Below are 57,671 nucleotides of genomic sequence, written 5' to 3' on the forward strand. Positions count from 1 at the left end.
TTTACAATTTCAGTGGTTAATTTCAACCCTTCATTCAGGGTGTTATTCATTTTCCAGTTTCCTGCTACTATTTTCTGTCTCATTTATTCAAAAATTTTAAAGAGAACAAAGATATTGATTTAAGTTAATTAAGGTCTAACTGATATGCATTGTTAATTTTTATCTTACATACATTAAGCATTTAACACCTTTGATCTCAAAGGTTGCCTAATTTTCATGATTCCTGTAATCACCTGAAGTAAGTGTCCTGAATTATCTGGGTCAGATTTTATACGCTAATTTCTTCTTTTAAACTTTCTTTTCTTTTGCAGCCCACGGTTCTTTCTTACTTTTTTGCTTTTGTAGGGTTTTCTCTTTTTCTGATTGTATCGCTTATTAGGATTTAAGCTTTTAATTTTATGTTTTGATATTTGTGCCCGACTGCCTGTTATAGTTCTCTTTGTCAGTGTTTTTCTTCTGATTGCCAAAGCCATCTTAGACTGTTGTATATAACTGGCATTTTTATATTTGTACCCTGTTCTTAAAAGGTCATACCTGAGCACTAACTCATGCGTTGGATTATCTGCTGAAAACACTCCTTCATTAACTGATTCGTAGGTATACCCCAAAGCTAGTCTGTTGTTGATGGACAATCCTATTGAATGACTCCATACATTAGTTTTCCGATATGAACTACCTATCATTAATAGTTCATTGTAGGTGTAAAATAAGCCTGCAGACAACTGAGATCCTGTGCCGGCCAGGTTACGATAATTCAATACAGGCTCCAATATATCTTTACCTCCTCTTGTAGGTAACATAAACCTCACATAACCATTATAAAATTGAGAAAAATCAATGCCCGTTTCGTTATTGGAAAATGAACTCGCTAACCTATTCGCTGAAACGCCAATTAAATAATAAGTGCTTCTAAAGCTAACCCCAGCCGAAAAATCTAAATTGGAAGCATTTTCGCCTAAATTAACCAACACATCTTCGGTCAAATCTTGAGCAAAAAGCTCATCCGTATTGACGCCAATATTAGAATACTCTCCCGATACACCAAAAGAGAAGGATTGATCATCATTTATTGGAATATGGTAAGCAAAAGAGCCTGATAAATATAAGTTCTCATAAAAATTAATTCTCTCGGAAAGCAATGTAAACCCGATCCCGAGGTTTGTTTCAGGAATTGGGGTATTAATACTCAAAAAATTGCTTGTTGGAGCTCCCTCAGTATTGATCCAACTTCTGTTATGCGCCAATGTAATTGATCCGTAGTCTATACCAGAAAAGGAAGGGTTATAAATAGCCGTATTGGTAAAACTTTGCGTAAATAAAGGTAAGTCTTGACCTTGAATAGCAAACGAATAAAGAATTAGGAATAGGGTGTAAAGTTGCTTCATACTGTTCATATTATTCTATCACACTTATTACTTGCTGCCTCTTAACTTCAACTCCTCCAAATCTGATAATTACCCTGCACACATAATTCCCTCCACTTAACTGGGGAATGTTGGGCATCTCATCAATATTATTGCTAAACCGGGTTGTTGAGTACACTTGCTTGCCCCATCGATTAAGAAGCTGTACCTCATGATCCGGATATTTCTCAATATCTTCTATATATATAAAATCATTCTGGCCATTATTATTTGGTGTAATTACATTGCCAATCCTAATTACAATCTCTGTACTTACATTTATGGTTTGAGTAGCAATATCTTCACAGGCTCCATTAGAACTTGTCAAGGTAACTGTATATTCACCCTGCACATCATAAGTGTGGCTGGGATTTTGCTCACTAGATGAACTTCCATCACCGAAGTCCCAACTCCAGCTATTCACATTTCCAGTTGATGCATCTATAAAATTATACTCAAGATCACTTGTGGGTGATGTGGCAAACTCAAAATTAGCAACTGACGCCTCCAGTAAATCAAAAGTCTTACTTACTGCCTGTCCTGTGCCGCAGTCATTGATCCCTGCTACTGATATCTGACCTGATGCTGCCGGGGAAAATTGTATCTCTGGTAGGTCAGTAACAATGGTACCTGAAGGTGTCTGCCATTCATACTGAGTAGCTCCACTAATAGCTGTAGTTGTATATAAAGCCTCATCACCAGTACATAAAAAATCCGGCCCATTAATAGCAGTAGCATTTTCGGGCAGACTTAATATTTCTATCTCTATTTCACTCTCACCACTGCACCCATTATTGTTTACAGAATAACTAATTGTTGATGTTCCAAGTCCCGCAACAGTTGGATCAAAAGTTCCATTATTAGCATCGGTAATGCCTGGTCCACTCCAAATACCTCCACTTGGCGTGGCTGTTAATGTAATTGGTGCATCACTAATACAAATTGCACTTACCTCACCAATAACAACTTCTGGGCTTTCATTTACCTCAATATTAAGGGTCTGTACATCACTACAGCCTCCTAGTTCAAGTGTATAGGTAACTGTGATTAAACCTGTACCCGATTGATTAGGATCAAAGGTACCTGCCGCTTGGTCGGTTATCCCAGATCCACTCCATGTGCCTCCCGAATTTACCGAGGTCAGATTTACCGGTGCATCTGAAGTACAAAACGGTCCAGCGGGATTGATACTTGCATCTGGAGTATCAAGCACTGATACTTCTATGCTGGCAAAATCTGTACATCCATTTTCTGAGATTTCATAAGTAATAGTATAGGTTCCTGCTCCAACTCCGGCAGGATCAAAAGTACCAGTGGCGGCATCGGTTATACCAGTGCCGCTCCACGTACCACCTGATGGGGTAGCTACCAAATCAGTAGTTGCATCAGTCAAGCAAAATGGGCCTTGAGCATCCAGAGTAATTACTGGTAATGGGTTGACGGTTACAGTAACTGACCCTGCAACACCAGATGATGAACAATTATTAGCATCTACCAAACTAACTAATGTGTAAGTAGTAGTAACCGTAGGTGTTACAGGTTCTAAGTGCCCATCACTTATAGAAGTTAAGTTAATATCATTACTACCGTCATTGTATGTAACATCATAAGGGCCTGCTCCAGTCAAAGTAAATAATAAGTCGGTAGACTCACCCTCGCAGATGGTAGCATCTCCACTTATACTTACAGTAGGGGCTGGGTTAATCGTAACCGTAGCGGAACCTGTAACAGCCACAGGACTGCAACTGTTAGCATCCACTACACTTATCAGCGTGTAAGTGGTTGTGCTTGTTGGTGCGACCGATTCTAAGTGGCCATCACTAATGCCTATCAGATCAACGTCAACCGTTCCATCATTGTAGGTTACATCAAATGAGCCAGTGCCAGTCAAAGTAAATAATAAGTCGGTGGATTCACCATCGCAGATGGTAACATCTCCACTGATGGCAACTGTAGGCAACGGATTTACAGTAACTTCAGCCAAACCCGTAACTGTAGCTGGACTACAACTATTGGCATCCGCTACACTGATAAGCGTGTAAGTGGTTGTGCTAGTTGGTGCGACTGATTCCAAGTGGCCATCACTAATGCCTATCAGATCAATATCAACCGTTCCATCGTTGTAAGTGACATCAAATGGGCCTGCTCCAGTCAAGGTAAATAATAAGTCAGTAGACTCGCCTTCGCAGATGGTGGCATCTCCACCTATGGCCACTGTAGGTAACAGATTGACCGTAACAACGGCTGAACCTGTAACTGTGGCAGGACTGCAATTATTTGCATCCGCTACGCTGATAAGTGTGTAAGTGGTTGTACTTGTAGGAGTAACCGATTCCAAGTGACCATTACTAATGCCTATCAGATCAACATCAACCGTTCCATCATTATAAGTGACATCATAAGGGCCGGTGCCAGTCAAAGTAAACAGCAAGTCTGTAGATTCGCCTTCGCAGATGGTGGCATCTCCGCCAATGGCCACAGTAGGTAACGGATTAACAGTAACTTGAACAGAACCTGTAACTGTGGCAGGACTGCAATTATTTGCATCCGCTACGCTGATAAGCGTGTAAGTTGTTGCGCTAGTTGGTGCGACCGATTCTAAATGGCCATCACTAATCCCTATAAGATCAACATCAACCGTTCCATCGTTGTAGGTAACATCATATGGACCGGTGCCAGTTAAGGTAAATAATAAGTCTGTAGACTCACCTTCACATATTGTAGCATCTCCACTGATGGCCACGGTTGGTAACGGATTGACAGTAATAGTAAGGGACGCATCTAATATAACTTCACAGATGGATGAATTATCTTCTGCTACTACAATCAATAAATTATCTCCAACGACAATTCCGTTGCTGCCCGCAGTTAGGGTAACCGCTGATAAAGGTGTGCCTTCTGTCCAAGTTCCAATTTCATTGCCTCTATTTCCTAAATCAACAAAGCTGCTATATAATTTATAGGTATAACCCGTTTGAACACCTGAGCCAATATTAAAATCAAATGAATCACCATCACAGATGATCAATTGGCTGGCCTGAGGCACAGCAGCCGGATCGATCAGTCCCCCGTTATCATTGATTGTCCAGCTATTAGTGGCATTTGTTAGAATATCCCTTCCTGTTGGGTCGCAATAATTAAGACCTAAAGCTCCTAAAGTAATATTAGGCTGAACTGTTTGTGCTGACCACCCAAGCAAAGTGGCATCATAGCTGGTAGGCGACATCCCTGAATTGTCAAATAGTTCTTCCATTGAAGCACCTGCAACAGTTACACCAGTAACATCCCAGCCGCTAAGGTCTTGATCAAATGCAGCTGCATTCTTGAAGATTCCGAACATATTATCTGTGCCGGACACGTTCCAAGCCGAAAGAGGCTGATTAAATGAGGTAGCTCCTTCAAACATAAGAACAATTGGTGCGTTGCTTGGTTTGGTTGCACCCCATTGATTTAGAGGTTGGTTAAATGAGGTAGCAAACGCAAACATTTGAACCAAATTTACCGTACTTGCAACACTCCAGTTATTATCCAAGGGTTGATCGAATGCTGATGCACCAAAGAACATCTCTCCAAAATTTACCACGTTGGCCGTATTCCAGGTGGCCGAGTTCAAAGGTTGATTGAAAGCTGTAGCATTCTTGAACATCGACCCCATTGAAGTCACTAAACTAACATCCCATGTGTTTAATGGCTGATTAAAAACAGTGGCACTCTCAAACATTCGGAACATATCCGTTACCCCAGAAACATCCCATGAATTAACATTCTGATTAAATGAAGATGCACCAAGGAACATGGCATTGGTATTTTGAAGACTGGTAGTGGTCCAGCTAAGTGGTGAGCCAGAAGCACCTGGTGCCTCTCCATTATTAAAAGAGGTGGCGCCACTAAACAGTTCTTGCATTGTGGTTACATTGCTCACATTCCAACCTGTAAGGTTTTGATTAAAAGAAGTGGCACCAGAAAATGTTCCAAGCATAAAGGTTATACCAGTGGTGTTCCAGGCACTTATATCACCATTAAATGAGGTTGCTCCTGCAAACATTAAAGAGATATCTGTTACTAATGTTAAATCGGGAACATCAGAGGCATTATAAGTTAAATTAGAACAACCCTGAAAGGCCTGTCCCATACTTGTCCAGGCGATGTTTCCCCATTGCTCGATAGTCCGGATCTTATCTTTATCTCCTCCATCGGCAAAGTAAATACGAGGGAAGGTGCCAGATATAGAAACTGTATAAGTACCTGCGGTAGCATAATTATGCTGGGCATTTCCTGTAAAACCAGTCTCCACCGGACTTCCATCCCCCCAGTCTACATCATATAAATATGGTCCACCCAATGTGGGTACAGTAATTGATTCACCAGGTGTGGTAGTTTGCCAGGTGGTAACGAAAGGTGGTCCCGGAGACCTGATAACAACCCTTGTATCGCCAGAGGTATAATTACCTCCAACAACAGTGCTATTCAAAAAATTATCAGAAGCGACTAAAGGGTCTGCTGCCAAACTAGAGAAGAGGCCGTTGCTAGTAGCGCCTTGGCTAATTTCAAAATCTTGAGGATTGCCATCATTATGACTTATAAACACCGAACCGGATGAAGTAGCTCCTACAGTGGAAATGCTGGCGTTGTTTCCATTAAGGTTAGAAAATGATGCTGAACCAATTACGTTTGTAAAAGCAGATAGGGTAACACTTCCTCCATCGGCATTAGTACTTTGGGTATTAATGTAATCAAAAGCTACCTGTCCAGTAGTTGCTGCAATATTTAGTGTGCCACCATTAGCATCTTGTGAGGACATTTCAATAGCTCCAATTGATGCATTGTTGCCCACAGTAATATCAACGGTTCCAGCATTTTGAGGTGCCGAGGCTGCTATGCCAAAAGAAGGCGCGAAAATCAAATCACCGGCAATATTAAATGTTGCATCGCCTGCTGACCCAAAGGCATCAGTTGACTCTAAATCTAGATCTACATTAAATGTAAGGTCTCCACCAATATCAGCAATAATTGAGCCTCCAGTAAATTGGGCTCCAAGGTCAAGCGTATTCATGATGACTGTATTAGCTGAGTTTATGTTGACAGACCCTCCGGTTGCATCTCCTGAGGCATCTAATACCAGTGGATCTAAAATTTGCCCCTGACTTGTTATCGATATACTTCCTCCGCTTGAAAAGTTAACTGTCCCTGAGGCATTAAGTGAAATATTTGGATTAGGTGAATCGATATTGCCATCAGCAGAGATTATAATATTACCACCATTATCATTTCCAGAGCTTGCGCTAACACTTCCCAAAATAATGTCTCCAGCACTGGTGAGATCAACTGTGCCACCTACACCATCAAAGCTATCTGCCGTTAAAGAACCGAGGCTGGTGTTGGCAGAAGAAATCACAGTAATATCGCCACCGCCTTGCCCAGTGGTAGCAATATTTCCTGCTAATGCATTACCGGACAGAGCTTCCAGCCGCACATTATTATTTGTATTAATATTACCTGCACTAATTGAACCAGCTGTAATTGTAATTGGACCATCAGCAAATGATGATGATGAAGTCAGGTCACTGACAGTCACCAAACCATTATTCGCAGTAATATCAATCTGACCGCCATCATTGGGTGCATTAAGCGAAATAGCGTTGGTAATAGTCACATCACCACCAGTTGAGCTAATATTTAAAGTTCCGGCATCACCTCCTGATCCAGCCGAAAAACCAGTCAAACTTATATCACCTGCAGCGGTTATATTTAACGAGCCAGCTATATCTGGGCATGATGTGTTAACTGTTCCGACAGTAACTGTTCCTGAAGAGTTAATTGTCACATTACCTCCATTACCACTGCCTCCAGCATTATTGGTAGCAATTGAGGTAGTTTGAACACTACCAGACGTTGAACCGATGGTTACATTACCTCCATTACCACCTCCAAAAAGTATTGTAGAACTAACTACACCGGTAGCTATATCACCTCCAGCATTAATATCAATTATACCACCAGTACCCACTCCATCGGCACTTAAATCTCCGGCAACTACAGCTCCAGTGGTTGTGATTGAGATATCTCCCGCATTACCATCAGCACTTGTATCTATGTTTTGAACTGTTACTAAGCCATTGACAGTAGCAGTAAAAGAGCTATTACTAAAAGCCGAAAACATGTTAATATTACTATTAATGGTAAATCCACCACCTAATACAAGATCAATATCTCCCGAATCTGAAGCGCCAGAAACGTCTATATCAGAAAAAACAACAGGTGCAGTACCTGTAGTGGTTACAGATACACTTCCTCCACCACCTGCCGGACCTGAAAAACTCAAATCTAATAATGGTGAAATATCAAAAGCATTAAGCGTCAAATTACCACCACCTTGACCTTCGGACGTAATATTTAGATCACCATCAGTGGCTAATAATGATCCAGTAATATTCAGCGTAATGTTACCTGGACCTGTACCGTCTCCACTTGCATCAATACCTGTTGTTAACGTCATATCCCCACCTACTACCGCATTGATATCTCCACCGCCACTTATGGATGCAGAACTAAATGCACTAAGGAATATGTCTCCTCCTACGTTAAAATTAAGATCCCCACCACCCGCAGCAACATTTTGTCCAGCACTATTAATATTGACTGCGGCATTTAATGTAATAGCACCAGCATCAGATGTAACATCACCTAAAGTAAGTGAGCCTGCAGAAGAAATCACTGAGATATTGCCTCCTTGTGAGTCCATGTCGCTTTGGTCGACATTTCCTGTTGTGTTGATAGTAATGTCCCCATTGGTTTGAACAAGCACCCCTCCCACAAAACTACCTGCTGTTACATCAAGCTGTTCGGCCATAGTTAAATCATTTAGACTAGTGGCCGTCCCTGAACTATTGATGGTCAGGTTTTGAAAGTTGGTTCCGTTGATCGTAGGTGCAGCTCCGGTGAAAGTGACCGTTTGGCCTGCCCCTCCCGGATTGAATGTGCCTAGTTGAGACCAAACCGTTCCACCAGTGCCAAATATTTCAATGATGTTGCCATTGGCATTGAGAGTCCTGGTATTATTGATCGTCATAGAACGGGCCCGAAGAGGATTAGCAAGATCAAGTGAACTTCCACTGACCGTTACATTACCGAAATCGAGGCCAACCGGGTCAGTGTAAGTAGCCACATTGCTAAAGAAAATATTGGCATTCGACAAATTTGCGAGGCTATTGGAAGGGGAAGTGGAAGCATTAAAATCACCCGAGATGCTTAAATTAAATGTACCCGCATTCAAGTTACCTCCTCCATCAATCTCCAGGCCTCCGGTTGATCCATTTTGATTCATCGTCACCACTGTACCGGTTGCTATGATGGTTGGTAAGGAGGAAAATGGGCCATCATTATTGCTCCAGATTCCAGCTTCGCTCCAATTGCCGGTAGCGATGGAAGTAATTGTTGTACCGTTCAATTCATACGCACCGGCATCTGCAGCTGCGCCCTCATACACATAGCCCCTTTGATCGTAACCTGGGAGGCTCCCTTGACTGGTGGGAACAAAGTCCAATGCCGGGCTGCTGGCCAATATAGGAATGGTCCTAACAATAGAAGAACCATTATACCCAAAGCCTGGAAAATCGAAAAAGAGAATACTTGTATTAACAGAAGTCCCTGCTAAGGAACCAGTATTGAATTGGCCAATGACATTGTAACCAAAATCTGTAAAAGAGCCTTTTATATCATAAACATTCGGATCAGTTATTACCAAGCTGCCACCTGAAGTTTCATTTTGTCCAATAATATTATATCTGAGAAAAAGGCTTCCTCCTTCGTTTACTACAGTGCCATTGTCCCCCCCAAAATTATTGGCTTCATTTCCGGAAATTGTGCAACTATTTAAAACCAATTGACCTCCAGCGAGATAAATAGCTTCATCGGTATTTTCGTAAAAAGTAGAATTTATCACATCTACAGAACCATTATTTATGCCTAAAGCGCTGCCTCTTCCTATGGCTGAATTTTGATAAAAAGTACATTGTTCTACCGTAAGCGTACTAGATAGGCCTGTATTGAAAATAGCTCCACCTCTTAAACCACCTAAGCCTTGAGCAACATTGGATACAAACTCACACGTTCTAAAATATGCATCTCCTTCATTGTATATTGCCCCTGCATTGTTTCCATCATTACCTCCCGACCGGTGACCTTGGAACAAGACATTATTAGCCTCTAAATAACCCTCATTATACACCGCTCCAGCAGCATAATCATCTTCTGGCTGGCCATTATACAAAAACAGTTTATTAAGGATCAACCTTCCAGTTGAAGTCACATAAAAAAGCCGATAGGTTCCAGTTGTAGCAACGGTAATGTCTGATTCATCACCATTAATTATTAGGTCAAAGTTTTCTGTAATCTCAGGGAAAGCAATACCGCCACCATCGGGCCCGTTACCAAACCGACCTACTGTATAAGAAGCATTTTCAAGGTTAATAATACTCACAGCTCCATCTGAGTTTGCCGATATAATGGCATTTCTCAACTCTGTTATTGTAGTGACGTTATAAGTGATTTGCCCAAATGCCATCAGCGAGGGCACAAGAAATAAATATGTTAAGAGAAGTTTTTTCATAACCATTCAGAATCTATTCCCAGCTTATACGATTACCTTTAAATACCTCATATATTCTTATCAATTTTATTAAATCTTAAAATGCACATATTCTTGTTTGGTTGAGCCTTGAATTGGCAGATTGTACATGACCATTTTCCCTTTTCGCTTAAAACGAGCAATACATTTTATCAGAAACAGACCCAAGAGTGCGTCCTGATTAGTTAAAATTTTGAGCCAACACTTCTGCTTTTTATGTAATATGAACCATTTTAATCGATTAAGATAGGCATTAGTTTTCAGTTTTCATATGGAAATGGACTTCTGAGTCGTTGATTATGAATGAATTAAAAGTTTTTTAATTCATTAAAGTGTAAAATAACATTCTAAGGAGTTTGATCCACCCTAATGCTTTAATGCCCTTTGAAAGATGTTTTTAAAAAATGTAATCCTGATAATGCTTAAATATTAAATTCATCAATTGAGCGGATTCCATTTTTAAATATTTCTGATGGAAGAAATTAAATATGCTAACTTATCCTACTCCAATTAATAGCCGTTTTCTTCATGGAAGCCACCTGGATTCTTATATTTTGGTTTTCAGGGCTGGTTAATTCAGGGTCTTTATCGAGTATTTCTTGAGCGGCACCTCTGGCGGCTTGCAATATTTTGCCGTCTTTGCCTAAGTCTGCAATCAGCAAATCCAAGACACCACTTTGTTGGGTGCCCATTAAATCACCAGGACCACGCAATTGTAAATCCGTATCCGCTATTTCAAAACCGTTATTGGTACGTACCATGGTGTCAATTCTAATACGTGCTTCTTTTGACAATTTATAATCCGAAATAAGGATACAGTAAGATTGATCTGCGCCTCTACCAACACGTCCTCTTAGCTGGTGCAACTGCGCCAGCCCAAACCGCTCTGCATTTTCAATAATCATCACCGATGCATTAGGAACATTTACACCTACCTCTATAACCGTAGTCGCCACCATAATTTTGGTTTCTCCTTTCACAAAACGCTGCATCTCATATTCCTTGGCATCAGGCTTCATCTTACCATGAACTATGCTCAAGGGAATATCAGGAAAAGCACGAGCAACACTTTCATAACCATCCATCAGATCCTTAAGATCCAGCTTTTCAGATTCTTCAATCAATGGATAAACCACATAAACCTGCCTTCCCATATCAACTTGCTCCTTGATGAAGCTATTCACCTTTAGCCTGTTGGCATCATATCGATGCACTGTCATAATCGGTTTTCGGCCTGCAGGAAGTTCATCAATGGTGGAAATATCAAGATCACCATAGAGTGTCATTGCCAATGTCCGCGGAATAGGGGTGGCTGTCATTACCAAAACGTGGGGAAATAGCCCTTCATTCTTTTGCCATAGCCTTGATCGCTGCGCCACACCAAAGCGGTGCTGTTCATCCACTATCGCAAGACCAAGCCTTTTGAACTGTACCACCTCTTCCAACAATGCATGAGTACCAACCAAAATATGCAGCTCTCCAGATTTCAGGTAATCATGAATAATTCTGCGTTCACTTTTTTTGGAAGACCCTGTAAGCAGGGCAATCCTAAGCCCCATTTTATCAGCAAAATCTTTAAGACCATGATAGTGCTGGGTGGCAAGAATTTCCGTTGGCGCCATAAGTGCCGCCTGAGTATCGCAGCCTATGGCTATGAGCATGCAAATGAATGCTACAATGGTTTTACCACTGCCCACATCACCCTGCAGCAACCTATTCATCTGCTTTCCCGAGCGCATATCGGCATAAATCTCTTTGATCACCCTCTTCTGAGCATTAGTCAAATCAAAAGGCAGGTGTTCATTATAAAATGTGTTGAGCAAATCAGCGTGATCAAAGACAATACCTTTAAACTTATCGATGCGGGTTAGTTTGAGTTTCAGTAACCTGATCTGTACATAAAACAATTCTTCAAACTTTAGCCTGAATTGAGCCTTAAACAATAACTCCTGATTTTCAGGAAAATGAATATTAGAAATGGCTGCAGGCTTAGTCATTAAAGCATACTGCTGCTGCAAAGCTATGGGCAAAGTCTCCTTTAGCCTTTTGAGTGCCTCAGCCAGCAAAGTTCTCTGCATTTTTGAAATGGCCTTACTATCGATATATTTTCGCTTGAGCGTTTCTGTAGTAGAGTAAACCGGCTGCAGATAAGAAGTCTCAATATTCTGCTTGGTAGCCAATTCAATTTCAGGATGAGCAATATTTAGTTTTGAACCAAACAAGTTGGGCTTACCAAAAACAACATACTCAACCCCTGGTTGAAGTTTTTTCAGTACCCACTGTGCTCCTTGAAACCACACTAATTCTATTTCTCCGGTATCATCGACAAGGTGTGCAACCAGTCTCCGTTTTCGAGGTGAACCCAGCATTTCATAATGTCTCAGCTTACCCTTTATCTGGATGTATGGCATACTGCCATTGGCCTCAGCTATTTTATGAAATTTGGTGCGGTCTTCGTACCTGAAAGGATAGTATTGAATCAGGTCTCCGTAAGTGAATATATTGAGCTCCTTGTTGAGTAAGGTTCCCTTTTGGGGGCCTACACCTTTAAGAAATTCAATTTTGGTATCGAAAAAATTATTCACGACCCAAACTAACTAAAAAAAGAAAAATTATAAGGTATTCGTCTCCTTAAACCTCCATTCCAATGTGTTCATCATATTCACAATGTCCACCTTAACAAATTCGATAGCAGGCTTAAGGGAGTCATTATTTACCTGAGTGTTAAAGTACAGAGCGCCTCTTAGGAAATTTAAAGTTGAGTCGGTTGAGAAGAATTGAAACTGGCTGGGAACTTCGCCTTCCAGCTCTGCATAAACTACCGTTTTGCCTGAAGGCGTCTTTGTAATACTTTCGTCTATGGCATAAGCCTTTATCTGATGCTTGGCAGTAAGGAAATAAGCATCATCCAAATACTCCTTTAATGAATCACTGTTATTCACAACCTTATAAGTTAGATGAATATTGGCCTTGTATTGAGGGTAATACAGTTCAATCCAAAAACGCTCTGATATCCAGGATGTATCGTTTAATAACTTGGCGTGCTTTGAATATTCAAATTTGTAAGGAAATGTATCTGGCAGAGATACATATTCATGCTTGGGCATGTCAAAGCGATTGTAGCCTTTTGGTTTTGGTAAATATTCAGTCTGGCAAGCAAAGAATAAAACAATGAAAACGGGTAGTAAATAGTAATTAGTCTTGTGCATCCTGAGCTTCCTGTTCATTTTCCTTCTTTATGAATACTCTTACTTTTTTAATTTTTTTCATATCCACGGCCACTACTGTAAATACGAACTTATCAAAATAAATCTTTTCGCCCGATGATGGTAATTTTGTGTTAATCTCTAAAAGTAACCCTCCTAAAGATTCACTCTCCCCTTTTATTTTCTCGAAAGTTGAAGGTGCTTCTTCCGTAATCTTACAGAAATCATTTAATGTGGTTTTGCCTTCAAAAAGGTAAGTATTGTCATCTATTTGATCATAAGGAATATCCTCATCATCAAATTCATCATTTATCTCACCTACAATCTCCTCAATAATATCTTCCAGTGTAATTAGGCCTGAGGTCCCGCCATATTCATCAACAACAATGGCCATGTGAACCCGTTTTTCCTGAAAATCCCTTAGAAGACCATCTATCTTCTTAGTTTCAGGAACGAAAAATCCCTGTCTAAGCAGGCTCTTCCAGTCAAAAGTCTCATCCTTTTCTATATAAGGAAGCAAGTCTTTGATATACAAGATACCATCAATCTTATCAATGGTCTCGGTGAAGACAGGAACCCTAGAAAACCCTGATTTATTGACTTTGTCCATCAGGTCATGAAAATCCATTTCCGTATCAAAGGCTGTGATATCCATTCTGGATTTCATCACCTGCTTTACCGTGAGCGTTCCAAAGTTTACTATTCCTCTAAGGATATCCTTTTCCTCTTCGGTAGTTTCTTCATTGGTAGTAGTTATCTCTAAAGCATGATGCAATTCTTCCACAGAAATGTCATAACCTTTCTTTTCAAACCTGCTCTCTATCACATTACTCAATGTCATTAATATCACTGAAAGTGGTCTTAGGATTACTTCCAATACTTTTAGCATTGGAGCTGTCATCTTTGAGAATTTTAAATTATTGGGAGTAGCATATAGTTTAGGCAAAACCTCTCCAAAAAATAATAATACTAGGGTAGTAACAGCAGTTAAAATCGAAGTTGAAATTACGTCAAGCTGTTTAGTTCCTACTATTTCCCATGCCACAAAAGCTGCAAGTGTTACTACCGCTACATTCACAAAGTTGTTCATTATAAGAATTGTGGCCAGTAGCAATTTAGGCCGCTTAATAAGGTCTACCAGCTTATGGTCTTTAGGATCCTCACTTTCCTTACACTGATTAATGTCCTTGGCAGTTAGAGAAAAGAATGCCACCTCAGAACCACTAATAAGTGCTGACATGATAAGTAGCATCACCAAAATTATCCCGCTGACGATGTAGAACAGTGACTGTCCTGAAAATAAGGCTTCTAGAAGTATCTGACTGGGAGGTTCGTCTATGGTTGTTTCCAATATTTTGGTTTTAGTCCAACATTAGAAGGGCAAATCATCCGATTCGTCCTCCAAGGCAATATCTCCAGCTGGAGTAGAAGCAGTATTCTGCGTTTGTTGCTGCGGCATTGATGACCCACCATCCGTTGGCTGGCCACCTTCATTTGATCCTTTAGGGCTAAGCATGGTCATGTTATCACCTACTATTTCTGTAGTATAACGTGTTACACCATCCTTCTCCCAAGAGCGTGTTCTTAGCTTTCCTTCAATATACACCATGTCTCCTTTATTAAGGTACTTTTCAGCTATCTCTGCTAGCCCTCTCCACAAAACAACATTGTGCCATTCAGTCTGCTCTTTACGCTCTCCGGTGTTTCTATCTTTATAAGTCTCAGACGTAGCAACAGGAAAGTTTGCAACAGCGGCCCCATTTTCAAGATGTCTCACTTCAGGGTCTTTGCCTAATCTTCCTACTATTATTGCTTTATTTACTCCAGACATATCTAATACTTTTTAATTATTAGCAAAGTTATAGAATCTTTAATAAAACTAGCTAAAAAAAGGCTGCGTTCAAATATGTAGAAACTAATACTGGCTTGGGCAATTCCAAAACCTGATCTAATGTGTAAAATACTAATCCCCAGTCATTTAATATTCTGGTATCAATACTCTTGCGCAGCCTGATGGTATAAAACCTCGCAAATATTCGTTGGTGTGTTAAAATGTGTTTGTATTCATTACTCTCATCTACGGAGTGAATGCCCTCTTTTATAATACCTATTATATCAGCATCAAGCAATTCTTCCCAATGCTGAGTTTGCTCGGTTTCTATCAAATGAAAGTCATACAATCCGCGCCAGATGTCATTGCCACTTCTTTCTTTTAGCGCCAATTTACCATCCATTTCAAAAGCGATATAATTAAAATATCGTTTTCTGACTTTTACCTTCTTTATTTTAACAGGAAGCCGTGCCTGTAAATCATTCTGCCTTGCAAAGCAGTTTGCATGAAAAGGACATGCCGTACAATCCGGACTCTTAGGTACACACTGTAAAGCACCAAACTCCATAAGTGCCTGATTAAATTCATCTGGGTATTTATCAGAGATCAAGTCATTGGCTTTTTCCTGAAAAACTCTCTGCCCCTTGCCTGAAGAAATGTCGCTGTCAATCCCGTAAACCCTTGACAGCACCCGATAGACATTTCCATCTACAACCGCCACCTTTTCACCGAAGGCAATTGAAGCTATTGCAGCCGCTGTATAATTTCCAATTCCAGGCAATTTCAGGAGCTCATTGAAGGTCTTCGGGAAGTTTCCTCCATGATTTTCAGAAATTATTTTTGCACACTTATGTAAGTTTCTTGCCCTAGAGTAATAACCTAGCCCCTGCCAAACGCGCAAAACATCTCTTTCCTCTGCATTAGCTAAGTTCTTCACAGTTGGATATTCGCTAACAAACTTCAAATAATAGGGCAAACCCTGATTTACCCTGGTTTGTTGCAAAATGATCTCTGAGAGCCATATATGATATGGATTTCTTGTCTGTCTCCATGGTAAATCACGCCTATTTCGGCTATACCAGTCTAAAATTTGGCGGTTAAAAAAGTCTTTTGTCAAAACAGTTTATTCAATTTAAGTGTGATTATTACCATGTCAGTTTTTTTACAAATTTGATTTTTAATTGAGATTATAGGGAGTAAATTTGCTCATTAGCAACAAGTTAGCTGTTGCTGATCATTTTTTTGACTTAACCAAAATTAAAAATTAGTGACTAAAGCAGAAGTAATTTCCGAAATAGCGGATAAAACTGGGATACCAAAAGAGGACGTTTCTGTTACTGTTGAAGCTTTCTTTAACATTGTTAAAGGATCTATGGCTGATGGTAACAATATTTATGTGAGAGGATTTGGCAGTTTTGTGAACAAGAAGAGAAAGAAGAAAATTGCGAGAAATATTTCTAAAAACACGGCCATCGTTATAGATGAGCACTTTATTCCGAGTTTTAAACCTTCAAAGGTATTTGTAGAAAAAATTAAAAAGAGTAAAAAGGTAAAAGAGACTCACGCTTAATTACCTGCTTAATTTTCTTTTGTTAAAGTGATCTTCGATCTTTGCCCCCTAATTTGGTGATATGCTTAGAACGAGGATCATTTTATTTTTTAGTGCTGCCCTACTTGTAGTACTTATATTTAGCCTTCCACGGGTGGTTGTTGACAATGACAAAAATGACATTGAGTCATCAGAAACTACCACATCAACGGAAGCCCCTAGTGGCGATACCCACACAGAAGAGCTTCAACCAGAGCTTCAAGAGCAAGCGGATAAATTAAAGGAAAATATAAGGGTTGCAGAAAATGTAGAAAAAAGTATTATCTTTGCAGACTCTTTGGCCAGGCTGTATATAGAGGCCAATAAGTTTGATAGTGCAGCCAAGTTCATTGAAATTATTGCCGATAAATCACCGGGTGAAGCCAACTGGTTAAGAGCTGGAGATGTTTATTATGACGCTTATGGTTTTGCTATGGATAAGCAAAAGCAGGAGATGCTTGGCGAAAAGGCTAGGTTTTACTTCAATAAGGTGTTAGAACAATCTCCTGATAACCTTGAGGCTAAAAATAAACTGGCGATGACTTATCTAAGCACATCTAACCCCATGCAGGGTATTATGATGCTTAGGGAAATCTTGCAGAATGATCCTGAAAATGAGCAAGCCATGTTCAATTTAGGGATTCTTTCAATGCAGTCAGGACAGCATGATAAAGCAGTGGAACGTTTTTCTAAACTCACGCAGCTTTATCCTAACAACACCCAGGCTCAGTTTTTTTTAGGGGTGAGTTATTTGGAAATCGGCAATAAAGAAAAGGCTAAAGAGCAGTTTATACTTGTTAAATCTTTAGATAGTGATCCCGCAGTGCAAGCTACGGTTGACTCATATCTTAGTGAAATAGAATAAATAAAATATTGTTAAACCATCCGTCAGCTGGCGGATAAAAAAATTAAAGTTATGCCTTGCGGTAAAAAAAGAAAAAGACATAAGATTGCCACTCACAAGAGAAAGAAGAGATTAAGAAAGAACAGACACAAGAAGAAGTAATCTTTCTCTCCCGCTTAAATAGCGGGAGATTCTTACTATAGCATCCATTTTTTCACTTAAACAAAAGTATTTTGAGTAACGAATTAATTATTAATTCAACTCAAAACGGATGTCGTATAGCCCTTTTAAAAGATAAAAGTCTTGTTGAATTCCATCATGAAGAAGATGGAAATAAGTTTACTGTAGGAGACATTTACCTTGGCACTGTCCGTAAGGTGGTTCAGGGTCTAAATGCTGCTTTCATAGACATTGGCTATGAAAAAGATGCTTTTTTGCACTATCTCGATTTAGGATCGAATTTTAATTCGCTTCAGGGTTATACCAAAAGAGCCTTAAACAGAAAGGATTTCTCCGGCAAGCTGGACAAATTCCATATTCAACCTGAAATAGATAAGCATGGAAAGATCTCTGATGTTCTTTCTAAAAATCAGCAGATTCTTGTTCAGGTTGTAAAAGAGCCTATTTCAACAAAAGGTCCACGACTATCTTGTGAGTTGTCAATTCCGGGCAGATACCTCGTACTGGTTCCGTTCTCGAACACAGTAAATGTATCTAAAAAAATAACCAGCGCTGAAGAGCGCAAGAGGCTATTACGTCTCGTTTCGTCTATCAAACCTGAAAATTTTGGGGTTATCATTCGTACCGTTGCCGAAGGCAAAGAGGTAAAAGAACTTGATGCTGACCTAAGAAATTTAACAAAATTATGGCTTGATGGTGCTCAAACCCTAAAGACTGCCAAACCTAAAGATAGGGTAATTGGTGAAATGGGTAAGGCATCAACCATACTCAGAGATGTACTGAATGAATCATTCGATAACATTCATATTGATGATCAGGAGATCTACGATGAAGTAAAAAACTACATTCATAAAATCGCACCAGATAAGGAGAAAATCGTTAAGCTCTTCAATGGTAAGGCCAAAATATTTGAGGTCTTTGGTGTTGAAAAACAAATCAAATCTGCTTTTGGACAATCTGTAAGTCTTAAAGGTGGTGGATACCTGATCATTGAGCACACTGAAGCACTTCATGTTATTGATGTAAATAGCGGCAATAAGTCCAACAAAGAAGAAGGACAAGAAGCCACGGCACTATCAGTAAATATAGAGGCGGCTAAGGAAATAGCACGTCAGCTTAGGCTGCGTGATATGGGAGGCATTATCGTTGTTGATTTTATCGACATGAAGAAGATGGACAACAAGAAGCTCATCCATAAGATAATGAAGGATGAGATGGCTCCAGACCGTTCCAAATTCACAGTGCTTCCGCTATCCAAATTCGGATTGATGCAGATTACACGTCAGCGAGTAAGACCAGAGATGAACATCACCACCAAGGAGGTTTGTCCTACTTGTAATGGTACTGGTAAGATCAGCGCTTCTATCATGATTTCTGATCAGATAGAAAGTAATATTGACTACTTGCTTACACAGCAAAATGAGAAAGACATTACTGTGGTTCTTCATCCTTTCATTTATGCCTTCTTTACCAAAGGCACTATGTCAAGAAGGTTAAAATGGTATCTCCGCTATTTCAAATGGATAAAACTTATCCAAGATTCTTCACTGGCCGTAACAGAGTTTCAGATACTCAATAAGTTTGGTGAGGAAATAGAACTTCAATAAAACAAAAAACCCTGACTGATCGGTCAGGGTTTTTTGTTTTAATTAGACTTGTGCTGTTAATTCCCCACCATAAACACGGCATTGGAGAATAGCAGCTTTCCATTCTCCCAGAAGCCTCTGAACAATGGGTTATCTACCATATAGATCACTTGTCCTCTACCTTTAGGCTCTACACCAAATACCAGGCTATCATCCAGGTTATCTAGTGCCTCAGAACCTGCAAACCCAGTAACAGGCCTTGCCTTTCCTCTAATCACGCCTACGTTAGAACCGTTTTCTAGAAAACTTAAGCGCATCTCATCAGTTTTCAAGGAATAGTACTCTGTTCCATAGCCATAAGCCAAAGGATGCGTGTTATCTAGTCTGATTTTAAATATGGCACCAAATATTGAGCTCTTCAAACCTTCTCTTTCCAGGGATTCATAAGGTTTTAATAATGACTCAGTAGTTGGCTTATCATCTTTCTTCTTTTTGTCATCCAAATATTCCTTAATGCCAAAACCATCCTTATCCTTAAATGAATTGAGAGCATTGCCCATCACAATTAACTTACCTCCATTCCTTACCCACTCACTCACATTTTTCAATGTACCCTCACTAAATAAGCTGTAGTAGCCATTTGGCACAATTAGTACGTTATATTTATTAAGATCAACACGGTTAAAATAATCAGTACCAATACTTGTAATAGGGTAATCGAGCTGGCGCTCGAAAAAATGCCAGATTTCACCATAACTCAATGACCTGGTTTGTGGTCCGGCAACTACAGCAATATTGGGCTTGTCTATTTTTGCAATACTTGATGAACCTAAATCTACACCACTATCCGAAAACCCTGTTGCTAAACTCAATAATTCAATTCCATATTGCTTAGCCGAAGTTCTGATGAAATCATCTATGCCCTTCGAAAAATTTTCGTTATTTCTTCTAGTGATTATGAGACTGCCCCGCTCCAGCTTCTTACCATCAACGGTTATTGCTTGCTGAGCCACCCGCACATTAACACCTGAGTTTAATAAGTGACCTAACCATTTCACGTCTGCAAGGCTGTTATATTTGGCAGCATAGGCATATGGTTTCCCATCTGCCAATGTTTTTATTTCTTCTTTTTTAAAAGCATTATCATAGTCTACCTTAACTGTTGTGGCATAAGCCTCCAAACCATACGCATAGGGCATTGACCAGGCGGTAATATCATAGGTCAATGAATCCTGTAATTTTGCACTAGGCTCAAATAAGGCAGTGATTAATCTTGATGTTGGTTGATAAGTATTAATCACCAAATCTTTTGAGTCAACTGAAAAGGTAACTTCACCACCATTTTTATAGCTGAAGCCCTTTAAGCTTTTGGATGATCCGACAGAACCATATTTGATAAAATTCTTGTCTAAAAACTCTGCAAGCTTGTCAAGCTTATCTTGATTGTCATTTTTAACGATATATGACTTATACTTTCCAAAAGGATTAGAGAGGTTCTGTTCGTAGTAGCTTTTAAATTCACCAGCAAGTTGGGCAGCGTTTTTAGATGCTATTTCTACAGTTGAGATACCTGTGGTATAATGATGTGCTATTCTGTCTTTAAGAGATAAAGTGTCACCATATTCTGTGATTATACCAAGACCTCCATATCCGCCACCACCTTGCTCGTAGGTCATACCAATGGCACCATTGTATGTGGGGTAAGTATCACCATAACTTGGATATAGCAAATCAAAACTTTCCTTAGTGAAATAAAGCCAGCCTTCTTTGTCAAAATATTTAGCATGGTTTTTCCCTATTGATACCTGAAACTCTTTTTGCCATGGTGTGATAACCTCGTGCAAAGGCTTGGCTGCAGGTGCAAAGTAATACGGATTGTTATACCCTTGCTCGTGATAATCTACATGGATATGAGGCATCCACGTATGATATATTTTCGAACGGTTCATCGACTCTATTTGTGTTTGCCATGCCCAGTCTCTATTTAGATCAAACAGGTAATGATTGGCTCTGCCGCCAGGCCATTCTTCATGATGTTCTATATCATCACCATTTGCATTATAATTCTTATTGCCATATTGGTTGTAATAATTTGCATACCTATCCCTGCCATCAGGATTGATACATGGATCCATAATTACTATGGTGTTCTTCAACCACTCTTTACTTTGCGCGTTATTAGGGTCGGCCAGTGCGTGTAAGGTGCGCATAGAGGCTTCGGTTGATGATGATTCATTACCATGAATGTTATAACTCAACCAAACGATGGCAATACCATCATCAGTAGCCTGGCCTTCCTGATATTTGGCTCTTTTTAAATTGTTAATTCTAATTTCATCAAGCTTCGCCATATTTTCCGGTGAGCTTAAAATAGCCACCATTAATGGTCTGTGCTCATAGGTCTCTCCATATTTTTGGGTAATTACATTATCCATAGTTTGATCTACATATTCAAAGTAGTCAACCACAGCATGGTGTCGGGTGAAGCGCTCACCTAATGTGTACCCCAAAAATTCATCAGGAGTTTGAAGTTTATTCTGCCCTAACGATAGGGTAGAAATGCAGGTAAGAAGTAGTAAAAGGTGTTTCATAATTTAATGGTTAAAGAATAGCTTAAGGTAATGAAAAAGGCTGCCACTTGATTCTTAGCGACTATTTTGATTACTAAATTTTTGATAAAAGGTTATTAATCTGTCTCAAATGATGCTGATGATGGGCCTCGATAAATTCAATGGTCTGATAAAAGTCGATATAACCAATCCGAGGGTGTTTGAATACTTTCTTTTTTAAAAATCTATCTTCCTGAGCTGTAAGCAAAAGACTAAACTTATCCCTGATATCAGTCCAGTTGCTCAGTACTTCTTCAATATCAATGTCATCAGGAATGGTTTCGCTGACAGTTCTTGGTGCCTTGTATTTCCATGGCATGGCCAGAAAAAATTTTAATAGCCAGAACCTGTATGTTGATTTGATATCCCTTGACTCCAATGCGGGGATTTCCTTTACCTTATTTGCCAAATATTTAAAAGTACCATCTTCAACTAGAAAGAGATGGTAATACACCTGCCCTAAAGTCCATCCGTCACTATTTACTTTGCTATTGATTTGCTCATGATTTAAATTTTGAACTTTATCTGCAAGTACTTTTTTTTGATCTTGAAGCTTATTGAATCTTTTTTTAATACCTGGATTCATACGAATAGTTAAAACTTAAAATGAATAAATTTATAGCGCCAACAGTAATGTTAAATTTAGATAAATACAAAAGTATATGAGCAAATCGGTAGCATTAGTTTTATCAAGTGGTGGTGCCAGAGGAGTGGCTCACATTGGCGTGATAGAAGGACTTTTAGAAGAGGGCTATAGTATTGACTCTATATCAGGAAGCTCAATGGGCGCTGTGGTTGGTGCCGTTTATGCCGCTGGCAAGCTCACAGAGTTTAAAGAATGGGTATCTAACCTTGACCGGGTTGATGTTTTTAAGCTGATGGATTTTACTTTAAGCACACAGGGATTTGTCAGGGGTGAAAAAGTATTCAATGAAATGAAAAAATTCATTGATGACAGAAACATTGAAGAACTGAATATTCCTATGTCAATTATTGCCACTGACATAGTGGGTAAAAAGGAAGTTGTTTTTAAAAAAGGAGAGTTATTCACTGCATTGCGTGCTTCTGCGGCCATTCCTTCAGTATTAAAACCAAGCCTTATAGATGGAGTTGAGCTGGTAGATGGAGGTGTTTATAACCCAATCCCGATATCTCATGTAAAAAGGCATGGTAATGATATTTTAGTCGTTTCTGATGTAAATGCCAATATCAAAAACACTTTGAAAAAAATAGAAGAAAAATCTAATGGGAGATTTGCTGAGCTGATAGAAAAATGGAACAGTTTTTTTCCAACTGAATCCAAACCTAAAAGGTTGAGCTATTTTGATTTGGTGGCAAGTTCGGTTGACCTTATGCAGGACAGGATATCAGATTACATTTTAGAAATCAATCGACCGGATGTTCTAGTAAAAATTTCAAGAAATACATGCGGAACATTTGAATTCTATAGAGCGGCTGAAGTCATTGAACATGGAAAGAAAGAATTTAAAAAAGCTTTAAAAAATGCATCAGAAGGAGTTAAATAACCTTATTGGTAATGTTGATATCTACTTACTGGATCAAATTCTGAAAGGAACATTTGATAACACGAAAAGAATTTTAGATGCTGGATGTGGAGAGGGGAGAAACCTACAATATTTTGTAAATAACCGATTGGAAGTCTATGGTGTTGACATCAATCCTATGGCAATAAAAATGGCCCGGATGACTTATAAAACTATTCCTATTGATCAACTTCAGGTTGAAAACCTGAACGAGCTGCCATATAAAGACGGCTACTTTGATAGCGTTATTTGCATGGCGGTACTTCACTTCGCTACCAATGAAAATGAATTTAAATTGATGCTGTCTGAGTTATCCAGAGTATTGAGACCTGGAGGAATCATGCTCATAAGAATGGCCACTAATGTAGGTATAAATACAAAAGACATTGGCGCATTCACCTACTTGTTAGAAGGTTCTAAAATTGATGTCACCTTTGCCCAGGCAGGGCTTTTCTTATCAGAACCGTGGAAGTCTGTAGTGGTAGAAGGCAAGAGGTCTATGGGTACTTTTCTCCTACATAAATAACCTGGCTAAAGCACTTTGTTCAGCGTTTTAATGTGAGATAGCCAGTTTTTGGGGACTTTCCAGATTTAAATTTCAGTTCGTAAAAATATATCCCCGAAGGAATAGGCTTGCCAGTATCACTGACACCTTTAAAAACATTGGAGGTGTTGTTATAATTATCAACTTTGAAAATAACATCCCCCCAACGATTATAAATTGTCAATTTATTTTCTGCCGCACCTTCTATTATGTCTATGTATTGTATAAATAAAAAGTCATTTAGTCCATCACTATTAGGGGAAATGGCATTATAAATGATTACATCGCCTGTTACTTCTATTGTAATGGCCTGCTGAATACAACTTGACAGAAGGTCACAAACTTCTAAAGTCAGTTGATCATTGCCAGAAAAGGCAACACCACCATAATTTAAGATAAGTTCTGTTCCCTCGATAACAGCAGAGGCACCACTTATTGGTTGGCTTGAAACAGCAAGACTGGTAAAGTCAATATTATTATCAGGATCAGAGATTATGGACATGAGGTCAAGTGTGATGATCCCTCCAATGGATGTTACTAATGGTGTTGGGTTTATAATTGGTGGCTGATTGACAACACACGCTTCAACGATAACTTGTATCGGGTCAGAGACCGGACTTTCGCAGCCATGTTCATCAAATATTACTAAAGTATAACTCCCCGAGGCAATGACATTGATTTGTTGCCCGCTATCATTATTTGACCATAAATAACCCTCTGCGTTAGGTCCGGACAGTGTGACAAAATCCCCATCACAAATTGTTAAGTTCCCAGAAACTGAAATAGTAGGTTTGGCCGGAACAGCATTAATAATTGCATCTACAGCTACTCGTGTGCTTTCACATGTTCCATTATCGATAGACACATAGAACGAGGTGGAAGCTGAAATTACAGGTGTCATAAAAATGCTATTCTCTTCACCGGCAATTGCCGTTCCTCCAATAGCCACATCATACCAACGGTACTGCCCGTCCATGCCGCCAATGGCAGATAAGGTTACAGCTCCAGTGCCACAGTTGACACCAAAAGTAACAGTAGGATTTGCTGGCACTGTTAATATTTCAGCCAAAACAGGCGCACGTACACTTTCACATGAGCCATCATTTATACTTACATAATAAGTGGTGGAAGTTGAAATTGCTGGTGTCATAAACAGACCGTTCTCTTCACCGGAAATTGCCGTTCCTCCAATAGCTACATCATACCAACGGTACTGCCCATCCGTGCCGCCATTGGCAGATAAAGTTACGACTCCTATGCCACAATTTGTGCCCGGTGTTACTATTGGGGCTGGGGGCAATGCATTGATAGCCAGGGATGCTGTGTTGGTAAATACATCAGTTACAAAATCCCCACTGATACGACAACGATAGGAAGCTCCACCAAAATTGCCAGTAGTATTGACCAGCAGGTTTGCTGTTGTAACTCCAGAATAGCCTCCGCCATCAATAATATCATTGTAAACTGAACCGTCAAAAACCTGCCATTGATAGGTAAGATTAGTGGTGCCTGTTGCGAGAGTATTCAATAATGCATTTTCCCCTTCACAAACTAAAGCATCTGAAGGTTGAGCAGAAATATTAATAGTGGCTGGTGGTGTAGCAGGAATACAGGAAACAAGCGCTTCCCACCCAAGATCCTCCACGTCACCGTCTGAGTTAAAAACAAAAGTCAATTCACCACCAGGGCTTGTGGCTGTTATATCAGCAGGAGAAATATTGCCAAAAAGTGTGGCTATCAAAGGAAAAGTGGCGTTCGGACCATCATAAACTGATAGGATATCGCAGCAACTCTCCGTTGAAAAGGACAGAAATGAAACCCGCACCTTATCAGTACTGCTTACTGGAAGAAATGTAACCGTATAATCTTCATCAGAGCCATAATCCAACAACCCTCCCGAATCTGTAAATTGAAGATCACAATCCTGTACGGTGATATCGTTCATTTGTACCAAGGCACTTGTTACAATAAAATCAGTTGCGCTTGTGGCCGTATTGCCGCTAACAGTAACAGTAATGAGCCCGGTTGTGGCTCCAAATGGAACAACAGCGGTAATACTAGAGTTAGTGCTGGCAGTCACCTCGGCATTAATACCATTGAACATGACGATGTTATCATCTGAAACAGCACTGAAATTTGTGCCTGAAATAATGACCGAAGTACCGATTGGGCCAGTGCCGGGGGTGAAACTGGTAATGGTGGGTACTGTAACGGGACTACAAACACCAACAATAGGTATGTCCCCAGTAATTGTCCAACCTTTTGCGGCAGTCAAATTAGTTCTTGCCGCTACAGCATCGGTGCCATATTGCCTTCCAATTGCCCCTAGTGTTCTGCCGTTTGGTGTGGATGGATTAGCACTCCAGCCAACTAACGTGGCTGAATAGTTATTACAATCGAGGCCACTATTGTTAAACATGTTGCTCATGCTAACGGCCGAATTTAAGACCCAGGCACCAATGTTTTGATTAAAGTTCCCCGCATCGGCAAACATGCCTCTCAAATCGGTAACAGCCGCAGTATTCCATCCACCGATGTTTTGGTTAAAGGTAGTAGCAAAATCAAACATGCGCTCCATAGTGGTAACAGCTGCGGTATTCCAGTTGCCTATGTTTTGGTTGAATGCGTAGGCATCGATAAACATACCAGTCATATTGGTAACAGCCGAAGTATTCCAGGCGCCTATGTTTTGGTTGAAGTCAAAGGCATCTTCAAACATCCGGCTCATGTTAGTAACAGCCGCAGTATTCCAGGTGCCTATGTTTTGATTGAAATCATAGGCATATCCAAACATGCTGCTCATATTGGTTACTGCTGAAGTATTCCATCCACCGATGTTTTGGTTAAATCGGTAGGCACTATAAAACATACTATTCATGTTGGTAACAGCCGAAGTATTCCAGGTGCTAATGTTTTGATTGAACATGAGAGCACCCATAAACATGCCAGCCATATTTGTAACAGCTGCCGTATTCCAGGCTCCTATATTTTGATTGAAGGCAACAGCATCAGCAAATAGATTAGACATGTTTGTAACAGTAGCCGTATTCCAACCATTGATATTGGATGGTGAATTCAAGACAGAGCACCCCTGAAACATCTGCGATATATTTGTAACACCTGATAAATCGGGAATATCGATAGCTGTTATTTGAAGATTTGCACAACTTCGAAATGCTGTCTGCATGCTCGTCCAGGCCGCACTCCCCCATTGTTCGACTTGAGTCAGTCGGTTACGATCAGTTCCATTGTTAATGATGATGCGTTGAAAGTTAGTTGGGTCAATTTGCAAACGAATGGTAGCACTGGCAGGTAAGCCGGTGATGGTAAGTGTTGATCCACTCCACGATCCACTGCCAGTTGCACTGCCAGGTGATATTTCCTGCCAGGTGTAATTTACCGTGCCACTTGTGGCGGTACCAAAAGAGAGTTGAGTAGCACCAGAGCCTGTTATGGCTAAGTTCCATTGCGTAATGAAATTTTGAGCCGTAGTGATTGTGAAATCATCTGTACTTGTTGCTGTATTTCCGTCAACATTAACAGAAATTTTTCCAGTAGTTGCTCCAACAGGAACTGTAGTAGTGATGGAGTTTGCTGTGCTTGCCGTAACAACGGCTGGGGTTCCATTAAATGTTACTACATTATTTGCTGGTGTTGTGCTAAAGTTTGTTCCGGTGATAATTACTGAAGTACCAATTGGACCAGCGGTTGGGGAAAAGGAGGTAATGGTGGGCATTATGGACAACTTTACGACAAATGCATCTACTTGGGTGCCATTTCCGATAAGATTGAACACACCACTTCCGGGATCAAAATCTGCTTCATTATAAAAATCACCAGTTATATAGATATTTCCTTGACTATCAACAGTAATTGCCGCCCCTAATTCAAAATCACTCAAACCACCCATACTTCCTGCCCAAAGAAAGTTGCCCAACGGATCATATTTGACTACAAATATATCGTAGGTGTTTGAAGTTGTAGAACTAAGGTTGAAAACACCCGGCCCGGGATCGAAATCTACAGTTCCCGCAAAATGACCTGTAAAATAACTATCCCCGTCTGCATCAATGGCAATCGCTCTACCGCTGTCCTCTTGATTATCACCTATTCCCGCCCCCCATAAAAAATCACCAGCTGCATCTAGCTTCAAAATAAATATATCCCCACCGCTAACCTCAGTTTCGGTAAAACTGCCTGGGCCGGGATCTAAATCTATTGAAGTAAAAAATTCTCCTGTTACAAATACATTGTCGTCAGCATCAGTAGCTACTCCCAAGAGTAAATCTGAAGTACTTGATATCAAATTTTTTGCCCAGACAAAATCCCCATTAGTGTCCAGCTTTAAAATAAAAAGATTTTTGGGGCCGGAGGAAGTGATATTATTAACTCCAGGGCCAGGATCAAAGTCAACAGTGCCATAAAAGTGTCCACCTATTATTACATTGTTTGATAAATCAACAGTCAGAGCAAAAGCAATATCACTACTTGTACCACCAATTGATTTGGCCCATATAAAATTTCCTGACTCATCTAATTTTAATATAAATACATCTCTAAAGCCCCCTCCTGAAACCGGGGTTAAAAGAAACGTACTAGCTCCCGGATCAAAGTCAACTGTTTCCCCAAATATTCCGGTAATATATACACTACCGACATCATCTGTAGCTAAAGAATAAGCCAAATCTGCATTTGAAGCTGGGTCGCCAATTGATACCGCCCAAATAAAATTTCCATCATTATCCAACTTTAATATAAAAAAGTCTGCAAGCCCAGAAGGAGCGGTTAGGTTGAAGGTTCCAGGACCAGGATCAAAATCAATGGTATTGCGGAACTCACCTGTGATAATGACATTCCCAAATGGATCAACCGCAATTGAAAGTCCTCTATCTAAACTAGTACTACCAAAACCATAAGCCCAAACCATATTCCCAGAGGCATCTAGCTTGAACAAGTAAGCATCTTCACTACCAGCTGAGATAAGATTATAAGTGCCTATACCAGGGTCAAAATCCGCGGTTCCACTGAATTTTCCCGTTGAAAATACGTTGCCTGCTGCATCAGTTGCAATAGAAAATCCCGCATCATTTCCAGTGCCACCAAATCCTCCAGCCCATTCAAACGATGGTGTTTGTGCGTAAAGATTTGACAAAAAGGCACCCAGGTGTAGCATTATATAGCCAACACAAAAGTGTTGAACAACCAATTTCATTGATTGTTTAGAAATTATTGATCGATTCTTCATGATAGCTAAATATGGAAAGCATGATGCCTAGGTTCACTTCATGGGTATTAAAATTAGAACCTACCGAATTAGAGGAGGGCATTTCAAAAGTGTAGCCCGCACGTAACTGATTTTTGAAGGTAGCTTGTAACAAGACTCCGTAAGTATTGAGGTTACGGGTAAATAAACCTGTGGTATATTGGCCGTCAATATTCACGTTAAAAGCTACATCTATGTTTGCTGGTGCATCAGCTACCCCGCGTAAAAGAGCGGTGGGTTTAAACCTCAATCGATCGGACAAATAAAACAGATAAGCAACATGTAAATAGTAATGGCGGTTATACAATTCAAATTCCTGTCCGGCATTTTTAAATGTGGTTGGCAACAGCCTGGGCACCGAAAAACCAATAAAATATTTGTCGCCAGTGAGCACAGCACCTGCGCCAATATTTATCCTTGTTCCGGTTTCACCCCCCATAAAGGCATTATCTCCCTGATCATAAACATTGAGATCAGCATATGAAGTGGTGTAGTGTTGGAAGCCGACTTGCATACCATAACTAAAGGCGGCATGTCGTAAGTTGAGTTTATAAGAAAAAGCAAGATTGGATTCTGTATTGGAAATGTTTCCAACTTGATCGTTGATGACAAGTAAGCCTGCCCCCACTTTATTCTCTAAAACAGAGGCATTGCCACTGACATAAAAGGTCTCAGGATGGCCCTCAAAACCTGCCCATTGGGTACGATAGCCAACCATAGCACTGAAATTATTATTGATACCGGCATAGGCCGGATTAATCAACAGAGGATTGAACAGGTATTGTCCATAAAGCGGATCTTGTTGAGCAAAAAGCGCAGTGGTTAAAAAAAGTAGGGCCAAAAGCAAAATACTTCTCATAACCCAAATGTCGGTAAATGATGTGTTCAGGAGTATCGCATGATAATGTGATACCAATCTGTATTCAAGGAGATGACTTCAAAGCAAGCTACTTGCTAGAGGTAAGCAATATCAAAAAATCAATTGTCACTATAAATTCTTGAATTCAACTTCCTAAGGGACATTAAAAAAAATCTGGATTGTTGAAGATGCCGCACTATTAATGGAAAATATAGACTGCGAGAATGACAATGGCTACTCCAATTAATAAAGTCATCTTACCAAACTTTTCCATTTTCATCAATTCCAATTTAGCATCACCCTTATATGCTTTTTTAGTTAATAAATTGATGATTATGATGAATATAATCAAAACAACAACCAACACTAGTTTTACTATTAATAAGGGAAGGGATGTAATCACATCCCAATACGGACTAATAAGATAGAGACCCGATAACACCAATAATATGATCCCTATATTCCCCATTTTACTCAAGACAAGGGAATGCATTCTGAATTTTAAGGCCTCTTCATCTGACATTTTAGAAACTATTATGCCTAAAAATGCGTGGGCAAAACTAGTGCCCAGTCCCATGGTCAAACCTAAAAAGTGGAATATCAGTGCTATTTCTCTCATGGTGGTATTTCTTTGATTTTAATTTGATTTTAGGGTATCGCATTATGCTTTGGTTGATTTTAAACCAGTTTTTCATGAATTGCCTTGCTCACTGCTTCCGTTTGCGAATGCACATGAAGTTTTTCATATATCTTTTTAATATGTGTTCGCACAGTATCTATACTGATTTCCATATCTGAGGCAATTAGTTTATAACTATTGCCTTTGCTTAGCGAGGCAAGAATTTGGGTTTCACGAGCTGTGAGATGATATGGATTTTGAACAACGGGTTTTTGTTGCATGGAGGATAACACCATGCGGGCAATGCTTGGGCTCATTGGAGCACCTCCTGTCAACACATCGCTAATAGCCTCAAACAATTTTGTGGAAATATGCTTTTTAAGTAAATAACCTGATGCACCTGCGCCCAGCGCCTCAAAAACATGTTGGTTGTCGTCAAAGACTGTAAGCATTATTATTGGCACCAGGGAATTTACCATTCGTATCTGCCTTACAGCCATGATTCCTGTAATTCCAGGCATATCAATATCCATTAAGACAGCATCAGGATTATATTTTTTAATCACTGCTGTTGCTTGACTGGCGTCAGAAAGTGATGCTACCAAGTGATAGTTTGTATCCAAAGAAAAGAGCGTAGTAAGGCTTTCTCTTAAAAGCTCATTATCCTCAAATACAACTACTTTAACAGACATAAATATTCATTTTCACCCAAAGTTGAAAGACTATACCTTTAATTCCTATACCTTATTTATGTGAGGGTCACCTCTAAGCTTATGGATGTCCCTTGATCTATAGCACTGGAAATTTTCAATGCTCCATTTATTTTATTTGCCCTCTCACGTATGTTTACCAATCCATTGCCGTCATTGGCCACTGCCATATCAAACCCTCTCCCGTCATCCACTATTTCCATGTGAAGCCTATCATTAAGTACTGATATGTTTATCTGCACGTGACCTGCATTGCTATACTTGGCGGCATTATTAATGGCCTCCTTAGCTATCAGGAAAATGTGTTTTCTCTTAAAAGGATCAATGGCTACTTCTTCAACATCGCTTAGTTGAAATACATACCCAATGTCCTTTGGCTCCAATACCTCACTTGCAAATTGGCGAAGTTTAATGATAAGTTGATCAATGGAATCATTCAATGGGTTAATTGACCAAACTATATCATCCATCCTCTCCATCATTTTGGATGAGTGATTATTGATTGTAGTTAAATGTTTAGTCTGATCTGTAGCATTTTGGTTCAGCGAAAGCTCACTCAAAATATTAATACTCGTTAACGTTGAGCCAATATCGTCATGCAAGTCACGGGAAATTTCATTTCTGACACGCTCCATCTCTACCAATCGCAGCCCCCTGTTGATCACCCTGCTTCTGTTGATAAGTACTATCGCCAAAATAATGACCAGGGAAATGACCAAACCCGCACCTATTTGGAAAACCCGCTGTCTGCTTAGTGCAGCCGCCTGCAATGCCTGATCTGCCCTCAATAATTCTATTTCAGCCAATTTCTTGTCATTTTGGTATTTCATTTCCAATTCCTCAGATGCTGCCCGGTTTTCTGCATCCATCAAACTGTCTTTCAAAAAGCTATACCTGCGAAAGTTCATCAGCGAAGATTCATAGTCTTTAGTGTCACTATAAATAGATGACATCATATTGTAAGCATCCAAAACAGAATATACATCATTGATATTGAGTGCAACTACCCTTGAGGAATCGAAATAATCGATGGCTGTTTTATACTGCAGCATTTCATAATAGGCATAGCCCAAACATGAATAAGCGAAACTAATTATGGCTCCATTATCTATAGATTTACCTAGATTCAATGACTTCAAATATTGTCTTTTAGCTTTTGGCAAATCCTCCTGATCATAATAAATATTTCCAATGCTGATTAGCGTTCCTGCCTCGCTTTGCTTATCGCCCATTTTCTGGTATGATTCCAACGCAATCATATAAGATTTCAATGATTCATCAAGCTTCCCTTGCTTCCTATATATTCTTCCCAACAGTTGTGATGCATAGGCACTTCCACTTTCATAGTTAGATTCATGAGCTAACTTTTGGGCTTCCAGCGCATAGGTAATGGCCTTTTCCAGATTGCCCAATTCGCTTTGTATGTTACCAATATTGGCAAGTACGGCACTTTGCCCCACAGGATTATGTACAAGACTGTCTTGCAGTTTGGCTGCCATAATAAAGTACTCAAGGGCGCTCAATTTGTTATTTCTGTCAAGGGCTACATTACCCAAGTCTACATAAATTCCGGCCTGACTTGAATGATTGTTGATGGCCTGTGCTACAACCAATGCTTGCTCAAAATAATATTGAGAAGAATCGAGCTCCCGCCTGCGCAGAAAATATAGTCCTAGACCTTGTAAAGCATCTGCCTTTTGTAAAAAGTTGTTGCTTTGTTGGGCCAAGTCAAGGGCTGCTGTAAGGTGGAACAAAGACGAATCGTAATTACCATTGGTGAGAAAGACCCGTGCCAATGAATTATAGATTTCTATGGTGGCGTTTTGGTCTTGCAGTTCAAGAGAAAGTTGCAGGGCCTGGTTAAAAAACTTGTAGGCATTTCTAAATTCATTTTTAGAGGCATTTTCCCCAAGCCAAATCAACGCCTTCAGTTCTGTAGAGTCATGCGTATGCCTTTCAGCTATAGTCATTACACTATCCTCCGAATTTTGCGCATATGAATTCGTGAAAAAGAAAATGAAAACAAAGGCATTGATGGCATTTCTCACCAGTAGAAATTTTCAATGAATTTACTGAAATCTTTTACTGAAACATTGTTTTCTACAAAGCAAATTTTGTTGCTCACATCTTACAATAAAGAAATACTGAACCTTTATAAAAAGTTTTGTCTCAAGTGTTTATAATCAAGAGAAATGTACATGCTGTTCAATTTTTCTCCGTCTTCCAATTGACAAATATTGACATAGTTTAAACAATTTGTTCTACCGTTTCATTTTAAAGCCTAAATTGGAGTGAAATAAAAACCTATTAATTACAATGAAAAACCTAACATTTGCTCTGGCAATTATTATAGCCACATCAGTTTCAGTGTCTGCGCAATCTTTTCGCGGTGTGGATAAAAGCCCACTGGATGTTGCCTATTTCCCTGACAATTTTGCCCATGATAGAAAAGGCGATCAGAAAGCCATTATGAAAGTGACCTACAGCCGCCCTGCAAAAAAGGATCGGGAAGTGTTCGGCAAGCTTGTTGACTATGACAAGGTATGGAGAACTGGTGCTAATGAAGCTACAGAGATAAAACTATATCAGGATGTCACTTTCGGAGGCACAAAAATACCTGCTGGTACTTACTCTATCTTCACCATACCAACAGCAACTGACTGGACTATCATTTTCAGCTCAGATTTAGACTATTGGGGTTCCTACTCTTACAAAGAAAGTAATGATGTGGCCAGAGTAACGGCAAAATCAAAAGAGGCCAAAGATGTTATTGAAAACTTTAGCATTCAGTTTGACGAATCTAGTAGCAACGCAGGCGTTATGAGACTTGGCTGGGATAAGGTAATAGTAGAACTGCCCTTTACTTATTAATCTCAATTGCAAACATTCTAATAAATCTCTTAGCTCAAGCAGTTAAGAGGTTTATTTTTTTAGGGACAACTGATATTGAAGCAGGCATATAGCCTATAAACTCGCCATCGGCTTCAATACCACAACTTTCTGTTGACGTTAAATCAAGCTTGCTGGCCGTTTTATATTCCACTTTTGAATGTGTGAGTTCCTCACCGCGCTTAATTTTTTTGATGTTTTTCAGATAGTCTTTGATGGTGATATCTCCAGATATAACCACAGAAAATTGGCCATCACTTAGGTCAGCTTTCGGGGCAATACACATGCCACTACCAAAATATTTGCCATTGGCCATCACCAGCGAATTGGTTTTGCCTTCGTAGTCCCAATGATCAGTATGGCACTTTACATCCTGATTTTTGTAGGTTAAAAATGTTCGGGCAATGGCGGTAAAAAAGGTAACGTTTGATCCGAAAAGCTTAGTTGACTTATTCACCCGTTTGACCACTTCGGCACCAATACCTATATCTGCAATATTCAGGAAATAGTGTTTTCTATTCTCCAGATCAATAACGCCAATATCTATTTTAGAACATTTTTCCTGGCTTACAGCTTCAAACATATCTGTCATGTTTGTGGGCACTTTAAGGCTCTTTACAAAATCGTTGGCCGTGCCATAGGGCAAAATACCCAATACTACCTCGGGGTTGTCATGCCGCATGATACCGTTGATTACTTCGTTTAACGTGCCGTCACCGCCCACGCCAACAATGTGTGTGTAACCTTCTTTCACAAACTCAAAAGCCAATGAGGTGGCGTGACCCTGAGCTGTGGTTTCAATGACATTGAACTCTACATTTTTTAATGCCTTTCTAGCCTCGGAGAGTTCCTTATAGAATTTTTTCTTCCGATGGTTGTTACCATTCAGAATGAACCCTACTTTGAACATAATGTTGTTATTTTCTGACCTTGTTGTTTTTAAACTGTCTGAGTTAAGACAAATAAATTTAACGAGTTCTGTGTTATTGTGTTTAAATAATTGAAATTAAAAACATGAAGGCAATTTGGAACGGCACCGTTATAGCCGAAAGTAACGATACAGTAGTTATCGAAGGAAATCATTATTTTCCCGCAGATACTATAAAAAAAGAATATTTTAAACCCTCAGATACGCATACTGTTTGCCCATGGAAAGGCACAGCTTCTTACTATACTGTAGATGTAGAAGGAGAGACCAATAAAGATGCCGCATGGTATTATCCTGAAACTAGTGATCTGGCAAAAGCCATTAAAGGTTATGTAGCATTTTGGAAGGGTGTGGAAGTGACTAAATAGGCTTTTCCTTAGTATTACGTCTAACTCTACCCAGGTATTTAAAGGCATCTACAAGCATGTAGGTGCCTATTCCTCCTGTTACACCACCAGCCACCAATAAACCCTGACCTAATTCATCATTTTCACGACCGAGCATCAACCCGCCTACTATGGTAACAGTGTAGCCAAGCGTGGCTACAAATATGCCCTTTTGAAATTTTGATTTAGACTTTTCTAAGTTTAAAGTAATATTTTCAACATCTGCTCTAATAGAAAGAATCTCTTGCTTCAATTCATTGATATCACCCTTTTCCTGAGCTTGTACAAAAAAGGACTGCAAGATTAAAAAAAGGGGAAACCCAAAAAACATTAATTTCATAAATACCTATCCATATTTTGGTCGAGAATTGTTATCAACCGTTTAGCCAGTCTTTAAATTCTTTGACCCTACTTCTACTTACCACCAAATTATCACCCAATGGTATATTTAACAATATTTCCATCCGATTAAAATCAGTCCTGGCTTCTTTAATTGCATTTATATTGACAATCGCCTGTCTGCTAACTCTAAAAAACAATTTCGGATCGAGTAAGTCATTTTCAAGTACCTCCAGAGTATGATCTATTAAGTATTTTTTGCCGTCAGAAGTAAATAAATGGCAAATCTTATCTTCCGCATAAAAGAGGGACACATCGGTGGTATTTCTGTATTGGATTCTTGTTCCCATTTTAACAAGAAACCGCTGCTTATAAGTACTTTTTCCATTGATTAAGTCAAGAATAACCTGTTGGTTTATTGGAGACGCATCATTTATCGAACTTTTAAGCCCTTTAAATTTATTGATAGCTGCCTGCAATTCATCATATAGAATTGGCTTCAGTAAGTAATCTATACTATTTAACTTAAAGGCCTGAATAGCGAACTGGTCATATGCCGTTGTAAAAATGACGGGCTTATTGAAATCGATTTTAGTAAAAATTTCAAAACTCTTGCCGTCTGCCAGCTGTATATCTAAAAAAACAAGGTCTATATTATCCTTATGACTTGACAAAAATGCTGCTGCTTCCTTAACCGTATCAATGCTTGTCAGTACCTGAATTGTCGGGTCAATATCCCTGAGCAATTGCTCTAACCTTTCTACTGCCAGTTGCTCATCTTCAACAATAACAACATTCATAATTCATGTATAATTGGAATTTTTACTTTAAACACCCCATTGGAATTTGTTATGATGGCGTCTTTACCGCATAGATAATCGTATCGTTTCCTAATATTGGCCAACCCAATATTGGTTGAATCTTCTTTGAACTCCTTTCTTAAAATGCTGTTCTCAACGATGATATGAGTATCATCACAGAAAATCTTTATATTCAGTGGGTTCGATTTGGACACCACATTATGTTTGATGGCGTTTTCGATCAACAGCTGCAATGTTGCTGGAGCTATTTGGGTATTATTTAAATTATCAGCAATGTCAATTGCTATAAACAGGTTCTCCTGGAATCTAATTTTTAAGAGATAGACATAAGATTTTAGAAAGTCCAGCTCTTCCTTCAGTGGTACAATTTTATTTTGCTCATGGTTTAAAACATACCTGTAAACAATGCTTAGCTGATCAATAAATTTCGAGGCTGAGTCAGGATTCTTATGCACCAATGTGGATAGCACATTAAAACTATTGAATAAGAAGTGTGGGTTTATCTGACTTCTTAAAACATTAAATTGCGCCTCGGCAGTCTCCTTTTGAAACTTTTCAGCCAAGAGCTGAGATTGATTGTATCTATTGACAAAAAAGAAAATGGCATTTATGGAATGTAGAAACAGATTTACTCTAAAAGTAAAACCTAAGGATAGTTTAAAGGTGAGGTATAAATGCGTTGGGTCATTAAAATATTTACTTAAGCCAAAGGAGGTGATTGCAGAATAGCCTACAACCATAATAAAACTTAATGCAAAATATATAAAAAGTGGGTGTGCCTTCTCTGACCATTTTGGAAATCTTACAACATGTTGAATCACACGGTTTCCCTCCCAAATTAGCCCAACTAAAATTAACAGGACACTAAAAAACAGAAAAGGATTTATAGTGAAACCGAAAAGTCGATCGCCCTCGGTAAAAAGTATATTTATGTAGGAATAGACTCCGAGTAGAAGTATAAATAAATATCTGAGCCTATGTTTAAACATAATTAAAGTTTAAAATGGTCGGGGGTAAAAAAGAGCCCCCCGACCATTAAAGATAAATATTATAGTGTTGGTAATAACACCCCGTCAATAACGTGTACTACACCATTTTCAATAGCAACATCTGCAGCTGTTACATTAAACACATTACCATTAACATCTGTTACAGTAACTCCATTTTCAGTAACATTAACAGTTAGCATTTCTCCGTCCAACGTTTCAAACATGTCACCATCACTTAAGTCGTGTGAAAAAGCAACTGCTGGTACAACATGATAAGTTAGGACATCAGTTACAGCCTCAGCGCCCAGTTTAGCGACAAGACCATCAAGGTCAGCTACATCTTGAGCTTCTAATAGGTCGGTAAAAGCCTGGTTTGTAGGCGCAAAAACAGTTATTGCCTCAGCTCCTGTTAAAGTTCCACCTAAGTCTAATGCTGTAACAGCATCTAGTAAGGTAGTTAACCCTGCATCTGTAGCAGCATCAACTATATTAGGCAAAGTAATCTCTGGCAATAATACCCCATCAATCACATGAACAACACCATTAGCAATGGCAACATCAGCTGTAACCACATTATAAGTTGTGCCATTTGCATCTGTAACAGTCACACCATCACCTGATTTATTAACGGTTAGCATCTGCCCTGCCAGTGTTTCAAACATTTGTTCACCATCGGCCAGGTCATGCGAGAATGCTGTAGCCGGCACAACATGGAATCCTAAAACAGCTACAAGATTGTCTAATCCACCAAGCTCTGCAACTAGCTCATTTAAATTACTAACACCGTAAGCTTCAAGCGCATCTCCAAAGGCATCATTTGTAGGTGCAAATACCGTTATTGCCTCAGCATCTAACAAGGTAGAGCCTAGATCAGCAGCTGTTACTGCATCCAATAAAGTTGTTAAGCCAGCTGAAGTTGCTGCATCAACAATATTAGGAAGTGTAAGCTCAGGCAATAAAACACCGTCAATAACATGAACCACCCCATTCTCTATAGCTACATCTGCAGTAACTACATTGTAAGTATTTCCATTAGCATCAGTTAAAGTTACACCAGCACTAGTTTTAGTTACTGTTAGCATTTGACCAGCCAGGGTTTCAAACATTTGTTCACCATCCGCAAGGTCAGCAGCGAAAGCAACAGCAGGAACCACATGAAAACCTAATACAGCTCCTAAGTTATCTAGTCCGCCTAGTTCTGCTACTAGTTGATTAAGGTCACTAACGCCATAGGCTTCAAGAGCATCCCCAAAGGCATCATTTGTAGGTGCAAACACTGTTATAGCCTCAGCATCTAGCAGCGTAGAACCTAAATCAGCAGCGGTTACCGCATCTAATAGCGTTGTTAAACCAGCCGCAGTAGCAGCTTCTACAATAGTAGGATTTGGTTCTGGTTCTGGCTCTTCTTCTGCACTTTCAGGAATTAACACTCCGTTAATTGTGTGAATTATACCATTACTTGCCTCAACATCAAATGGCTCAGCAATGCTAATACCGTTAACTGTTAAGTTGCCAGCATCTATAGCTATAGTCTCTGTATTAAGAGTAGCCACTGATCCTGTAGTTAGATCCGTAGATCTCACAGCGCCACTAACTACATGATACAATAAAATAGATTCCAAATTTTCAACTTCACTAACATTATCTGGTGTTATACCAGCATTTGCAAAAGCTGCATCTGTTGGTGCAAATACTGTAAAAGGACCTGCTCCTTTCAGTGCTGTTACAAGGTCTGCCTCCGTCAAGGCAGCAGCAAGTGTATTGTAGCCATTAGCAATGGCCAATTCCACAAGGTCCTGCTGAGTCACTTCTGGATCATCATCATCGCTGCATCCTACTAGTATAAGCCCAACTATAAGCATGCTAAAGAGGTAGGTAATAAACCTGTTACTCGTTTTTCTATTGTTTTTCATGATTTATAAGATTTTAAAGTTTGACATGAAAACAGTAAATGCCCGAACTGGATATGAATAAAAACCTGACCGTAAAAGAATTAGGAGTGAATGGTAAATTTAATTTCGTGAATGGTATTTCAAATATTATAATGTATATCCCTTATTTTTATTGGCTTAAGCAAAACGCCCCAACATGAAAACCAACACAAAGGACATCAATAAAACTGAAGATGAAATCCCTGAATGGCTCAAGGTAATACAGATAAATTCATGGGAAGCTGAGTTACTAATTTCTGCACTGCTTCTGTATATGCTCTTTCAGGTGCCTGAATTAATAGAAAACTACAGGAATCAGCACTATGAGTCTGGAGGGTTAATCTATGTGGTTTTTGGTGTTTTTATTAATGCCCTTAGGGTTCTTAGAATTGGATACTGTATTCATATTATAGCCAGAGGTATCTGGGTAGCCAGCGTAGGCCTCAGTTATATATACCCTAAAAGCCTCAATATGGAGGCCCTAAAATTCAAAGGAAAATTTAGGAAGGAACTTGAAAATGATGTGGCCCTCGACAAAACCATTAAGGGCCTTGAAAAGGTAGCCAGTATGAGCTATTCTATCTCTTTTATGGTTTCGGGCATGATTCTCAGTGCAGGTTTAATACTACTCTACTTTTTAATTTATATAGAGTGGATAATGGTTCCGGCCACCAAAAGTGGTGGTGGATGGCTCATGACATTGGCCATTATTGGTTTATTTGCCTTCAGTATTCTTGTATTGATAATGTTTGTTGATTTTATTACCAATGGATTTTTCAGAAGAGAGCCTTGGGCATCCAAGCCCTTTTACTACCTGGCATTGGTATTTCGCTTTCTCACCTTATCATTCATCTACAACAGGTTAAGCCTTACCATTATATCAAACTTGCCAAAGTGGCAAGCACATATGGTGCCTATATTGGCCGTTATACTGATTGGTAGTTATATGTTCATTAACGGCAAAATGAAGGACATTGCCGAAGAAAAATACCTGGAATCGGCCTTCGAATCTGTAAGCAGAATGAATTATGAGACACTCCGCAAAAAAGATGACCCCATTTTCGCTACTATCCAAAGTGATGTGATCGAGGAAAATTTTCTTAAGCTTTTTGTTGATACTCACGGACAAATCAGTGTGCTTTATTCAAAGGACTCAGTCTTTGGCGGAGGATGGAACAAATTAACAGAAACCCAAAAGTCAAAATATGCAGACCGGTTTATGAAGGTAGCCATTGACAATAAACGCATAGAAAACCTTGCCTGGCTGGACTATAAACACCCAATAAGTTATGCCGTTGGTTTTATCAACTACATAGATGTTAGCAAGCTAAAAAGTGGAATGCATACGTTAACCGTTGATTTAGATACGGCTAATTTCAATACCCTACAAAAGAAAACAATCCTTGATCGTGATCCCCCAATCGTCAGGTACGCTAAAATCAACTTCTATAAAGCAGAATAACTATTTACAATGCTCTTTAATAGAATCCTTAGCATCCTCAGAGCCTAGCTCAAGGGCGGTGTTGAGGTCAAGGCAGCCGTCATAGTTATCGCCCATACTGATCTTGCAAAGGCCTCTTTGGTGGAAAGTCTCAGGGTCTTGAGGGTAGAGTTCTATTGAAAAAGAATAATCCTTAACTGCCCCCTTATAATCTTCCTTGGCAGTTTTAGCCAAGGCCCTATTGTCATAATAAACTGGGTTATAAGGATCCAACTCAATAGCCAGATTGTAGTCTTCAATAGCTGAATCAAAATCTTCAAGGTTGTAGTAGATAACTCCTCGCAGGTTGTAAGTGTCAGGGTCTTCATCATACAATTCTATCGACTTTGTATAATCCTCCAGCGCTCCCTGAAAATCTTCATTGGTGCTTTTTGCCAAAGCCCTGTTTTCGTAAATAATAGGATCTTCAGCATCAATGGAAATCGCCTTGTCATAATCCTTTATCGCTTCATCCACCTGACCGATGTTATATTTTGCTACACCTCTATAGTTAAAAACCTCTGAGCTACTAGGGTCAAGTTCTATAGACTTGTTGTAATCATCAATAGCACTGATATATTCTTCAAGCTCTGCTTTAACCACAGCACGATTGAAATATTTATCTGCATCATTTGGGTCTAATTCTATGGATTTTGAGAAATCGAAATAGGCACCTTCTAAATCCTCAATATTATATTTTGCAAAACCTCTGTTATTATAAGCACTGGCAAATTTTGCATCAAACTTTATGGCCTTGTCATAATCTTCTATAGCTCCAAAGTCATCCCCAAGATTAAACTTGGCCTCGCCTCTATTATTTAAAGCCTCAGCGTAAGTTGAATCCATTTCCAAAGCAAAGTTGTAGTCACCAATAGCACCGTAAAAATCCCCCAGCTGGTTTTTGGCATAGCCCCTTTTGTTATAAGCCTCTTTGCTTTTTGCATCGCCAGCTATGGCCTTATTGAGCACCTCTATGGCCTCCTTAAATTTATTCTTTTCAATATGATCATCTGCAGTTTTAATCAGGTCAGCAGCCGACTGTCCAAACGCAGTTGTTGATATTAGTAAAAAAACAAAGGCGAAGATTCTCATAGGTTTTATAGATTTAGGGTCAAAAGTATTTGACGTTTGCCAAATATACAGATGATGTTCCGTAATATTAAACCTCAACAATTAAAAACCTTGGTGTTATTGAGGTCGTTACTATCAGCTATAAATTAACTAAAACCATTATGTTGAAACAATTACTGTCACTTTCCCTTTTGATCATTTTCTCATTTCAGTCCAAAGCTCAGGAAGAATCTACTGAGCCTATTATGGACTGGGAAAAATATGACCCGCCATCAACTTTAGTAGTGCCTGAGCATGAGGTAAAAAGTGCTAAATATCCTTTTATTGATGTGCATAATCATCAGTTTTCTATGCCAACGCAGAACCTGAACGAGCTGGTAGCAGAAATGGACAAATTGAATATGGCCGTGATGGTGAACCTGAGTGGTAGAGGCAGAGGTTCCGAAGAGCATCTGAAGGGCGCTTTAGATAATGTAAATAAGACTGCTGTTAACCGATTTATTGTTTTTACCAATATTGATGTAAGCACAATAAATGAAGAAGGCTGGACCGAGAAAACAGTTAAGCAAATAGAGAATGATGTAAAGCTTGGTGCTAATGGACTAAAAATATATAAGAGCCAGACCATGGCGGTAGTAGATGGAGAAAGAATAGCCATTAATGATACTAGAATTGACCCGGTATGGGCAAAATGTGGTGAGCTTGGCATTCCAGTATTAATCCATGCAGCCGACCCTAAACCGTTTTGGGATGAGCATGATGAGAATAATGAAAGATGGTTAGAGTTAAAGGTGCGATCTGGCAGAAAACGTGGCGCTGACAACCCAGCGCCATGGGAAACTATCATTGCTGAACAGCACGATATCTTTAAAAAACACCCTGGCACAAAATTTATCAATGCGCACTTAGGCTGGTATGCAAATGACCTTGCCACCTTGGCTAAGTTGATGGATACTTATCCAAATATGTATGGTGAAATAGGAGCTGTTATTGCAGAGTTAGGTCGTCAGCCAAGAATGGCCAAAGCCTTTATGACCAAGTATCAGGACCGAGTGATGTTCGGTAAAGATGCCTGGAATCCTGAGGAGTATTATACCTACTTCAGAGTGCTGGAGACTGCCGATGAGTATTTCCCTTATTATAAAAGATACCATGCATTCTGGAAAATGTACGGTCTTGATTTAGATGATGAGGTACTGAAAAAGCTTTATTACAAAAATGCTTTGAAAGTGATCCCAAATATTGATAAGTCGTTGTTTCCGAAGTAATTAAGAGACGTCATATCGAAATGGAGTATAACGGAATGAGATATCTCCTTGTATGTAGCACCAGCTATAAGGGGATTTCTCACTTCACTGCGTTTCTATTTGAAGTAGCGTTAATGAAGGAGATTCCGGATATTTTTTTAATAAAAAATTCCGGAATGACGGTTTTAGGAAATTATTTCAATAATTCCTCGGTTGTCATACTATCATTTTTTTATATTCACTTTTTCAACCACCTAATTTTTTAATCATGACACTCGAAGACATCCAGACAGAAATCACCACACTAGAAGGCCAGCTTACAGGAGACATGTTTCAGGACATGGACATCAAAGACAAAATCCATAACCTTAAAATGAAGTTGAATGGCACTAAGCCAATGGATCAGATGATCGAGTGTGAAGGTTGCGGGTCGTAATGTAGGGGGAAACCTATAATCAATTCCTAATCCTAAGGCAATAATGCCTTCAATTAAATACCCTGCCAGCTCTTTTAGGCGGGCAGATGAAAATTTGGCGAGCGGAGGTGCGATGGAGCCCTGCGCGCGAGAAATTTTCAAAAGCTTTTTTGATTCGTTTTTTGGCTTATCAAAAAATGAATACTTAAAAATACTTTCATAGCCATTACAGAATAATGGAAAGCAAAAAAACACTCTACGATCTCACTAAAGAGGACTGGAATACCCTTTTCCCAGTGAAACTGCATGATCATAATCCTGAATGGAAAATGATTTTTAATCAGGAAAAAGAAGCCATTCTGGATAAGCTAGGTGACACGGTGCTCAGAATAGAGCACTTTGGTAGCACTTCTATCCCTAACATAAAAGCAAAGCCCTATATTGATATCATCATAGAAATTGAAAAGGAGAAGTTGTTTGATGAAGACATTATTTCAAAGCTTAGTGAATTAGAATATACACACTTCAAGGTTCCTGAAAGAAAAGGTATTGATTCTTATATGTCATTCGGGAAAGGCTATAATCTTGAAGGAGAAAACGGGCAGATTTTCCATATTCATATGTGTCCTAACGATAATGTCATGTGGAACCAGTTGAACTTTCGAGATTATTTGATTGCTAATCCAGAAAGAGCCAAGGCCTATGAAAAACTAAAGATGGAATTGGCAGCTAAATATGTGAATGACCGTGGTAATTATATGCTTTCCAAAACAGATTTTATTAAGGATACTTTAGAGCTAGTCAAATGAAAAAAATCTTAATGACTCGAAAAAATCAATCCATTTACGCTCTTATTATTCTTTGTACTTCTTGTGTTTTTATTCATGCGGATGACAGTATCGATTTGGGAGGACGATACAGATATTTACAAGATTATCCTCAATCAATAATTTATCATGAATCACGTGGGTATGAAGGTATAGGAATTGAAGTAATTCCAGGCCTCATAAAAAATTATGAATTTAACAAAAGGTATATCATTGCTAAAAGCAAAAATTTAGATAGCCATGACCTGGAATACTGGATTATTGATAAGGAACAGGAATTCACGAAAATTCATCCAGTGGATTCTTTGACTTTTTTCCACAGCCTAATTAATAACAAAATTGAACTCTCTTTAAAATAATCCATTGTTAAAAAAAATCCACCATATCGCAATCATTTGCTCTGACTATGAGAAGTCAAAGGCCTTCTACACGGAGATACTCGGGCTAGAAGTTATACAGGAAGCCTATAGAAAAGAGCGCGATTCTTACAAACTTGATCTTAGCCTTAATGGACAATATGTTGTTGAACTTTTCTCCTTCCCTAATCCGCCTCAGCGACCAACACAGCCAGAGGCCACTGGCCTGAGACATCTGGCATTTGAGGTGGAGAACATTGAGGAAGTTGCTGCTCATTTAAAAAGTAAAGGAGTAGAAACCGAACGTATCAGAATTGATGCACATACCGGCAAGAAATTCCTATTCTTCTCAGATCCTGATGGTCTGCCTCTTGAACTTTATGAAGTTTAAGTAGCTGACTGCAAGCTGACAATCAATCTCAAATCCATCAACGGTTACACATTCCACCATTTTTTCATGTATTTTCATCACATGAAAAAGCTAATACTTCTATTAACCCTATCTGTATTCATAGCAGCCACTGCAGATGCGCAAACAGGTGATCAAAAATATCTGCCAAAAGTCCAGTCTCTGGACAGCACCTTATATAATCTTTATGCCGTAATCTCCGGTGAAAAAGGTGAAAAACGAGATTGGGATTTGTTTAAATATCTATTCCATGCCGATGCACAGTTAATTCCTTCAGGAAAAAATCAAGAAGGTGTCATTGGCGCCCGGTACATGTCGCCCGATGGTTATGTAACCAGTTCTGGAAAATGGCTGGAAGAGAATGGCTTTTTCGAAAAAGAGATTTACAGAAAAGTAGACACCTTTGGCAACATCACTCAGGTGTTCAGCACCTATGAGTCATATCGTTCTGAGAAAGATGAGAAGCCCTTTGCCCGAGGTATTAATAGCATTCAGCTTTTGCATGATGGCAGTCGCTACTGGATTATTAACATCTACTGGATGGCCGAAACACCTGAAAACCCATTACCAGAAAAGTATTTGCCTAACTAATGCAACAACCGAGAATAGTCGAGATTAAAGAAAAACTGATGGTTGGCCATTGTATCACTACAAGCCTGGCAGAGAATGCTACATTCTCTCTATGGTCAAAATTTAGGGCACAACAATCAGCAATAAAAAACAAGCTGAATACCGACTTGTATTCTGTAGAAGTGTTTTCACCTGATCTAAAATTCAATGAGTTTATACCAACCACAAAATTTGAAAAGTGGGCAGCTGTAGAAGTGAGTGACCTAGATAATGTGCCTGAAGGAATGCAAACATTAACCATAGAGGCAGGACTTTATGCAGTATTTATCCACCATGGCCCTGCAAGCACTTTCCCTAAAACCGCACAATATATTCATGGCCAATGGATGCCTCAGTCAGCATATCAACTGGACCAAAGGCCACACTTTGAGATAATGACAGCAGAATATAAAGGACCCAATGACCCGGAAGCAGAAGAAGAGATTTGGGTTCCCATAAAGAAAAAATAAAATGAGCGGTACACTTAAGATAGCCATGGCTCAGATAGCGCCAGTTTGGTTGAATAAACAAAAAACATTAGAGAAAGTCATGTCTTCCATCTCAGAAGCTGGTGATCAAAACTGTGACCTGATAGTCTTTGGTGAGGGTCTATTGCCAGGCTATCCGTTCTGGTTAGCCATGACCAATGGTGCCGAATTTGAATCCAGCGTTCAGAAAGAAATTCATGCTCACTATATCAAAAGTGCCGTGCAAATTGAGTCAGGTGACCTTGTTGCGGTATGTAAAATTGCCAAAGAAAAATCGGTAGCCATCTATCTCGGAATTATAGAAAGGGCACAAAACAGAGGTGGGCACAGCATTTATTGCTCATTGGTTTACATTGACAAAAAAGGTATTATTCAATCTGTCCATAGAAAGCTACAGCCTACTTATGAAGAGCGCCTTACATGGGCACCCGGTGATGGTCATGGCCTTAGGGTGCATGCTCTGGAAAGTTTTACGGTGGGTGGACTCAACTGTTGGGAGAACTGGATGCCACTTGCACGAACTTCTTTATATGGAATGGGCGAAAATCTGCATATCGCAGTATGGCCCGGATCAGAGCATAACACCGTTGATATTACAAGATTTATCGCTAAAGAATCCCGATCTTTTGTCGTTTCTGTTTCTTCATTAATGAGAAAATCTGACTTCCCAACTGACACTCCTCATTTAGATAAGATTCTGGAAAATTCTCCAGAAATACTTGCCAATGGTGGCTCCTGCATTGCAGGGCCTGATGGACAATGGGTAATAGCACCAGTCAAAGATCAAGAGGGTTTAATCATTGCATCCATTGATATTCAAAAGGTGTATGAAGAAAGGCAGAATTTCGATCCATCGGGTCATTATTCAAGGCCTGATGTTACGCAGCTCACCGTAAATAGAGAAAGGCAGTCTGTCTTGAAAATTATTGACTAGAGTTACCGCACATATAATTCCCCTTTTACAATCTCAGGAGTTGACTAAATTGTGATTCAGAATTAATTGAACCTAAACCATGAGAAGAATTTTTTCACTCCTCTTCATTGCACTTATAGCGTGCAATGCCCCAGTCGAAAACACTGAAGTCAGCAGGTGGGAAGCACAGGCCACCAATGTAGAAATCATCAGAGATGACTTTGGCGTTCCACACATTTATGGAGAAACAGATGCCGATGCGGTATTCGGCTTGCTGTATGCGCAATGCGAAGATGACTTTAATAGAGTAGAACAAAACTACATCTGGGCCACCGGAAGACTGGCAGAAGTCGAAGGTGAAGAGGCCATTTATAGTGATCTCAGAGCAAAACTTTTCATGACTGAAGAAGAAGCCATTGCCAATTATGAAAAAAGTCCCGATTGGCTCAAAAAACTGTGTGATGCCTTTGCAGATGGTATCAACTACTACCTGCACACACACCCTGAAGTAAAACCAAAACTGTTGACACGTTTTGAACCATGGATGCCCATGTACTTTAGTGAAGGCTCAATAGGCGGAGATATTGAAAGGGTATCTACCAAAGGTATTAAAGAGCTGTATGAAAAAAATCTTGATCATGCCGTGGCAGCTGCGGATCCCGGTTTAATGCGATTGGATGACAACGAACCGAGGGGATCAAATGGGATAGCAGTTGCTGGTGAGCATACAGCATCCGGCAAGGCCATGTTGCTCATCAATCCGCATACCTCATTTTTCTTTAGAGGTGAAGTGCATGTGGTGAGTGAAGAAGGCCTCAATGCCTATGGAGCTGTAACCTGGGGTCAGTTTTTTGTATACCAGGGTTTTAATGAAAAAACTGGATGGATGCATACCTCCACTTACACTGATGTGATGGATGAATATGTCGAGACTGTGGTTAAAAACGAAAATGGGTACTTCTACAAGTATGGTAAAGAAGACAGGCCAGTTAAAAGTTTGGATGTGACTTTGAAGTATAAGGATGGTGAGGCGATAAAGGAAAGGGATTTCACCATGTATAGAACGCATCATGGCCCTATAACAGGAAACATTGATGGTAAGTGGGTGGCTACGGCCATGATGTGGGATCCTGTTAATGCGCTGATTCAGTCTTATACCAGAACAAAACAAGATGGTCATAAGTCGTTCAGGGAGATGATGAATATCCGAACAAACTCTTCCAACAATACGGTTTATGCTGATGCAGAAGGCAACATTGCCTATTATCATGGCAATTTCATTCCTAAAAGGGACACCGCATTCAATTATTTGGAACCTTTGGACGGCAGCAACCCTGCTACAGACTGGCAGCGACTACATACGGTAGATGAAAGTATAGTAGTGATTAATCCAGAAACAGGGTGGATTCAAAACTGTAATTCGACACCATTTACAAGTGCTGGTGAGTACAGCCCAAAAGTTGAAGACTATCCGGTTTACATGTCTGCAAACCAGGAGAATCATAGAGGGGTGCATGCTATTAAATTATTAAAAGAAGCAAATAACCTAACCCTTGATGGTCTTATCAAACTGGCTTATGATCCATGGATACCAGCCTTCGAAGCAACAGTTTCCGGGCTGATAAGCGCCCTTGAAAATAATAACGGTGATAGGGAGATTCTTGATTCACTAAAGGCCTGGGACTTTACTGTTTCTAAATCTTCCGTTCAGACTTCAATTGCCCACTTTTATTGTTTAAACTATATGCGTGATGGTCAATTTCCTGAAGGGTTGTCTTATATGGAAAGGTTGAACTATGCTGGCAGCGAATCGCCTGAAGCGGAAAGGTTAGCGATATTGCAAAAAACAATAGACCAGTTAAATGAGGACTTTGGCACCTGGAAAACACCATGGGGTGAGATTAATCGCTATCAGAGAATCAATGGTGACATCAGGCAAGATTTTAATGACAGCTTGCCGAGTATAGGTGTGGGTATGGCCAGTGGGCGCTGGGGGGCATTAGCATCATTTGGTGCGACATCATATGAAAACACAAAACGCATTTATGGCACTTCTGGCAATAGCTTTATAGCTGTAGTAGAATTTGGTGATAAGGTGAAAGCCAAATCATTACTGGCTGGTGGACAAAGTGGGGATCCAAATTCCCCCCATTTTGACGATCAGGCTCAGCGTTATGCTGACTGCCAGTTTAAGGATGTTGCTTACTACAAAGAGGATGTTGAGAAAAGAGCAGCAACCCGTTATCATCCAGGCGAAAAATAATTTGAGGCGGCCAATCAGAGATTAATAAAACTGAAAATAAATATTGTAATTTTCCTGTTGGATAACCACATCACTTAAAAAACAAAACCATGGCCAAATCGCAGGATGCCAAGAAAAGTGTTAAAAAGGAAGCCCTGAAAACACCCAAGGAAAAGAAAGAAGAGAAAAGACTGAAGAAAGCAAAGAAAAGATAACCACGCTAGACCCCAAGCCGAATAACCTGGCCTGGGGTCTTTCAACAAAGCCAACTAGTTCTTCGTATCTCCTTCATCCTTTGAACCAACTGTCTTAAGATCATTGGCTCTCATGAATTCCAATATGGCCCTGGCTTTATCGACTCCTAAATTCTGATCTGGCATTTTCACATCATTTTCATCTAACAGCTGATGTGCTATAGAATCATGTTCCACCATAACGCCAACGTTCAGAATCATATTCATAATCCATTCAGGACTTCTTCTATTGGTAATACCTGCCCAACCGGGGCCTATCAATTTGATCGAATCACTTCTGTGACAGTTATCACATCGCTTTTCAAAAATGATCTTGCCTTCAGAAATGAGCTCCACATCCAGCGGATCGCTAATGTCGATATAAGTAACATTTCCTTTCACGGTAGTATCACTTTCAATTTGTTCATCTTGATTATTCTCAGGTGGTGGCACGCTACAAGCAAGAAGTGACGATATTCCAAAGAGAATTATATAAAATGCTAAAATTTTCATGGCCGTGTTGTTTAGTTTGATCATTTAATTAATACCCATATTAGCATCATTATTAATCAAATGTTATGATCTGGCGCATGATCAAAACTGATATATATCAAGAAAACTAGTTTAGTAAAAAAACAGGTTTATTTGATTACTTACTTACTAGTAAGTATATTTACCATCAAATGGACACAAAAACTGAAATAATGGACTTAGCAGAGCAATTAATACGCTCCAGAGGCTATAATTCATTCAGTTATAAAGATATTTCCTCGGCACTGAACCTTAAAAATGCAGCCATTCACTATTATTTTCCTGCAAAGCATGACCTTGGTAGTGCTATTATCAATAGAACAAGATTGCGTTTTGCTCAACACATAAGTCAGTGGAAAACCGATGCCCCAAAGCGGCAGTTGGAACAGTTCATCAACACATACGAAAAGGCAAATCAAAAAGAGTTGATTTGTTTTATGGGCTCCCTTGGTCCTTCCTATAAAACTTTACCTGAGTCAATGCAAAAGGAATTGACAGCAGCCAGCTTTGAAATACGCAGCTGGATAAGGATCATTCTCAAAGCCGGACTGGCCGATGGAAGTTTTTCCTTTAATGAAAAACCTGAAGATAAAAGTGATGCTATCATAACATCACTATTGGCCTCACTCATTCTAAACCGGGTAACAGGAGAAAACATTTTAGCATCTGTTAAATCAGTAATATTCACAGGCCTTCAGAAAGAAGCGCTTTAAATTGACAAATTATGAAAGTTAGAAGAGTAGCAGTAACCGGACTAGGGGCTTTAACGCCCATAGGAAACAATGTTGAAGAATTTTGGAACAGCCTGATAGCTGGGAAGAGCGGCTCAGCCCCGATCACTAAATTTGACACTACATTATTCAAAACTAATTTTGCCTGCGAGCTAAAAAACTTTGACTTCGAAGACTACTTTGACAAAAAGACAATTCGAAAAAATGATCCCTTCACACTTTATGCATTAATTGCATCCAGAGAGGCCATGAAAGATGCCGCTTTTAATACAGAAGAACTGGACAACAATAAATGCGGGGTAATATGGGCTTCAGGAAATGGAGGCATTACCACCTTTGAATCCGAAATGCTGGAATATGCAGCTTCTGAAATTGGGCCACGCTTTAGCCCTTTCTTCATTCCAAAAATATTGTCGGATTCTCCTTCTGGTGCTATCGCATTAGAGCATACTTTTAGAGGCATAAATTACTGCACCGTATCGGCATGTGCTTCTGGTACAAGTGCGGTGATGGATGCTTTTAACTATATAAAATGGGGCAAGGCCAAGGTCATGATTGCCGGAGGCTCAGAGGCACCAATAACCCAGGCAGCTATTGGCGGTTTCAATGCCATGAAGGCACTATCTACAAGAAATGATGATCCGTCTACTGCCTCCAGACCTTTCGATCAGGAGCGTGATGGCTTTGTAATGGGCGAGGGAGCCGGAGCACTAATTTTAGAAGACTGGGATCATGCCATAGCACGAGGAGCCAAGATTTATGCTGAAGTAGTAGGTGCAGGCATGTCCAACGATGCCTATCACAGTACAGCGACTCATCCTGAAGGACTGGGAGCCAAGCTGGCAATAGAAATGGCCTTGGAAGATGCTGAGATTACCGCTGATAAAATTGATTATGTGAACATGCATGCGACCAGCACACCAGTTGGTGATTTATCAGAATTACATGCTCTGAAATCATTGGTTGGAAACGGCAAAACATTGCAGGTAAGTGCCACCAAATCAATGACTGGTCATTTACTTGGTGCGGCTGGTGCTATTGAGGCAGTAGCCACAGTTAAAGCCATGGTAGAGTCAACTATTCCGCCTACTATCAATACTAAAAATGTGGATGAGGCCTTGCCAGATGGTATAGATTTGACATTAGGCAAAGCGGTGAAAAAGGAAATGACTTATGCCATGAGCAATACCTTTGGTTTTGGTGGGCACAATGCGATTGCGTTGTTCAAGAAGGTTTAACTTATTTCTTCTATCAGGGAGATTCTCACGCCTTTGTCTTTATTGACAAAGGCTCAGAATGACCTAGATAATTCTAGAAGTCATCAACAATGGCTTCTACAACTTCTTCTTTATCCTTCTTGAGCTTATTGCGCATCAGGAAAGATTCGTATTTCATCTCAATCTTGTCTTTCTGGTAGGGAGTATAAGATAATCTGAGATTTTCAGCAGTCCAGTGGTAAAACCCCGACCTGTAGTGATACTCAGGCTCTCCAAAAGCAGTTTTTAACCCTTTGTATAAATTGGGGTCTTTATCTGTAACTACAATAATTTGAAATATAGAGTCTCTGTAAGTCTTTACCTCAAGGTCATAGATTTTTAAACTGCCTATGCTTTCATAGTACCCCTTTACTGGAACATATATTTTAGCTTCTGGAAACAATTTGTCATCAGTTTCCTTTTTGAACTCAAGCCCCTCATAGTCCAGCACAGAAGTATTCACTTTTATGTCTTTGAAGCCGTTGCGCTTGTCCAGTTCCCTAACGTCCTGCGCTTCAGCAAGCCCCGCCAAAAAAAGAAATAGCATCAAAATGGTAACTCTCATAGTATTACAATTTGATGCTAAAATAACGAACTGTGATTAGAAATCAACTGATGTTAGTTTTCATTAATGTTCTGCAAAACACTCTGTATCACCTCGTTTCCAAATGATTGCTTCTCAGCATTAAAGTTTATTGAAACCCGAATGGCCTTTAATCCATGAGCGCCTTGCAGTTCCTCAAGTTCCAGCCATTCTACTTCATCTTTAAGGTAATCTACCGACTGCAGGTATGAGATATAGCGCATATATTCATCAGCTTCTTTCTGTTGCGTGTAAACAATGGCCACCTTTCCAGGCTGCGTTAAGCGCTCTGTGCTATCTTTGATAAAGGCCTTATCAATTCGCTTCTTAACAATTTCATACCTGATATTATAAGCACCATCCACATCAAAATGCTTCTCGTCTTTTCTAAACTTAATAGACAACGGCTCACCATGCACCAAAATCAGCTGAGTGATATCCAAAGGAGTAGACAAAGTAGGCTGCAGGGCCTCCACTTTATTAGCAATTTCACACATAGTGATCAACTGCCAAAGTCTGAAGTTATTTAGATATAAGGTATTAAAGGTTTTATCCTTCACCATTGACTGCCCAAGATAGATGTTGTATTCAACGCCATCGGTCTTGTACTTTTCAAAATAATGTGGGAAGATCTGCTGAGCTTCCTCCTCCACGGTGTCTAAATAAGCACTTATGGTCTCATTGATGGTGGTAAGGCTTTGCTCAAAGTCTTTACGCTTATTATAAATAACCCCAAGTTCAGGATCCAACTGCTCCTCATACTTTTCAATGATACCTTTATGCTCAGCGTCTATTATTTTAAAATGGTTGAATGCAGGCACAATTTCATTCTTCAGAAAGTCCAACACAGAAGTTTCATCTCCTGAATTAAGCCCTTTACTGATTTTATTAAGCTCATTGTCAATTCTGAATCTCATCTCATTCAAAATCGGCATTTCCTGCTTGAGGGTAACAGCAGCTATAACCTTTTTAGCCTGCTTCAAATTATCAATAAGGTCTTTCTGAATGGCAGTATTTCGCTCATTGGATGAATTGCGAATATCTGACAAGCCATATAGTGGATAAACCCCAGGGAACGTAATATCAGACAAAGTCACTTTTTTACCAGAATTCCTCTTGCCTAAAATCTTATAGCCTTCTTCCAAAAATTTCCATTCCACGCTCGGGTGAATTGCTGTGCATTCTTCCTGAATAATGGCCCGAACTTCAGTCTTCATATCCTCAAGCACGCGCCTTACTGCAGCAGTAAACATTGGCAATACAGCCTCCATTTTACTGGCACTGATAGGATTCAATTTACTGGCATATGGAGTTCCTAACTCAAGCATGCCTATGACCTCATTGTCATATATCAAAGGGGCTATTGCTACATTATTTACTCCCTGATTTATCAAACTTGTTTCTACATGGGTCTTATTAGCCATTTTAGAAAGGTCTTCAATAATTACAGGTCGTTGCTGCCGAAATGCCTTGTCATACATTGATCCTGCAAAATAGTTACATGAAAGACCCTCTGGCTCGCATGGCATCATAAAACTGTTCCAATTACTTAAGCCCTGATTAGAAATAATATTATTATCAACATCAAAAAAGGAAAGACCTAACTTCATTTCAGGAAGTTTGAAAATGGACCTTATCTTTTTCTGAATAGTTTCGAAGCTCATTGGACAGGTGACGGCATCCTTTTTCAGTAAGTCGTATTTTATCGAAGAAATCATTTCTTCAACCGTTACCTCGACAAGCCGGCATATATTAAAGCCCTGAAACACAAAATTACTTGGGTCTATGTGCTGCAGCCACAGCTCAGTATTGTAAAGGTCATCCATCATGAGGCTCAGATTCTCTTCACTGATGGGCTTAATTTCACCCACATTTATAACATCTACAAAGTCTGAGCTAAAGTCCACTTTGTATATTCTATCAAGACCTGTTGTTGTATCAGGTATAGTCACTAACATCGGGTCGTCCAGCTCTATGTTAGTGTTATAGAATTTTTTAAGAATAAGCGTAGAGGCCTTCACAATCTTACCAGCGGACATATTCTTAGCCTGATTTTTAAGCATAATGTCTTCCCTGATCTTATCTAAAGGAAGAACTGCTTTAAAACCTTCTGTCGCGAAAAACCCTTTGAAATTAAAAGGCACGAGCCCAGCTGAGAGTTCTGTGTCTACTAAAGCACTCGGAATAATGGCACTCATCAAAAAGCCGACAAGCGCTTTATGTTTTTCTAATGCTGCAAGATCATCAACAGGCTGTTTTAATTCCGGAGCCTCTTCTATTAACTTTAATATATGGTCGGTGGGATAAAGGCCGATACCATTATCCTTCCTGAGGTTGCTTTCCCAATATTCTACCAATGAACTTAAGTTCAATTGAGATTTGAAAGGAAAAGTATCTATAGGTAAATTTTTATTCATGTTCTTCTGGTTGATAGAATGAAGAACGAGAATGATTCTAAATAAGTTTAACCAAAGTGACTATTCTGCAACCTCCACGACCATTTCTATCTCAACAGCAATATTTGATGGTAGAGAAACCATGCCTACCGCTGCTCTGGCATGTTTACCTTTATCACCAAAAATTTCTACTAATAGATCCGAGCAGCCATTGATAACCTTTGGTTGATCGAGAAAGTCTGCGGTACAATTGACCATGCCTTTGACCTTAACAATTCTTACTACCTTATTGAGGTCTCCAATTTCTGCTTTTAAGGAAGAAAGCACGGCAATGGCTGCCACACGCGCTGCCTCATAACCCTCCTCCACAGTCATGTCTGCTCCTAACTTTCCTTTAATGGATGTGCCGTCAGCTTTAGAAGGCCCATGACCAGCCATAAAAACAAGATTACCTGTTCTCACAGCCTTAACATAATTGGCTATGGGCGGACTTGGTTCAAAAAGCTGAATATTTAATTTTTTAATATTCTCTTCCGCAGTTTGCGCAAAAGCGTAAGTAGAGGCAACAAGTAATAAAATGAGTAGTATTGATTTTTTCATAGGAGTTAATTTTAATAGGTAATTTCATAATTTTAGAATACTAATCCTACCAATATGAAAAATCGTTGTAGCTGGGCCGAAGGTCAATTTGCTGATTATGTAAAATATCATGATGAAGAATGGGGCGTTCCGGTGCGCGATGATAAAACGCATTTCGAATTTCTGATTTTGGAAGGCGCTCAGGCAGGGTTAAGCTGGGCAACAGTACTTAAAAAAAGAGAAGGCTATAGAAAGGCCTTTGCCAACTTTGAAGTAGAAAAGGTGGCAAAATACGATGAAGCAAAAATTCTAACGCTCATTGATAACCCGGAGATAATCAGAAACAAGCTGAAAATAAGAGGTGCAGTTACCAATGCTCAAAAATTCATAGAGGTGCAAAAAGAATTTGGCTCGTTTGATAAATATATATGGCAATTTGTAGGCGGCAAACCGATAGTAAACAAGTGGCAATCGATGAAAGAGTGTCCCGCCACAACACCGGAATCAGATGCGCTGAGTAAGGATTTGAAAAAACGTGGATTTAAGTTTGTAGGAAGCACCGTAATTTATGCGCACATGCAGGCCTGCGGCTTGGTCAATGATCATGTATTAAGCTGCTTTCGCTACCACGAAGTTTAGATCTTTTTTACAATCTCGCTTTTAGGAAATTTAATCAACCAAAGCCCTGCAAGGCTGTCATTCTCAGCCTGTGGTTTAGTGTAGATTAAAAACTGATCACCTTCTTTTTGGATATTGTCAGTGCCATTAGGGTTGAACTCATAGGCCTCGTATAATTTAAGCTCTACTTCAGATAAGTCATCTTTACTCGTGAGATTTGAGATCTCACATTTACATGCGGTTTTAACAGAATCGATATTGTCGCTATCGACTGATTCTAAAACCAATCTGCCTTCTTCCAGAGCTTTTTTATAAATATCCTCCTGGCTGATCTTTTTAATCTTCCGGTCTTCCATTTCCTCATGTAGTGCCTTTCGCTGATCTTCAGGAAGTTGCCCTCCACATGAAGCAGCCACTATTACGGTGAGTGTTAAAATCACAAAATATCTCATGTCATTCGATTTAATACAAAATTACTATAAAATGATGCTATTTGTTAGTTTTGCTGTCTTAATCGTAATCCTTATGATCGCTAAATTAGAAGAGCTTAAACAAAGATTTGAAGAGGTGGGGCAGCTTATAGTACAGCCGGACGCCATGTCTGATATGAAAAAGTATTCGCAGCTCAATAAAGAATATAAAGACCTTGAGAAAATCGTTACACAATACAATACTTACAGCGATATTCTTTCTAATATAAAAAGTGCCAAAGATGTATTGAAAACGGAGAAAGACGAAGAGTTCCGTGAGATGGCCAAGATGGAACTTGATGAGCTGGAACCTGAAAAGGAGCGCATGGAAGCGGTGCTTAAAGAAATGATGATCCCTAAAGACCCTAATGATGATAAGGAGGCAATCTTGGAAATTAGAGCGGGTACTGGGGGCGATGAGGCGGCTATTTTTGCTGGCGACCTTTTCAGAATGTACCAAAGATTTTGTGAGAAGAGAGGATTGAAACTTACAGTATTGGATCTTACTGAAGGTACAAGCGG

Annotated in this window: 47 protein-coding genes (2 of these 47 running past the window's edge); 21 read left to right on the plus strand and 26 right to left on the minus strand. The window is 39.5% G+C overall.

Translation table 11 applies throughout. The features are described 5' to 3' along the window. From tpiA to mutY, 8 genes are all read right to left on the minus strand, one after another. Nucleotides 1-83, minus strand: partial view of a triose-phosphate isomerase gene (gene tpiA, locus RIB54_RS21110; protein WP_350102868.1) — the beginning only. 679 nt of this gene lie to the left of the window's left edge; the window shows 83 of its 762 coding nt (coding positions 1-83); it begins with the start codon at nucleotides 81-83; its stop codon lies beyond the left edge, outside the window. A 192-nt stretch (nucleotides 84-275) separates the two neighbouring features. After that, on the minus strand, nucleotides 276-1,385 hold the full coding sequence (locus tag RIB54_RS21115) for a PorP/SprF family type IX secretion system membrane protein (RefSeq protein ID WP_350102870.1): 1,110 nt from the start codon (nucleotides 1,383-1,385) through the stop codon (nucleotides 276-278). A gap of 10 nt (nucleotides 1,386-1,395) precedes the next feature. Then, the gene (locus RIB54_RS21120) at nucleotides 1,396-10,011 is read right to left on the minus strand and encodes a BspA family leucine-rich repeat surface protein (RefSeq protein ID WP_350102871.1); all 8,616 of its coding nucleotides are present in this window, start codon (nucleotides 10,009-10,011) and stop codon (nucleotides 1,396-1,398) included. A 509-nt stretch (nucleotides 10,012-10,520) separates the two neighbouring features. After that, complete coding sequence (recG, locus tag RIB54_RS21125) at nucleotides 10,521-12,614, minus strand: ATP-dependent DNA helicase RecG (protein ID WP_350102873.1); 2,094 nt, start codon at nucleotides 12,612-12,614, stop codon at nucleotides 10,521-10,523. Between the two features lie 27 nt (nucleotides 12,615-12,641). Continuing rightward, on the minus strand, nucleotides 12,642-13,238 hold the full coding sequence (gldD, locus tag RIB54_RS21130) for a gliding motility lipoprotein GldD (RefSeq protein WP_502879626.1): 597 nt from the start codon (nucleotides 13,236-13,238) through the stop codon (nucleotides 12,642-12,644). After that, on the minus strand, nucleotides 13,225-14,574 hold the full coding sequence (gldE, locus tag RIB54_RS21135; RefSeq protein ID WP_350066301.1) for a gliding motility-associated protein GldE: 1,350 nt from the start codon (nucleotides 14,572-14,574) through the stop codon (nucleotides 13,225-13,227). The genes gldD and gldE overlap by 14 nt, the downstream gene beginning before the upstream one ends. Nucleotides 14,575-14,607: 33 nt before the next feature. Then, a complete protein-coding gene (locus tag RIB54_RS21140) occupies nucleotides 14,608-15,066 on the minus strand; it encodes a single-stranded DNA-binding protein (protein WP_350102875.1) in 459 nt (152 codons plus the stop codon). 52 nt (nucleotides 15,067-15,118) lie between these two features. Further along, complete coding sequence (mutY, locus tag RIB54_RS21145; RefSeq protein WP_350102877.1) at nucleotides 15,119-16,183, minus strand: A/G-specific adenine glycosylase; 1,065 nt, start codon at nucleotides 16,181-16,183, stop codon at nucleotides 15,119-15,121. 150 nt (nucleotides 16,184-16,333) lie between these two features. Here mutY and RIB54_RS21150 point away from each other — a divergent pair, with 150 nt between their 5' ends. The 3 genes from RIB54_RS21150 to RIB54_RS21160 all read left to right on the plus strand — a co-directional run bounded on the left by RIB54_RS21150 (nucleotide 16,334) and on the right by RIB54_RS21160 (nucleotide 19,285). Next, nucleotides 16,334-16,636: an HU family DNA-binding protein gene (locus RIB54_RS21150; protein WP_350066262.1), complete on the plus strand. Its 303-nt coding sequence runs from the start codon at nucleotides 16,334-16,336 to the stop codon at nucleotides 16,634-16,636. 61 nt (nucleotides 16,637-16,697) lie between these two features. Continuing rightward, nucleotides 16,698-17,519 (plus strand): tetratricopeptide repeat protein, encoded by an 822-nt coding sequence (locus RIB54_RS21155; RefSeq protein WP_350102878.1) that lies wholly within the window; start codon nucleotides 16,698-16,700, stop codon nucleotides 17,517-17,519. 212 nt (nucleotides 17,520-17,731) lie between these two features. Further along, a complete protein-coding gene (locus RIB54_RS21160) occupies nucleotides 17,732-19,285 on the plus strand; it encodes an Rne/Rng family ribonuclease (RefSeq protein WP_350066266.1) in 1,554 nt (517 codons plus the stop codon). 56 nt (nucleotides 19,286-19,341) lie between these two features. Here the strand turns inward: RIB54_RS21160 and RIB54_RS21165 are convergent, their stop codons facing one another. Further along, nucleotides 19,342-21,855 (minus strand): M14 family metallopeptidase, encoded by a 2,514-nt coding sequence (locus RIB54_RS21165; RefSeq protein ID WP_350102879.1) that lies wholly within the window; start codon nucleotides 21,853-21,855, stop codon nucleotides 19,342-19,344. Nucleotides 21,856-21,928: 73 nt separating this feature from the next. After that, complete coding sequence (locus tag RIB54_RS21170; RefSeq protein ID WP_350102881.1) at nucleotides 21,929-22,459, minus strand: DinB family protein; 531 nt, start codon at nucleotides 22,457-22,459, stop codon at nucleotides 21,929-21,931. A gap of 76 nt (nucleotides 22,460-22,535) precedes the next feature. Between RIB54_RS21170 and RIB54_RS21175 the strand changes: the two genes are divergently transcribed. Both RIB54_RS21175 and RIB54_RS21180 read left to right on the plus strand, forming a co-directional pair. Next, on the plus strand, nucleotides 22,536-23,399 hold the full coding sequence (locus tag RIB54_RS21175) for a patatin-like phospholipase family protein (RefSeq protein ID WP_350102882.1): 864 nt from the start codon (nucleotides 22,536-22,538) through the stop codon (nucleotides 23,397-23,399). Beyond that, nucleotides 23,377-23,943: a class I SAM-dependent methyltransferase gene (locus RIB54_RS21180; protein ID WP_350102884.1), complete on the plus strand. Its 567-nt coding sequence runs from the start codon at nucleotides 23,377-23,379 to the stop codon at nucleotides 23,941-23,943. The genes RIB54_RS21175 and RIB54_RS21180 overlap by 23 nt, the downstream gene beginning before the upstream one ends. Nucleotides 23,944-23,962: 19 nt before the next feature. Here RIB54_RS21180 and RIB54_RS21185 read toward each other — a convergent pair whose 3' ends face one another. The 5 genes from RIB54_RS21185 to RIB54_RS21205 form a co-directional block, all read right to left on the minus strand. Then, a complete protein-coding gene (locus RIB54_RS21185; protein WP_350102885.1) occupies nucleotides 23,963-29,173 on the minus strand; it encodes a BspA family leucine-rich repeat surface protein in 5,211 nt (1,736 codons plus the stop codon). A 7-nt stretch (nucleotides 29,174-29,180) separates the two neighbouring features. Continuing rightward, nucleotides 29,181-30,083 carry a PorP/SprF family type IX secretion system membrane protein gene (locus tag RIB54_RS21190; RefSeq protein WP_350102886.1) on the minus strand — a complete coding sequence of 301 codons (903 nt, stop codon included), beginning with the start codon at nucleotides 30,081-30,083 and terminating at the stop codon, nucleotides 29,181-29,183. A gap of 199 nt (nucleotides 30,084-30,282) precedes the next feature. Beyond that, entirely contained in the window at nucleotides 30,283-30,702 is a 420-nt protein-coding gene (locus RIB54_RS21195; protein ID WP_350102888.1) for a hypothetical protein, read from the minus strand. A 59-nt stretch (nucleotides 30,703-30,761) separates the two neighbouring features. Further along, nucleotides 30,762-31,394, minus strand: coding sequence for a response regulator (locus tag RIB54_RS21200; RefSeq protein ID WP_350102889.1), 633 nt, complete (start codon nucleotides 31,392-31,394; stop codon nucleotides 30,762-30,764). Between the two features lie 56 nt (nucleotides 31,395-31,450). Continuing rightward, nucleotides 31,451-33,460, minus strand: a complete 2,010-nt coding sequence (locus RIB54_RS21205; protein WP_350102891.1) for a tetratricopeptide repeat-containing sensor histidine kinase — start codon at nucleotides 33,458-33,460, stop codon at nucleotides 31,451-31,453. 268 nt (nucleotides 33,461-33,728) lie between these two features. On the opposite strand from RIB54_RS21205, the gene RIB54_RS21210 reads away from it, so the two are divergent. After that, the gene (locus tag RIB54_RS21210) at nucleotides 33,729-34,283 is read left to right on the plus strand and encodes a DUF2911 domain-containing protein (protein WP_350102892.1); all 555 of its coding nucleotides are present in this window, start codon (nucleotides 33,729-33,731) and stop codon (nucleotides 34,281-34,283) included. Between the two features lie 34 nt (nucleotides 34,284-34,317). Here the strand turns inward: RIB54_RS21210 and RIB54_RS21215 are convergent, their stop codons facing one another. Next, nucleotides 34,318-35,211: a diacylglycerol/lipid kinase family protein gene (locus tag RIB54_RS21215; protein WP_350102894.1), complete on the minus strand. Its 894-nt coding sequence runs from the start codon at nucleotides 35,209-35,211 to the stop codon at nucleotides 34,318-34,320. Between the two features lie 104 nt (nucleotides 35,212-35,315). Between RIB54_RS21215 and RIB54_RS21220 the strand changes: the two genes are divergently transcribed. Next, nucleotides 35,316-35,597, plus strand: a complete 282-nt coding sequence (locus RIB54_RS21220; protein ID WP_350102895.1) for a DUF427 domain-containing protein — start codon at nucleotides 35,316-35,318, stop codon at nucleotides 35,595-35,597. On the opposite strand, the gene RIB54_RS21225 is transcribed toward RIB54_RS21220, so the two are convergent. The 4 genes from RIB54_RS21225 to RIB54_RS21240 form a co-directional block, all read right to left on the minus strand. Beyond that, nucleotides 35,590-35,916 (minus strand): hypothetical protein, encoded by a 327-nt coding sequence (locus RIB54_RS21225; protein WP_350066291.1) that lies wholly within the window; start codon nucleotides 35,914-35,916, stop codon nucleotides 35,590-35,592. The two genes, RIB54_RS21220 and RIB54_RS21225, sit on opposite strands and share 8 nt — an antisense overlap. A 73-nt stretch (nucleotides 35,917-35,989) precedes the next feature. Further along, nucleotides 35,990-36,754, minus strand: a complete 765-nt coding sequence (locus tag RIB54_RS21230) for a LytR/AlgR family response regulator transcription factor (RefSeq protein ID WP_350102896.1) — start codon at nucleotides 36,752-36,754, stop codon at nucleotides 35,990-35,992. Next, complete coding sequence (locus RIB54_RS21235) at nucleotides 36,751-37,515, minus strand: sensor histidine kinase (RefSeq protein WP_350102898.1); 765 nt, start codon at nucleotides 37,513-37,515, stop codon at nucleotides 36,751-36,753. Before RIB54_RS21235 ends, RIB54_RS21230 begins: the two co-directional genes overlap by 4 nt. A 308-nt stretch (nucleotides 37,516-37,823) precedes the next feature. Continuing rightward, nucleotides 37,824-39,677, minus strand: coding sequence for a fasciclin domain-containing protein (locus tag RIB54_RS21240; RefSeq protein WP_350102899.1), 1,854 nt, complete (start codon nucleotides 39,675-39,677; stop codon nucleotides 37,824-37,826). Between the two features lie 175 nt (nucleotides 39,678-39,852). On the opposite strand from RIB54_RS21240, the gene RIB54_RS21245 reads away from it, so the two are divergent. Beyond that, nucleotides 39,853-41,157, plus strand: a complete 1,305-nt coding sequence (locus tag RIB54_RS21245) for a hypothetical protein (RefSeq protein WP_350102900.1) — start codon at nucleotides 39,853-39,855, stop codon at nucleotides 41,155-41,157. Here the strand turns inward: RIB54_RS21245 and RIB54_RS21250 are convergent, their stop codons facing one another. Further along, complete coding sequence (locus RIB54_RS21250; RefSeq protein ID WP_350102901.1) at nucleotides 41,158-42,267, minus strand: tetratricopeptide repeat protein; 1,110 nt, start codon at nucleotides 42,265-42,267, stop codon at nucleotides 41,158-41,160. A 140-nt stretch (nucleotides 42,268-42,407) separates the two neighbouring features. Between RIB54_RS21250 and RIB54_RS21255 the strand changes: the two genes are divergently transcribed. The 9 genes from RIB54_RS21255 to RIB54_RS21295 all read left to right on the plus strand — a co-directional run bounded on the left by RIB54_RS21255 (nucleotide 42,408) and on the right by RIB54_RS21295 (nucleotide 49,773). Further along, nucleotides 42,408-43,514 (plus strand): amidohydrolase family protein, encoded by a 1,107-nt coding sequence (locus RIB54_RS21255; RefSeq protein ID WP_350102903.1) that lies wholly within the window; start codon nucleotides 42,408-42,410, stop codon nucleotides 43,512-43,514. A gap of 247 nt (nucleotides 43,515-43,761) precedes the next feature. After that, complete coding sequence (locus RIB54_RS21260; RefSeq protein ID WP_350102904.1) at nucleotides 43,762-43,929, plus strand: hypothetical protein; 168 nt, start codon at nucleotides 43,762-43,764, stop codon at nucleotides 43,927-43,929. A gap of 215 nt (nucleotides 43,930-44,144) precedes the next feature. Further along, nucleotides 44,145-44,717: a GrpB family protein gene (locus tag RIB54_RS21265; protein WP_350102905.1), complete on the plus strand. Its 573-nt coding sequence runs from the start codon at nucleotides 44,145-44,147 to the stop codon at nucleotides 44,715-44,717. Next, the gene (locus tag RIB54_RS21270; RefSeq protein WP_350102907.1) at nucleotides 44,714-45,094 is read left to right on the plus strand and encodes a DUF3997 domain-containing protein; all 381 of its coding nucleotides are present in this window, start codon (nucleotides 44,714-44,716) and stop codon (nucleotides 45,092-45,094) included. Before RIB54_RS21265 ends, RIB54_RS21270 begins: the two co-directional genes overlap by 4 nt. Nucleotides 45,095-45,098: 4 nt before the next feature. Beyond that, nucleotides 45,099-45,482: an SMU1112c/YaeR family gloxylase I-like metalloprotein gene (gene gloA2 / locus RIB54_RS21275; RefSeq protein WP_350102909.1), complete on the plus strand. Its 384-nt coding sequence runs from the start codon at nucleotides 45,099-45,101 to the stop codon at nucleotides 45,480-45,482. Between the two features lie 81 nt (nucleotides 45,483-45,563). Further along, the gene (locus RIB54_RS21280; RefSeq protein WP_350102910.1) at nucleotides 45,564-46,091 is read left to right on the plus strand and encodes a hypothetical protein; all 528 of its coding nucleotides are present in this window, start codon (nucleotides 45,564-45,566) and stop codon (nucleotides 46,089-46,091) included. Beyond that, nucleotides 46,091-46,579, plus strand: a complete 489-nt coding sequence (locus RIB54_RS21285) for a GyrI-like domain-containing protein (protein WP_350102911.1) — start codon at nucleotides 46,091-46,093, stop codon at nucleotides 46,577-46,579. Before RIB54_RS21280 ends, RIB54_RS21285 begins: the two co-directional genes overlap by 1 nt. Before the next feature lies 1 nt (nucleotide 46,580). After that, entirely contained in the window at nucleotides 46,581-47,531 is a 951-nt protein-coding gene (locus tag RIB54_RS21290; RefSeq protein WP_350102913.1) for a carbon-nitrogen hydrolase family protein, read from the plus strand. 79 nt (nucleotides 47,532-47,610) lie between these two features. Continuing rightward, a complete protein-coding gene (locus tag RIB54_RS21295) occupies nucleotides 47,611-49,773 on the plus strand; it encodes a penicillin acylase family protein (protein WP_350102914.1) in 2,163 nt (720 codons plus the stop codon). Nucleotides 49,774-50,021: 248 nt separating this feature from the next. Here the strand turns inward: RIB54_RS21295 and RIB54_RS21300 are convergent, their stop codons facing one another. Further along, complete coding sequence (locus tag RIB54_RS21300) at nucleotides 50,022-50,498, minus strand: c-type cytochrome (RefSeq protein WP_350102915.1); 477 nt, start codon at nucleotides 50,496-50,498, stop codon at nucleotides 50,022-50,024. Nucleotides 50,499-50,668: 170 nt separating this feature from the next. Here RIB54_RS21300 and RIB54_RS21305 point away from each other — a divergent pair, with 170 nt between their 5' ends. Continuing rightward, complete coding sequence (locus tag RIB54_RS21305) at nucleotides 50,669-51,229, plus strand: TetR/AcrR family transcriptional regulator (RefSeq protein ID WP_350102917.1); 561 nt, start codon at nucleotides 50,669-50,671, stop codon at nucleotides 51,227-51,229. Between the two features lie 11 nt (nucleotides 51,230-51,240). Beyond that, nucleotides 51,241-52,485, plus strand: coding sequence for a beta-ketoacyl-ACP synthase II (gene fabF, locus RIB54_RS21310; protein ID WP_350102918.1), 1,245 nt, complete (start codon nucleotides 51,241-51,243; stop codon nucleotides 52,483-52,485). A 73-nt stretch (nucleotides 52,486-52,558) separates the two neighbouring features. Here the strand turns inward: fabF and RIB54_RS21315 are convergent, their stop codons facing one another. From RIB54_RS21315 to RIB54_RS21325, 3 genes are read right to left on the minus strand one after another with little or no spacing between them, the layout of a single operon-like run. After that, nucleotides 52,559-53,068, minus strand: a complete 510-nt coding sequence (locus RIB54_RS21315) for a hypothetical protein (RefSeq protein ID WP_350065715.1) — start codon at nucleotides 53,066-53,068, stop codon at nucleotides 52,559-52,561. Nucleotides 53,069-53,121: 53 nt separating this feature from the next. After that, a complete protein-coding gene (locus RIB54_RS21320; RefSeq protein WP_350102919.1) occupies nucleotides 53,122-55,503 on the minus strand; it encodes a GAF domain-containing protein in 2,382 nt (793 codons plus the stop codon). A 60-nt stretch (nucleotides 55,504-55,563) separates the two neighbouring features. Further along, on the minus strand, nucleotides 55,564-56,082 hold the full coding sequence (locus RIB54_RS21325) for a RidA family protein (RefSeq protein ID WP_350102920.1): 519 nt from the start codon (nucleotides 56,080-56,082) through the stop codon (nucleotides 55,564-55,566). Nucleotides 56,083-56,136: 54 nt separating this feature from the next. On the opposite strand from RIB54_RS21325, the gene RIB54_RS21330 reads away from it, so the two are divergent. Then, the gene (locus tag RIB54_RS21330) at nucleotides 56,137-56,700 is read left to right on the plus strand and encodes a DNA-3-methyladenine glycosylase I (protein ID WP_350065721.1); all 564 of its coding nucleotides are present in this window, start codon (nucleotides 56,137-56,139) and stop codon (nucleotides 56,698-56,700) included. Here RIB54_RS21330 and RIB54_RS21335 read toward each other — a convergent pair. Continuing rightward, nucleotides 56,697-57,131, minus strand: coding sequence for a hypothetical protein (locus RIB54_RS21335; protein ID WP_350065722.1), 435 nt, complete (start codon nucleotides 57,129-57,131; stop codon nucleotides 56,697-56,699). The genes RIB54_RS21330 and RIB54_RS21335 overlap by 4 nt on opposite strands. A gap of 73 nt (nucleotides 57,132-57,204) precedes the next feature. Between RIB54_RS21335 and prfA the strand changes: the two genes are divergently transcribed. Further along, nucleotides 57,205-57,671, plus strand: partial view of a peptide chain release factor 1 gene (gene prfA / locus RIB54_RS21340; RefSeq protein ID WP_350065724.1) — the 5' end (the start) only. The gene runs 607 nt beyond the window's last position; 467 of the gene's 1,074 nt are visible here — the first part of the coding sequence; it begins with the start codon at nucleotides 57,205-57,207; its stop codon lies beyond the right edge, outside the window.

This window comes from Fulvivirga sp. (genome assembly GCF_040218215.1).
Lineage (GTDB): Bacteria > Bacteroidota > Bacteroidia > Cytophagales > Cyclobacteriaceae > Fulvivirga.

Bases quoted from the DNA above. Each gene is read 5' to 3' on its own strand.
- RIB54_RS21115 (WP_350102870.1), bottom strand. From the start codon at position 1,385: ATGAAGCAACTTTACACCCTATTCCTAATTCTTTATTCGTTTGCTATT.
- RIB54_RS21120 (WP_350102871.1), bottom strand. From the start codon at position 10,011: ATGAAAAAACTTCTCTTAACATATTTATTTCTTGTGCCCTCGCTGATG.
- gldD (WP_502879626.1), bottom strand. From the start codon at position 13,238: ATGCACAAGACTAATTACTATTTACTACCCGTTTTCATTGTTTTATTC.
- RIB54_RS21140 (WP_350102875.1), bottom strand. From the start codon at position 15,066: ATGTCTGGAGTAAATAAAGCAATAATAGTAGGAAGATTAGGCAAAGAC.
- RIB54_RS21155 (WP_350102878.1), top strand. From the start codon at position 16,698: ATGCTTAGAACGAGGATCATTTTATTTTTTAGTGCTGCCCTACTTGTA.
- RIB54_RS21165 (WP_350102879.1), bottom strand. From the start codon at position 21,855: ATGAAACACCTTTTACTACTTCTTACCTGCATTTCTACCCTATCGTTA.
- RIB54_RS21170 (WP_350102881.1), bottom strand. From the start codon at position 22,459: ATGAATCCAGGTATTAAAAAAAGATTCAATAAGCTTCAAGATCAAAAA.
- RIB54_RS21175 (WP_350102882.1), top strand. From the start codon at position 22,536: ATGAGCAAATCGGTAGCATTAGTTTTATCAAGTGGTGGTGCCAGAGGA.
- RIB54_RS21180 (WP_350102884.1), top strand. From the start codon at position 23,377: ATGCATCAGAAGGAGTTAAATAACCTTATTGGTAATGTTGATATCTAC.
- RIB54_RS21185 (WP_350102885.1), bottom strand. From the start codon at position 29,173: ATGAAATTGGTTGTTCAACACTTTTGTGTTGGCTATATAATGCTACAC.
- RIB54_RS21190 (WP_350102886.1), bottom strand. From the start codon at position 30,083: ATGAGAAGTATTTTGCTTTTGGCCCTACTTTTTTTAACCACTGCGCTT.
- RIB54_RS21195 (WP_350102888.1), bottom strand. From the start codon at position 30,702: ATGAGAGAAATAGCACTGATATTCCACTTTTTAGGTTTGACCATGGGA.
- RIB54_RS21200 (WP_350102889.1), bottom strand. From the start codon at position 31,394: ATGTCTGTTAAAGTAGTTGTATTTGAGGATAATGAGCTTTTAAGAGAA.
- RIB54_RS21210 (WP_350102892.1), top strand. From the start codon at position 33,729: ATGAAAAACCTAACATTTGCTCTGGCAATTATTATAGCCACATCAGTT.
- RIB54_RS21215 (WP_350102894.1), bottom strand. From the start codon at position 35,211: ATGTTCAAAGTAGGGTTCATTCTGAATGGTAACAACCATCGGAAGAAA.
- RIB54_RS21220 (WP_350102895.1), top strand. From the start codon at position 35,316: ATGAAGGCAATTTGGAACGGCACCGTTATAGCCGAAAGTAACGATACA.
- RIB54_RS21230 (WP_350102896.1), bottom strand. From the start codon at position 36,754: ATGAATGTTGTTATTGTTGAAGATGAGCAACTGGCAGTAGAAAGGTTA.
- RIB54_RS21235 (WP_350102898.1), bottom strand. From the start codon at position 37,515: ATGGTTGTAGGCTATTCTGCAATCACCTCCTTTGGCTTAAGTAAATAT.
- RIB54_RS21240 (WP_350102899.1), bottom strand. From the start codon at position 39,677: ATGAAAAACAATAGAAAAACGAGTAACAGGTTTATTACCTACCTCTTT.
- RIB54_RS21245 (WP_350102900.1), top strand. From the start codon at position 39,853: ATGAAAACCAACACAAAGGACATCAATAAAACTGAAGATGAAATCCCT.
- RIB54_RS21250 (WP_350102901.1), bottom strand. From the start codon at position 42,267: ATGAGAATCTTCGCCTTTGTTTTTTTACTAATATCAACAACTGCGTTT.
- RIB54_RS21255 (WP_350102903.1), top strand. From the start codon at position 42,408: ATGTTGAAACAATTACTGTCACTTTCCCTTTTGATCATTTTCTCATTT.
- RIB54_RS21260 (WP_350102904.1), top strand. From the start codon at position 43,762: ATGACACTCGAAGACATCCAGACAGAAATCACCACACTAGAAGGCCAG.
- RIB54_RS21265 (WP_350102905.1), top strand. From the start codon at position 44,145: ATGGAAAGCAAAAAAACACTCTACGATCTCACTAAAGAGGACTGGAAT.
- RIB54_RS21270 (WP_350102907.1), top strand. From the start codon at position 44,714: ATGAAAAAAATCTTAATGACTCGAAAAAATCAATCCATTTACGCTCTT.
- RIB54_RS21280 (WP_350102910.1), top strand. From the start codon at position 45,564: ATGAAAAAGCTAATACTTCTATTAACCCTATCTGTATTCATAGCAGCC.
- RIB54_RS21285 (WP_350102911.1), top strand. From the start codon at position 46,091: ATGCAACAACCGAGAATAGTCGAGATTAAAGAAAAACTGATGGTTGGC.
- RIB54_RS21290 (WP_350102913.1), top strand. From the start codon at position 46,581: ATGAGCGGTACACTTAAGATAGCCATGGCTCAGATAGCGCCAGTTTGG.
- RIB54_RS21295 (WP_350102914.1), top strand. From the start codon at position 47,611: ATGAGAAGAATTTTTTCACTCCTCTTCATTGCACTTATAGCGTGCAAT.
- RIB54_RS21300 (WP_350102915.1), bottom strand. From the start codon at position 50,498: ATGAAAATTTTAGCATTTTATATAATTCTCTTTGGAATATCGTCACTT.
- RIB54_RS21305 (WP_350102917.1), top strand. From the start codon at position 50,669: ATGGACACAAAAACTGAAATAATGGACTTAGCAGAGCAATTAATACGC.
- fabF (WP_350102918.1), top strand. From the start codon at position 51,241: ATGAAAGTTAGAAGAGTAGCAGTAACCGGACTAGGGGCTTTAACGCCC.
- RIB54_RS21315 (WP_350065715.1), bottom strand. From the start codon at position 53,068: ATGAGAGTTACCATTTTGATGCTATTTCTTTTTTTGGCGGGGCTTGCT.
- RIB54_RS21320 (WP_350102919.1), bottom strand. From the start codon at position 55,503: ATGAATAAAAATTTACCTATAGATACTTTTCCTTTCAAATCTCAATTG.
- RIB54_RS21325 (WP_350102920.1), bottom strand. From the start codon at position 56,082: ATGAAAAAATCAATACTACTCATTTTATTACTTGTTGCCTCTACTTAC.
- RIB54_RS21330 (WP_350065721.1), top strand. From the start codon at position 56,137: ATGAAAAATCGTTGTAGCTGGGCCGAAGGTCAATTTGCTGATTATGTA.
- RIB54_RS21335 (WP_350065722.1), bottom strand. From the start codon at position 57,131: ATGAGATATTTTGTGATTTTAACACTCACCGTAATAGTGGCTGCTTCA.